The sequence below is a fragment of the Algoriphagus sp. genome (assembly GCF_030694375.1).
Taxonomy (GTDB): Bacteria; Bacteroidota; Bacteroidia; order Cytophagales; family Cyclobacteriaceae; genus Algoriphagus.
In genome coordinates, this window is sequence record NZ_JAUXYL010000007.1 from 402,941 (window position 1) to 443,381 (window position 40,441).

38 protein-coding genes, 4 tRNA genes and 1 other RNA gene (1 of these 43 only partly in view) are annotated in these 40,441 nt (G+C 42.8%); 24 read left to right on the plus strand and 19 right to left on the minus strand.

Going from position 1 to position 40,441, the window contains the following annotated elements:
• Positions 1 to 286, plus strand: the 3' end of a protein-coding gene (locus Q8M62_RS03035) for a DUF3078 domain-containing protein (protein ID WP_304899196.1). The gene continues 707 nt to the left of window position 1, outside the view; the window shows 286 of its 993 coding nt (coding positions 708–993); the start codon falls outside the window, past its left edge; it ends in the stop codon at positions 284 to 286.
• Here Q8M62_RS03035 and Q8M62_RS03040 read toward each other — a convergent pair.
• Positions 283 to 738: a hypothetical protein gene (locus tag Q8M62_RS03040; RefSeq protein WP_304899197.1), complete on the minus strand. Its 456-nt coding sequence runs from the start codon at positions 736 to 738 to the stop codon at positions 283 to 285. The two genes, Q8M62_RS03035 and Q8M62_RS03040, sit on opposite strands and share 4 nt — an antisense overlap.
• A 137-nt stretch (positions 739 to 875) precedes the next feature.
• A complete protein-coding gene (locus tag Q8M62_RS03045) occupies positions 876 to 2,018 on the minus strand; it encodes a DNA polymerase III subunit gamma/tau (protein WP_304899198.1) in 1,143 nt (380 codons plus the stop codon).
• Positions 2,019 to 2,310: 292 nt separating this feature from the next.
• Here Q8M62_RS03045 and ssrA point away from each other — a divergent pair.
• Positions 2,311 to 2,712, plus strand: a transfer-messenger RNA (tmRNA) gene (gene ssrA / locus Q8M62_RS03050).
• 51 nt (positions 2,713 to 2,763) lie between these two features.
• Here the strand turns inward: ssrA and Q8M62_RS03055 are convergent.
• Positions 2,764 to 3,876: a Fic family protein gene (locus Q8M62_RS03055; protein WP_304899199.1), complete on the minus strand. Its 1,113-nt coding sequence runs from the start codon at positions 3,874 to 3,876 to the stop codon at positions 2,764 to 2,766.
• A gap of 374 nt (positions 3,877 to 4,250) precedes the next feature.
• Between Q8M62_RS03055 and Q8M62_RS03060 the strand changes: the two genes are divergently transcribed.
• Positions 4,251 to 4,604 (plus strand): hypothetical protein, encoded by a 354-nt coding sequence (locus tag Q8M62_RS03060; RefSeq protein ID WP_092728940.1) that lies wholly within the window; start codon positions 4,251 to 4,253, stop codon positions 4,602 to 4,604.
• A gap of 15 nt (positions 4,605 to 4,619) precedes the next feature.
• Here Q8M62_RS03060 and Q8M62_RS03065 read toward each other — a convergent pair whose 3' ends face one another.
• Positions 4,620 to 5,315: an ABC transporter ATP-binding protein gene (locus tag Q8M62_RS03065; RefSeq protein ID WP_304899200.1), complete on the minus strand. Its 696-nt coding sequence runs from the start codon at positions 5,313 to 5,315 to the stop codon at positions 4,620 to 4,622.
• Entirely contained in the window at positions 5,312 to 6,802 is a 1,491-nt protein-coding gene (locus Q8M62_RS03070) for a DUF5687 family protein (protein ID WP_304899201.1), read from the minus strand. Before Q8M62_RS03070 ends, Q8M62_RS03065 begins: the two co-directional genes overlap by 4 nt.
• 90 nt (positions 6,803 to 6,892) lie before the next feature.
• On the opposite strand from Q8M62_RS03070, the gene Q8M62_RS03075 reads away from it, so the two are divergent.
• Entirely contained in the window at positions 6,893 to 7,624 is a 732-nt protein-coding gene (locus Q8M62_RS03075; protein WP_304899202.1) for a nitroreductase family protein, read from the plus strand.
• Positions 7,625 to 7,685: 61 nt separating this feature from the next.
• On the opposite strand, the gene Q8M62_RS03080 is transcribed toward Q8M62_RS03075, so the two are convergent.
• Positions 7,686 to 8,123, minus strand: coding sequence for a VOC family protein (locus Q8M62_RS03080; RefSeq protein ID WP_304899203.1), 438 nt, complete (start codon positions 8,121 to 8,123; stop codon positions 7,686 to 7,688).
• Between the two features lie 100 nt (positions 8,124 to 8,223).
• Positions 8,224 to 9,876, minus strand: a complete 1,653-nt coding sequence (locus Q8M62_RS03085; RefSeq protein WP_304899204.1) for a S41 family peptidase — start codon at positions 9,874 to 9,876, stop codon at positions 8,224 to 8,226.
• A gap of 154 nt (positions 9,877 to 10,030) precedes the next feature.
• On the opposite strand from Q8M62_RS03085, the gene Q8M62_RS03090 reads away from it, so the two are divergent.
• The 5 genes from Q8M62_RS03090 to Q8M62_RS03110 all read left to right on the plus strand — a co-directional run bounded on the left by Q8M62_RS03090 (position 10,031) and on the right by Q8M62_RS03110 (position 14,953).
• The gene (locus Q8M62_RS03090; RefSeq protein ID WP_304899205.1) at positions 10,031 to 10,789 is read left to right on the plus strand and encodes a hemerythrin HHE cation-binding protein; all 759 of its coding nucleotides are present in this window, start codon (positions 10,031 to 10,033) and stop codon (positions 10,787 to 10,789) included.
• Complete coding sequence (ruvX, locus tag Q8M62_RS03095; RefSeq protein ID WP_304899206.1) at positions 10,789 to 11,202, plus strand: Holliday junction resolvase RuvX; 414 nt, start codon at positions 10,789 to 10,791, stop codon at positions 11,200 to 11,202. The genes Q8M62_RS03090 and ruvX overlap by 1 nt, the downstream gene beginning before the upstream one ends.
• On the plus strand, positions 11,199 to 11,753 hold the full coding sequence (def, locus tag Q8M62_RS03100) for a peptide deformylase (RefSeq protein ID WP_092728946.1): 555 nt from the start codon (positions 11,199 to 11,201) through the stop codon (positions 11,751 to 11,753). Before ruvX ends, def begins: the two co-directional genes overlap by 4 nt.
• Positions 11,753 to 12,550 (plus strand): amidohydrolase, encoded by a 798-nt coding sequence (locus Q8M62_RS03105; protein WP_304899207.1) that lies wholly within the window; start codon positions 11,753 to 11,755, stop codon positions 12,548 to 12,550. The genes def and Q8M62_RS03105 overlap by 1 nt, the downstream gene beginning before the upstream one ends.
• 171 nt (positions 12,551 to 12,721) lie before the next feature.
• Complete coding sequence (locus Q8M62_RS03110) at positions 12,722 to 14,953, plus strand: NADP-dependent isocitrate dehydrogenase (protein WP_304899208.1); 2,232 nt, start codon at positions 12,722 to 12,724, stop codon at positions 14,951 to 14,953.
• Positions 14,954 to 14,991: 38 nt separating this feature from the next.
• Here Q8M62_RS03110 and Q8M62_RS03115 read toward each other — a convergent pair whose 3' ends face one another.
• Positions 14,992 to 15,864: a serine protease gene (locus Q8M62_RS03115; RefSeq protein WP_304899209.1), complete on the minus strand. Its 873-nt coding sequence runs from the start codon at positions 15,862 to 15,864 to the stop codon at positions 14,992 to 14,994.
• A 253-nt stretch (positions 15,865 to 16,117) separates the two neighbouring features.
• Between Q8M62_RS03115 and gap the strand changes: the two genes are divergently transcribed.
• Positions 16,118 to 17,122, plus strand: a complete 1,005-nt coding sequence (gap, locus tag Q8M62_RS03120; RefSeq protein ID WP_304899210.1) for a type I glyceraldehyde-3-phosphate dehydrogenase — start codon at positions 16,118 to 16,120, stop codon at positions 17,120 to 17,122.
• 99 nt (positions 17,123 to 17,221) lie between these two features.
• A complete protein-coding gene (locus Q8M62_RS03125; RefSeq protein WP_304899211.1) occupies positions 17,222 to 17,842 on the plus strand; it encodes an LON peptidase substrate-binding domain-containing protein in 621 nt (206 codons plus the stop codon).
• 40 nt (positions 17,843 to 17,882) lie between these two features.
• On the opposite strand, the gene Q8M62_RS03130 is transcribed toward Q8M62_RS03125, so the two are convergent.
• The 4 genes from Q8M62_RS03130 to Q8M62_RS03145 all read right to left on the minus strand — a co-directional run bounded on the left by Q8M62_RS03130 (position 17,883) and on the right by Q8M62_RS03145 (position 18,331).
• Positions 17,883 to 17,955, minus strand: a tRNA-Lys gene (locus Q8M62_RS03130).
• Between the two features lie 49 nt (positions 17,956 to 18,004).
• Positions 18,005 to 18,078 (minus strand) — tRNA-Arg (locus Q8M62_RS03135).
• Between the two features lie 29 nt (positions 18,079 to 18,107).
• Positions 18,108 to 18,181: transfer RNA gene (locus Q8M62_RS03140), tRNA-Pro, on the minus strand.
• A gap of 77 nt (positions 18,182 to 18,258) precedes the next feature.
• Positions 18,259 to 18,331, minus strand: a tRNA-Lys gene (locus tag Q8M62_RS03145).
• A 312-nt stretch (positions 18,332 to 18,643) separates the two neighbouring features.
• On the opposite strand from Q8M62_RS03145, the gene Q8M62_RS03150 reads away from it, so the two are divergent.
• Positions 18,644 to 19,180 carry an SH3 domain-containing protein gene (locus Q8M62_RS03150; protein ID WP_245693183.1) on the plus strand — a complete coding sequence of 179 codons (537 nt, stop codon included), beginning with the start codon at positions 18,644 to 18,646 and terminating at the stop codon, positions 19,178 to 19,180.
• Between the two features lie 59 nt (positions 19,181 to 19,239).
• On the opposite strand, the gene Q8M62_RS03155 is transcribed toward Q8M62_RS03150, so the two are convergent.
• The 4 genes from Q8M62_RS03155 to Q8M62_RS03170 all read right to left on the minus strand — a co-directional run bounded on the left by Q8M62_RS03155 (position 19,240) and on the right by Q8M62_RS03170 (position 23,044).
• On the minus strand, positions 19,240 to 19,980 hold the full coding sequence (locus Q8M62_RS03155; RefSeq protein WP_304899212.1) for a DUF1080 domain-containing protein: 741 nt from the start codon (positions 19,978 to 19,980) through the stop codon (positions 19,240 to 19,242).
• A 3-nt stretch (positions 19,981 to 19,983) separates the two neighbouring features.
• Positions 19,984 to 20,403: a c-type cytochrome gene (locus Q8M62_RS03160; protein WP_304899213.1), complete on the minus strand. Its 420-nt coding sequence runs from the start codon at positions 20,401 to 20,403 to the stop codon at positions 19,984 to 19,986.
• A gap of 24 nt (positions 20,404 to 20,427) precedes the next feature.
• Positions 20,428 to 21,480: a sugar phosphate isomerase/epimerase gene (locus Q8M62_RS03165; RefSeq protein ID WP_304899214.1), complete on the minus strand. Its 1,053-nt coding sequence runs from the start codon at positions 21,478 to 21,480 to the stop codon at positions 20,428 to 20,430.
• Between the two features lie 394 nt (positions 21,481 to 21,874).
• On the minus strand, positions 21,875 to 23,044 hold the full coding sequence (locus tag Q8M62_RS03170; protein ID WP_304899215.1) for a Gfo/Idh/MocA family protein: 1,170 nt from the start codon (positions 23,042 to 23,044) through the stop codon (positions 21,875 to 21,877).
• A 245-nt stretch (positions 23,045 to 23,289) separates the two neighbouring features.
• On the opposite strand from Q8M62_RS03170, the gene Q8M62_RS03175 reads away from it, so the two are divergent.
• The 5 genes from Q8M62_RS03175 to Q8M62_RS03195 all read left to right on the plus strand — a co-directional run bounded on the left by Q8M62_RS03175 (position 23,290) and on the right by Q8M62_RS03195 (position 28,647).
• Positions 23,290 to 24,516, plus strand: a complete 1,227-nt coding sequence (locus tag Q8M62_RS03175; RefSeq protein ID WP_304899216.1) for a nucleoside permease — start codon at positions 23,290 to 23,292, stop codon at positions 24,514 to 24,516.
• 13 nt (positions 24,517 to 24,529) lie between these two features.
• A complete protein-coding gene (locus tag Q8M62_RS03180) occupies positions 24,530 to 25,405 on the plus strand; it encodes a hydroxypyruvate isomerase family protein (protein ID WP_304899217.1) in 876 nt (291 codons plus the stop codon).
• A 26-nt stretch (positions 25,406 to 25,431) separates the two neighbouring features.
• Positions 25,432 to 27,111, plus strand: a complete 1,680-nt coding sequence (locus tag Q8M62_RS03185) for a GMC oxidoreductase (protein ID WP_304899218.1) — start codon at positions 25,432 to 25,434, stop codon at positions 27,109 to 27,111.
• Between the two features lie 21 nt (positions 27,112 to 27,132).
• Entirely contained in the window at positions 27,133 to 27,687 is a 555-nt protein-coding gene (locus Q8M62_RS03190; protein ID WP_304899219.1) for a gluconate 2-dehydrogenase subunit 3 family protein, read from the plus strand.
• A 66-nt stretch (positions 27,688 to 27,753) separates the two neighbouring features.
• Complete coding sequence (locus Q8M62_RS03195) at positions 27,754 to 28,647, plus strand: sugar phosphate isomerase/epimerase (RefSeq protein ID WP_304899220.1); 894 nt, start codon at positions 27,754 to 27,756, stop codon at positions 28,645 to 28,647.
• On the opposite strand, the gene Q8M62_RS03200 is transcribed toward Q8M62_RS03195, so the two are convergent.
• Both Q8M62_RS03200 and Q8M62_RS03205 read right to left on the minus strand, forming a co-directional pair.
• Entirely contained in the window at positions 28,644 to 29,294 is a 651-nt protein-coding gene (locus tag Q8M62_RS03200; protein ID WP_304899221.1) for an MCP four helix bundle domain-containing protein, read from the minus strand. The two genes, Q8M62_RS03195 and Q8M62_RS03200, sit on opposite strands and share 4 nt — an antisense overlap.
• 106 nt (positions 29,295 to 29,400) lie before the next feature.
• Positions 29,401 to 30,177 carry a glycoside hydrolase family 16 protein gene (locus Q8M62_RS03205; protein ID WP_304899222.1) on the minus strand — a complete coding sequence of 259 codons (777 nt, stop codon included), beginning with the start codon at positions 30,175 to 30,177 and terminating at the stop codon, positions 29,401 to 29,403.
• A gap of 103 nt (positions 30,178 to 30,280) precedes the next feature.
• Between Q8M62_RS03205 and Q8M62_RS03210 the strand changes: the two genes are divergently transcribed.
• Together Q8M62_RS03210 and Q8M62_RS03215 are read left to right on the plus strand one after the other, a co-directional pair.
• Entirely contained in the window at positions 30,281 to 30,472 is a 192-nt protein-coding gene (locus Q8M62_RS03210) for a CsbD family protein (RefSeq protein WP_304899223.1), read from the plus strand.
• Between the two features lie 112 nt (positions 30,473 to 30,584).
• Positions 30,585 to 31,748, plus strand: coding sequence for a homogentisate 1,2-dioxygenase (locus Q8M62_RS03215; RefSeq protein WP_304899224.1), 1,164 nt, complete (start codon positions 30,585 to 30,587; stop codon positions 31,746 to 31,748).
• 309 nt (positions 31,749 to 32,057) lie between these two features.
• Here the strand turns inward: Q8M62_RS03215 and pafA are convergent, their stop codons facing one another.
• Positions 32,058 to 33,692, minus strand: a complete 1,635-nt coding sequence (gene pafA, locus Q8M62_RS03220; protein WP_304899225.1) for an alkaline phosphatase PafA — start codon at positions 33,690 to 33,692, stop codon at positions 32,058 to 32,060.
• 256 nt (positions 33,693 to 33,948) lie between these two features.
• On the opposite strand from pafA, the gene Q8M62_RS03225 reads away from it, so the two are divergent.
• The 5 genes from Q8M62_RS03225 (at position 33,949) to Q8M62_RS03245 (ending at position 40,227) form a co-directional block, all read left to right on the plus strand.
• A complete protein-coding gene (locus tag Q8M62_RS03225; protein WP_304899226.1) occupies positions 33,949 to 35,652 on the plus strand; it encodes a hypothetical protein in 1,704 nt (567 codons plus the stop codon).
• A gap of 59 nt (positions 35,653 to 35,711) precedes the next feature.
• Positions 35,712 to 37,544: an ABC transporter ATP-binding protein gene (locus tag Q8M62_RS03230; RefSeq protein ID WP_304899227.1), complete on the plus strand. Its 1,833-nt coding sequence runs from the start codon at positions 35,712 to 35,714 to the stop codon at positions 37,542 to 37,544.
• A 179-nt stretch (positions 37,545 to 37,723) separates the two neighbouring features.
• The gene (locus Q8M62_RS03235; protein ID WP_304899228.1) at positions 37,724 to 38,092 is read left to right on the plus strand and encodes a hypothetical protein; all 369 of its coding nucleotides are present in this window, start codon (positions 37,724 to 37,726) and stop codon (positions 38,090 to 38,092) included.
• Between the two features lie 63 nt (positions 38,093 to 38,155).
• A complete protein-coding gene (locus tag Q8M62_RS03240; protein WP_092732928.1) occupies positions 38,156 to 39,694 on the plus strand; it encodes a YifB family Mg chelatase-like AAA ATPase in 1,539 nt (512 codons plus the stop codon).
• A gap of 29 nt (positions 39,695 to 39,723) precedes the next feature.
• Positions 39,724 to 40,227: an ORF6N domain-containing protein gene (locus Q8M62_RS03245; RefSeq protein WP_304899229.1), complete on the plus strand. Its 504-nt coding sequence runs from the start codon at positions 39,724 to 39,726 to the stop codon at positions 40,225 to 40,227.
• Positions 40,228 to 40,441: the final 214 nt, after the last annotated feature.

A 40,441-nucleotide genomic window follows, 5' to 3' on the forward strand; every position in this document is an offset into this window, starting at 1 on the left:
GGAAGCGGGGATGTCTTTTGCCGCAGGAGTGGCGGATTTTGTATTGATGGAAAATGTGACTTGGAAAGCTGATCTTAATCTCTTTTCCAACTATGAGCGATTTGGCAATCTGGTAGTAAATTTCAATTCGATCATTAGACTTAAGGTAAATAAATACATATCCACCCGTATTGAAACTGCACTGATTTACGATGAAGAGGTTTTTGTCAGGCAGGCTGATGGCACGTCAAAACAGGCTATTCAACTTCAAAATCTGATCAATTTTGGGATTTCTTTGGATTTTTAAAAATCTGCCTCCAATCCAAACTTTCGCTGAAGCTCTGCCAGTGCAGGATGTTTTTCCCTTAAATAATTGAATTTGTCAGTGTTGGTATAAAGTTTTGGGGCTCCGCTTTCTACCTCTTCTTTTACTTCCACAGTGATCAAAACGCGATCAGCACCTGTGAGTTGACGGATTAATCCGACCAACTCCGATTTCATTTTACCTGCAATTTCCTCCTGCATGTGCCCAACTACCTCGAGTACTACTTCTCCACCGGCAAGAACTCTGATTTCCTGATCCAGGATTGCCAACTCAAAATTCTTGTCACTTTTTTTGAAATGCTCACGAATTGACACAAAATGTGAATCGAACAGCTGTTGTGTCAAGGGGACTGAAGTCCCAATCGGCTTAACTTCTATTTTTTCCTGACTTTTACGTACGGCAGCTTCCTCTGTCAGTCTAGCTTTGTCATCCACCAATTTTTTGGTTTGGGATAGACTGGTTGGAATCGAAATAGTGGTCTTTAAAGGAGTCTTTTTAGCAGTTGAAAAATCAGCAGGAATTATGGCCTGAATTGATGCAGGTTCTGGATTTTCAGCCTCTTCTAGTTTACTCAGGCTTTTTTTTTTGCCTCAGCAATGGATAGTGTCGCCAGTCGAAAGGCTTGCGGAAGTTTTGCCATTTTCATTAGGGCCAATTCTACATGCAATCGCTGATTTTTACTGGCCTTATAATGGATATCACACTGGTTTGCCATGTTTAGTGCAGAAAGCAAAAAAGAAACGGAGGATTTTTGAGTTTGGAGGATGTACCTTTCCTTGGCGCTTTCAGATACTTGGAGTAGTTCTACTGTAGCCTCATCTTTGACAACCAGCAAATCCCTGAAGTGCTCGCTCAATCCCACTATGAAGTTGTGACCGTCAAAACCCTTCTTCAGGATTTCATCAAAAATCAAAAGTGTTGCGGACAGGTCCTCTGCCAACAATGCATCCACAACTTTAAAGTAATAGTCATAATCGAGAATGTTCAGGTTCTCGATAGTTTCTTTGTAGGTGACTTTTTTGCCGGCAGAATAGGTGACAATTAAGTCGAAAATAGAAAGCGCGTCCCGCAATGCACCATCCGCCTTGGTGGCTATCAGGCGCAGGGCTTCGTCTTCATAATCGACCTTTTCTTTCTCGGCAATCTCTCTCAAATGCTCGGCTATGTGCTTAATCTGAATTCGGTTGAAATCAAAAATTTGACAGCGAGATAGAATCGTGGGAATTATTTTATGCTTTTCCGTAGTCGCCAAAATGAAAATAGCATACTTCGGAGGCTCCTCCAAGGTCTTCAAAAAGGCATTGAAGGCAGCTGTCGAGAGCATGTGAACTTCGTCAATGATATAGACTTTGTATTGGCCCTTTTGAGGCGCATAACGAACCTGATCGACGAGGTTACGGATATCATCTACCGAGTTGTTGGAGGCGGCATCAAGCTCGTAAATATTGAAAGAAGCATTATTCTGGAAGGAAACGCAAGAATCACATTTGCCGCAAGCCTCGTTATTGGTGACATTTTCACAATTGATCGTCTTGGCAAGAATCCGAGCACAGGTGGTCTTGCCCACACCACGAGGTCCGCAAAAGAGAAATGCCTGTGCGAGGTGATTGTTTTTGATCGCATTCTGAAGCGTAGTGGTGATGTGCTGTTGCCCCACTACACTTTTGAAATCAGCCGGTCTGTATTTTCTTGCCGAGACGACGAAGTTTTCCATTGCTGCAAGATATAAAAAAGTGGATATTCCGACCGAGTGTAAAATGCCCTTTTCAAAAGTTTTTCGCTAAGGTTTTGATTTTTAGCAGGATTGTAAAATTGAAAAATCGGCAGGCTAAGATATTGAAAAATGGAGGTGGCCAAGTTGTATGATAAATATGTTGTCAGATTGAAATGGTTGCCTAGAGTCAGAAGCATTAACTCCATACCAAGCCCCGTATTTCGTAACTCGTACTTCGTAATTTCCCGGATTTGGAACCAAAATTGGATTACTTTTGTCATCTCAACAAAATGGGGCTGACCGGTTTTGACAGTAAGTGTAAAGATCGGGCTCGCATGCAGGCTGGAGTATGTACGGCCTTAAAAGATTCATACGAACGATAAATGGCGAAACTTCTTACGCCATGGCTGCTTAATCTAACCTCTTAGGATAGATCGCTTAAAGGGTTGAGTCACGAGAGTGATTCCCCAGCCACATCCCTCCGCCCCCCGTCCTTTCGGGGTGGATCAAGGGGTGTCGACTTGATCGGACTGCTGCCTGTGATGCTATTAAGCAGGCCTAAGACCAATAGCTAAGTCAGCGTGAGGTGTGTCATCCAGCATATTCTGATCGAAAAAACAACAGATGACTAAGCATGTAGACGGTACGGTGTTTCCTTATCTGGACGCGAGTTCGAATCTCGCCAGCTCCACAAAAAAGCCTCTCGGATGATTCTGAGAGGTTTTTTTTATTGATTTCAAGGATTTTACCTCCCTAAAATCCTCACCAGCTCTTCATTGACATAATACACCTCTTTGCCATCTTTTTTAGGCGAGAGAATTCCCGCATCTGACAGTTCAGCGAAGTATTTGGTCAGCGTGGTTCTAGAATTTACCTCCAACAATTCTCCCAAAAACTTGGCTTTCAGGTACGGTTGCGAAAAAATCAATTCATTGACTTCTTTGGAATACCACTTGATTTTGCTTTTCCCATAGTCAAGCGTGGCTTCCATTTGATTAAAAATCCCTTCTACCAATTCTTGTGTGAGGATCGACGTGTTTTCCACGGCATCCAACATGTAGAGAATCCAACTTTTCCAATCTCCCCGCTGGGTAACTCCAGCTAAGTGATAGTAATAGTCTTCCTTGTGAACTATGATATATTTTGAAAGGTAAAGAACAGGGACATTCAGCAACTTCTCCTGCACCAGATACAGTAGATTCAGAATACGACCTGTCCTCCCATTTCCGTCCGAAAATCGGTGAATGGCCTCAAATTGGTAGTGGGAAATGCACATTTTTAGTAGTGGATCTGTCGAGAACTGTTCGCTATCATTCAAATAGGTCAGCCAATTCATCATCAAATCTTGTAGTAGCTTTTCTCCTCTTGGAGGAGTATAAATAGTCTCTCCGGATCGAAATTCACTATTTCCCCTTTTTATAATCGTCTGAGAAGCCGGCGATCTGAATCCTGAATTGGTATTTTTGACCGCCTGAAAAATCCCCAAAACCACCTTCTGATCGATTCCCTGATTTTTTTTCATTTTGGCAAAGCCTTCCCACAAGGCTTCCCGATACCAAAGAACTTCTTTGGTGGCTGCGTCTGCTTTTTCCTCTTGAATCACATCAGACACGGCTTTGTACAATTCATCTTCGGTGGTAAAAATATTCTCAATTTCAGTTGAGGTTTTTGCCTCTTGCAAGGCAACGGTATTCACCAACATTGTCGGATTTGGCAATCGCAACACACTGGAATTTACCGAAGCCAAAGCTCGGGATGCGGTTACCAGTTTTTTCAAAATGACAACATCATCCTCTATCGCCTGGGAAGGTGGCAAAAGTGGCAAATCATTGAAAGGAACAGATCGATCGTAGGCCATAAAGCAATCATTTTATGTCCAAATTTAAGCATAAACTTGAACATATCAGAAAAATATGTTCATTTTTTAACATATAATGAACATGTTTGTAATTTATGTTCGCGAAATGGACACTTTTTGCCTATGTGTCCAGATTATTAAAAAAAAATGGACGCATCTTGAAAGGGTATCCAGATTAAACTGAAATTAAAACGTTAATCGGAGTTGTTCCTATCCAAGACTTTCCCCAATGCTTTTGGATTGAAACAAAGACATTTTATCCCTCATTATGAGTTATTCTGAGAGGTTTTTTGTTTTTCCAGAACAATATTTCAATAATTTTCAAATCCATTTATTCTCATTGCGTGTTACTTTCTAAATTCAGGCATATCCTTATGAAAAAACTACCTCTACTATTTTTTATCCTTTTAGGCTGCAATATTATTCCTCCTGAGCCCTCAGATTTTACTGTGGAAGAGGTAACAGTGGTAGGAGGACCTAATCAAAATCTCAAAGACAGTGTAGGACTTTTACTCGTGGTCAGAGGCCTTCCACCTACTAACAAATGGAATATGATTTGGGAAATCAATGGACAGGTGGTGTTTTCAGAAGAAGTAAGCGGCAAAGCCGGCACGGTCTCATCCCTCAAAAAATATAAAGGAAGTCAACCCGGAGAATATATTTTTAAGGGGTGTATCGTATCCAAGACCATGCGGATCTGTGACGATGAAACTTTTTTTCTTCGGTAAATAATCGAAAAACGATTATCCCGTAAAATACGCCTCCAGCTCGGCCATCATTTCGGATTTATCTCTGAGGTCCCGGATCACTTTTCCTTTCTCTAGAAGTACAATCCGCTCGCAGATGTCCGTGACATGATTGAGATCGTGGCTGGAAATCAAAAAGGTAATTCTGGAATTTTCTGTTTCCCGCAAAATCAGCTTCTTCAATCGAATCTGCGAACTCGGGTCGAGGTTTTCGAAGGGCTCATCCAACAGAACGACATCTGGATTTCCCATCAGAGCGGCAGCGATCCCAACTTTCTTCAGATTCCCTTTGGACAGATCGCGGATGTATTTCTTTTTGCCCAGCACCTCATCATTGAACAATTCGGTAAATCGGTCGAGGTGATTTTTAAGGTCTGCGACTGACATCCCATAGATCACTCGCAGAGTCTCAAAATACTCATCCGGCGTCAAATAGGCCAACAGCATGTGTTCGTCAAGATATGCACCGGTTTTAGTTTTCCAATCTTCGGTTTTGCTCACATCCTCGCCATTGATTTTGACATGGCCAGACGTGGCTCTGACCAGATCAAGAATTATACGAAATAGGGTGGTCTTTCCTGCCCCATTATTCCCCACCAGCCCAAAGCATTCCCCTTTAGGAATCTCCAAGGTAGCGACATCGAGGACGACAGCTTCTTTATATTGTTTTTTAAGTTGGCTAATTTGAATCATAATTCTTGACGGAATGAAGATGAAATTTCGTAACGGTTGGAGAGTACCCGATTGATATTGATTTGGGACAATGGCTTAAAGGCCATTAAGCCCAGTAAGCCAATTATACCCAAGGCAAGCAATCCTGCATAGTCATTAATGAAATAAGCGAAAGGCAAATAAACTGCATAAGGAGCCAAAAACATGGGAAGAATCATCAGAAATTGGGCCGCTCCTACTCCCTCATAATTAAACATTGCACCCTTGTTGAGATCCATGGGTTTAGGTTTCCAAAGGGAAAAGTAAATGATCAGATGCATCAAAATCCCTACGTTGAAGAAAAAACAGCATATGTGGAGCAACAAAAGCTGCCAGCCAAAAAATGTGTAGGGAATTGAGGCTAGGAGACAAAGAAAAGAAACTCCCATAAAAAGGAGGTATTTCCCTCTAACCAAGCCTTCGATGCCATGCTTTTTTGATATGAAAAAATCAAAATTCGCAGAATTCCAACTCAAAAAAAGCTGTGCGTATTGAAGCATGAAAATTCCCGTGATGAAAATCCCTACGAAAACAAACATCCAATGAATGCCTGTACCCTCTGTGGAGTATGCTGGATTTTTGTAAAAAATCAATCCGTAAAGTAAAAAGAACCCGGCAAGCATCAGATAAGTCCGACTCTTCTTATGTCGGATAATCAGTTTCCACTCTAAGTTTGCCAACTCACCGGCGAGACCAAATCTGGAGAAAAACCCAATAGACTGGTTGACAAAACGAACATCCTCTTCCTCAGACAAATCTTCCAAATAGGCATTGGAGACATAGAATTTAAAGCAGAGAAAATAGGCTCCTATCATCACCGCCAACATTCCAACCAATGGTATTGGGCTTACCAAGGAAAAGTCGAATACTGGCTTCATGATTTCTCCCAGATTAAACCAACCCATGTAGCTCGAGCCTGCGCCCAATACCAGGACAAGGAAAATGACAAATAACCCAATCAGGCTATCCTCAAATCGCTGCTTGAACCAAAGCATAAACCAATGAATGGTCCAACTTGTCAAGGTGATTGCCGCAAGCCAAGTCATGGCTCCCATTGCACCATATTGTGCACTGACCACTTCCACGGTAAATGGTAAATAAAGCAAAATCGCAATTATACTTAGCGGAGAAACAAAGGATCTCAACAAGAGCATTTGGATTATCTTTTTCTTCCCAATCGGAAGGTGCAGAAGACTTTCAAGTTCGATCACCGGGAGCTTTTGGATAAAATAGCGATAGAGAAACTCTGCAAGGAAAAAGTAAATCATAAAACTGTTGATCAGTGCAATATGATCATCTCCGGGTGCAGCTATATCCAGAATAGATTTGAGTAAAATCCCCAAACCAAGGACATATCCCAAGAGGACTAACATCAAAAATCCGAGTAGGATATTTGTCAATAAGCTTTTTGCAAAGGAAGTCGAGCGCAAACTCTTTAAATATTGTAATCGGATAAGTGTAAAAAACATATGTTTGAGTTTAAATAGATATTCTTACTTGCTGCAAAGTATGCTTAAACCTTGAAATATTTTTGAAGATTTACGCCCAAAAAAGGATAAATGAAGATTATGATACAGGAGTTAGGATTTTTCGAAGCAGTAAATCAAAGGCGATCAGTTCGGATTTTTGACCAAAATGAGCCTTTTGATCGTGATATCGTCAGGAAATGTCTTGAGGCCGCCATACTTTCTCCCAACAGTTCTAATCTTCAACTGTATAACTTTATCCGGGTGCCGGAAAATTCTCCCTTGAAGGATTCCCTTTCCAGCCTGTGCATGAATCAAAAAGCGGCTACTACAGCACGAGAGCTTATCGTAGTGGTGACCCGCCGAGACCTTTGGAAATCGCGGGCAAAGGCTAATTACAAATACATCAAAGGAATCTACGAGGGGAAACCTGACAAAAAATCGAAGCAAGCGCTGAGCTATTATGGGGTACTTATTCCCAAGCTTTATGGAAAATATCCTGGTTGGTCTTTACTGAAAAAAATCATCGCTTGGTGGATTGGAATGAAAAAACCGATGGTCAGGGAAGTCGGGGAGACTGATGTCAGAATATCTGTTCATAAAAGTGCTGCACTTGCAGCTATGACTTTCATGCTGGGAATGAAGGCGGCTGGATATGACACCTGTCCGATGGAGGGAATTGACTCCAAACGCATCAAAAAACTTCTGGATCTACCTGATCCATCCGAAATTTGCATGGTGATCGGCTGTGGAAAAGGTTTACCTGAGGGCACCTATGGGGCGCGGTTCAGAATACCTTATCAAGAATTAGTCTTTGAAAAATAAATTGAAGAACTCCAAAATTTTTGAACTTGGAGCCCTACTCAGGATTGGAGTTTAAAATTTATTATTTCCCGTAGTCATCATTGATTTCCAGCCAATACCCATCCGGATCTTGGATGTAAATCTGCTTGATTCCATCGACCCGATTAGTCACTTCTCCTTTGACGCCCGCCCAACTTTCGAAAGGGTAACTTTTAGCATTCATATTTTCTATGAATCCCTTCATATCCGGAATACTAAAGCAGAGATGATTCACTTTAGATACTGTCTTGGGGATATTTGGTGCTTCGATCAAATGTAGCGCAGCCCCTCCACCGATGTCATACCAGGCATGTAAGCCGTCTTTGAAAGGCTCTTCAATTTCTTGGAGTGCCAAGACATCTTGATAGAAGGACATGCTCTTTTTCAGGTCGGAAACATGGACGGCAATATGGTTGACTTTGATCTGTGCAAAGGAGCTCATGGCAAGAAAGAATAATGAAATTGTAAGCAAGCTTTTCATAGACTTTTGGGTTTATGCATTTAATGATAGGCCTTTTTCTCCAAAATGAAAAAGCCAACCCGAAATGGATTGGTTTCTGGAATTTAATTTTAAGTGAAAATTATTCTACTCCTTCGACTTTCAGATTGGTTGCCATCGAAATTCGATCCGCTTCACCAAAAAGATTCATCGCCTGAACATAGACTTCGTTGATATCATTGATCACTTTATAGAAGGCATTATCATCGTAGATTTGCCGACCAAGGTGAGCTTTCACTAAGATCCTCAGGTATTCTTTTGACTTGTTAAATCCCTTGGAATCAAATTCAACTTTATTCTTTTTACCATATTCTACCAATTCCATCAACATCGCATCACTTACCTTATAATCGGTATAATACTTGTCCAAGCTCATTTGAGCGAAATCAGCCTTATTTTTTGTGACAAAATCAAGGATAAACTCACGGGAGGAATCGGTATTAAACAGTCTGTTGACATAAGGACTGTTCATGGTCGTGTCCAAGGCCACAAAATAATCCGGCATAATGCCGCCGCCGCCATAAACTGTCCGTCCTTTTTTGGTTTCGAATTTTAGGCTGTCATTAAATTTGATACTGTCGGCGGAGAAAAACTCCCCGTGCTCATACCGCTTAAGAAGATCTGTTTCATACGCTCCATAATTTGAGTCATAAGGTTTTTGAATGGATCTTCCTGAGGGTGTAAAATACCTCGCGATGGTCAATCTCAATTCTGCTCCGTCTGACAAATCAATCGGCATTTGAACCAAGCCTTTTCCAAAAGATCTTCTTCCTACAATCAGGCCACGATCATTATCCTGTATGGCTCCGGCTAAAATTTCCGATGCTGAAGCCGAACCTTCATTAATTAAAACAATGACAGATCCCTCTTCAAACATGCCCGGCTTAAAGGCATATGCCTTTTGGCTATATTGACTCACTTTACCTACCTGAGAAACGATCAAGTCCCGATCTCCAAGTAATTCGTCTGCCATATTAATGGCAGCACCCATGTATCCACCGGGATTTCCCTGGAGATCTATGATCAGCTTTTTCATCCCCTTACCCTGCAATAGCGCCAGCGAGGTTTTGAATTCCTCATAGGTCGTTGCTGCAAATCGGGTTACTTTGATGTAACCGATCTCGTTATTGATCATGTAGGACGCATTGATACTGTATTGCGGGATTTTATCCCGTGTGATTTCGTACGGTATCAGACTGGGTTGATTTTTACGTTTGATCTCCACCAATACTTTTGAGCCTCTTGGACCTCTCAGATAGTCAAACACATCCCGGTTAGTGATTCCAATTCCAGCGACATTTTTACCATCCACACTGATGATTTGATCACCCGACTGGATACCAAGCGCCTCAGACGGTCCCCCTGTTAACGGAGCGACGACATAAATCGTGTCTCGGATAATTCCAAATTCTACTCCGATCCCGTCAAATTCACCCTCTAATTGAGATTGAGCCAATGAAGCATCCCTTGCCGGAATATAGCTGGAGTGGGGGTCGAGATTTTCAAGCATTTTGGTGATACCAAATTCCACCAATTCATTCGTGTTGACACTATCCACATAGTCACGATTGATATAGGTCATGATTTCTTGGAGCTTGTACAATGCCGCCCGAAGATCATTTTGGTTGCCTTTAGGTTCAGCAAAAGTTGCTCCGATCCAGATCCCCGCAGAGATGGCTAAGGCAAGTATGATTGGAAGACGGATTTGTGATTTTGTGTTTTTGGTCTCGCTCACTATTTCTCGATTTTTATTCAATAACTCAAACTACAGCAAAATGATCTTGCGAAATGCAGATTTTAGATAAAATTAACGATTGTTTATACGACAGGTCTAGATAAAGGTCAGATTAATTCCCTTTTTTTCGTTCAAAAAAAATTATTTTTGTGCAATGTACTTGAATCGGGATTTCGAAAAGACTTCAGTGGGGGAATTAGTTTCTGAAAACTACGTTCTTGCAGCTGTTTTACACTATTTCGGAATCAGTTTTTATCAGTACCCTACAGATTCGCTTGAGAAAGTTTGTAAAAAACATAAAGTCGAGCCTAGAGTTCTGATCGCCGAATTGGAATCTTGGGCAAAACGAAAAGACCCTACCCCGGAAGAACTCTACCTGAACCCAATCGAACTTCTGGTCGCCTACTTAAAAAAGAAGCACTACTACTTTGTCCGCCAAGAACTCCCTTTTCTTTCCAATCTCATTTCTGGCATTAAGCCGGAACAGGAATTTGGAGCCTTGCTAGCCGACTTGAAAATTATGTTTCCACTTTTTGTCGACGACTTTATTCATCACATCCATGAAGAAGAAAGTCGTCTCTTCAAGCGAATTGAGCTTCTTCAGGATATAGAAGATGGCCATTTTAAAATACAGGACGCGTTGACGATTTTGGAAAAAGACCCCATTCACATGCTAGCTGACCAGCATGAAATCCATGATGACGAAATGGAAGGAATCCGCCGTCTGACCAAAGACTATGTATTGGAAGAAAATGCACCCTTGACGATGAAAGTCCTATTCCATGAACTTCAAAACTTCGAGCGGGAACTTTCTATTCATGCTAAAATCGAAGATGAATTACTATTTCCAAAAGCCGTTGAATTAGAAAAAGAAGCACTTCGGAGAATCCGAAAGAAAATCCAGACCAACTGATGCCAAGAGTCCTTGCTATAGATCTTGGAACTAAGCGCACTGGATTGGCTGTTACCGATCCATTGAAAATTCTAGCCAATCCCTTGGAAACAATCGAGACTGGTCAACTGATGAACTATCTCAAAGCTTACTGTGTAAAGGAAGAAGTTGAGGCATTTGTCCTCGGTCTTCCCATCCGTCTCAACGGTCAGGACAATGAGATGACTCCACGAGTAATGAAACTGAAAGAAGAACTGGAAAAAGTTTTTCCGGAAAAAAAAATAGTCCTAGTGGATGAGCGTTTCACTTCCAAAATGGCCATGCAAAGTATGATTGCCATGGGCAGCAAAAAGAAAGACCGAATCGAAAAAGCCGGCAATCTGGACAAAGTATCAGCAGCAATTATCTTACAATCCTATCTCGAAAGACAATGATTTACCCTATAGTTGCTTACGGCAATCCCATCCTGAAAAAAGAAGCGGAAGAAATTGCTGAAGGCACAGATATTAAAGCCCTGATCAATGACATGTACGCGACCATGGATTTTGCAAATGGCGTCGGACTGGCTGCTCCGCAGATCAATCAAGGTGTTCGCCTTTTTGTCATTGACAGCACCTTGATGCTGGACGAAAAAGATGAAGAAAAAGGAATACGAAGAGCCTTTATTAACCCGATTATTCTGGATGAATATGGGGATGACTACAGCTTCGAGGAAGGATGTCTGAGTATTCCCGAAGTCCGCGCAGAAATCATTCGACCAGATAAATTGACCATCGAGTATTACGATGAAAATTGGAATCTCAAGGAAGAAGAGTTCTCAGGAATGACTGCAAGAGTTATCCAACATGAATACGACCATTTGGAAGGGATACTTTTTATCGACTATCTGAAAGGACTGAAAAAACGACTGATTCAATCCAAGCTCATTGACGTCAGTAAAGGAAAAATTTCCACAGATTACCGAATGATCTATCCGTTGAGATAATGGAAAAAATCCCAGAAATCCGCATTGCCTTAGTCCAGACCGACTTGCACTGGGAAGACAAAACCGCCAATCTGGCCATGCTGGAGGAGAAAATCTGGGGATTAAAAGGCAACGCTGATCTAATCATCCTTCCGGAAATGTTCCCTACCGGATTTAGCATGGACGCTTCAAAACTGGCAGAACCGATGAATCTGACTGTTTGCAAATGGATGAAACAACTCGCGGCGCAAACTCAGGCTACGCTTACAGGCAGTGCGATTATTTCCGAAGGAGGAAAGTTTTTTAACCGGCTGCTTTGGGTAAATCCGGAGGGAATCGTGGAGCATTATGACAAGCGGCACCTGTTCCGAATGGCCAAGGAGGAGGAAACATTTTCTGCCGGAAAAAAACTACCGGTGTTCTCGCTCAAAGGCTGGAAATTTTGCCCTCAGGTTTGTTATGATTTGAGATTTCCAGTTTGGTCAAGAAATGGTTGGGATCAGGGAAACGCTGGGTATGACATTCTTTTTTTCGTCGCCTCTTGGCCCGCTTCCCGAGTTTCGGCATGGGATGCTCTTTTGCCGGCTCGGGCTATTGAAAACTTATCCTTTTCCATTGGAGTGAATCGAGTAGGCATCGATGGGAAGTGGATTACATACAATGGACATTCGGCTGCTTATAATTTTAAGGGGGAGAAAATTCTAGATTTAGCAGAAAAAGAAGAAATTCAAATTGTTTCGTTTTCAGCCAACGAGTTGGAGGTGTACCGCTCCAAATTTCCGGCATGGAGAGATGCGGATTCCTTTCAAATCCTCTAGATCAGAAAATAATTAACACCGAACCTTTCCTTAAGCGGAATTTGAAACAAACCTAATTTTCGTATTTTAGGCCCATAAATTTCGATCCTGTTATCACTTTTCACCTGATGGCTGTCCAGCCAAACCTCCAAAAAGCGAAACAGGCCAATCCTTTTTAGCATTCCATAAACTATGAGTAACCAAACTCCAAAAATCCTCTACACGCTGACCGATGAGGCTCCAGCCTTAGCGACGTATTCGCTACTGCCTATTGTTCAAGCATTCACCAAATCCGCCGGAGTTCAGGTGGAGACCCGTGACATTTCTCTTTCAGGAAGAATTATCGCGACTTTTCCAGAATACCTAAAACCAGAGCAGCAAATCAAAGACGATCTTGCTGAACTGGGGAAAATCGCAACCACTCCCGAGGCTAACATTGTAAAACTGCCAAATATTTCGGCTTCTGTCCCTCAGTTGAAAGCTGCAATCAAGGAGCTTAAATCCCAAGGATTTGCACTTCCTGACTATCCCGAAGAGCCAAAAACGGAAGAAGAAAAAAATATTAAAACCAAATATGACAAGATCAAAGGCTCTGCTGTAAATCCTGTCCTTCGCGAGGGAAATTCCGACCGACGGGCACCTTTGGCTGTAAAAAACTACGCCAGACAGCATCCCCATTCTATGGGTAAGTGGTCTGCAGATTCCAAAACACACGTGGATAGCATGACAGAGGGGGATTTTTATGGCAGCGAGAAATCACTGACCATAGCTTCTGCCACTTCGGTCAACATAGAGTTGGTTGGTGAAGATGGAAAAAAAGAGACTTTAAAAGCCGGATTAAAGCTAATGGAGGGTGAAGTAGTCGATGCTGCTACGCTAAGTGTCTCTGCTTTAAAAGCTTTCTTTAAAAAAGCCAAAGCTGATGCCAAATCTAAAGGTGTTCTCTTTTCACTGCACTTAAAAGCTACCATGATGAAGGTTTCAGATCCGATCATTTTTGGTCATGCGGTGAAGGTGTTTTTTGAGCCGGTGTTTGAAAAACATGGTGAAACGTTCGATTCCCTTGGTGTGGACGTGAACAACGGTTTTGGTGATCTTTTAGCCAATCTGGAAAAGCTACCAGCCGAGAAAAAAGCGGATATTCTCGCAGATATCGAGGCTTGCTATGCAGAAAGCCCCGATGTGGCGATGGTGAATTCTGACAGAGGAATCACTAACCTTCACGTCCCAAGCGATGTAATCATCGATGCATCCATGCCTGCTATGATCCGTACTTCCGGTCAAATGTGGAATAAGGCCGGCAAACTGCAAGACACTAAAGCGGTGATTCCTGACAGATCGTATGCCGGAGTTTATCAGGCGACGATTGACTTTTGCAAAGACAACGGAGCCTTCAATCCCGCCACGATGGGGAGTGTGCCCAATGTTGGCTTGATGGCCCAAAAGGCGGAAGAATATGGTTCGCATGACAAAACCTTTGAGGTTCCTTTCTCCGGAACTGTAAAAGTAATTGATGACAAAGGAACTGTTTTGCTTTCACACCAAGTGGAAGCAGGTGATATCTGGAGAATGTGCCAGACCAAAGACGCTCCAATTCAGGATTGGGTAAAATTAGCTGTATCAAGAGCAAGACTTTCGAATACTCCGGCTGTTTTCTGGCTAGACCCACAGCGTGCACACGATGCCGAATTGATCAATAAAGTGAATCAATATTTGCCAAATCATGACACGACAGGCTTGGAGATTCACATCATGCCTCCAGTGGAAGCGACCATTTTCTCCTGCCAGCGCATCAAAGAAGGAAAAGATACCATTTCCGTAACCGGAAATGTATTGAGAGATTATTTGACGGATTTGTTCCCGATTTTGGAAGTTGGAACTTCTGCTAAAATGCTTTCCATCGTGCCACTCATGAATGGAGGAGGCTTATTCGAAACGGGTGCGGGCGGTTCTGCACCGAAGCATGTGGAACAATTTACCGAGGAAGGTCATTTGAGATGGGATTCGTTGGGTGAATTTTTGGCACTTGCAGTGTCCCTAGAACATTTAGGTCAGACATTCAATAATCCCGAAGCACTATTACTAGGAGAAACCCTTGATAAGGCAACCGGAAAATGGCTGGAAAATGACAAGTCACCGGCACGGGTGGTAGGCAAATTAGACAATCGAGGCGGACACTTTTACCTTGCATTATACTGGGCAGAGGCATTGGCCGCACAGAATAAAGATGCAGGACTACGCTCGAAATTTGCCCCAATAGCGAAAGCTTTGGAAGAAAATGAGGCCAAGATTGTAGAGGAGTACAATAGTTCTCAAGGTAAACCGGTGGATATCGGGGGGTACTTCAGACCAGATGTATCCAAAACCTCCATTGCCATGCGGCCCAGTAAGACCTTCAACGAAATCCTAACTTCCTTAATTTAATCAACTATAGGCCGGGTCTATCTGATCCGGCTTTTTTATTACCCTTCCTCAAAGCTTACTTCATTTTTCCTGAGAAACTCTTTGATCACCGAAACGTGAATGCATTCTCCTAAATGGATAAATGCATAATCATTTACTTTTTTGACTTTACCATGGGCAATCACTTCTTTCTCTTCGATATCAAACCCCAAATGCAAATGCTTTGTACGGCTTTGCATTCCTACTATTCTACCTTCCGGATCAAATAAAGGACCACCACTTTGGCCCCGAAGACCCGGTGTGCTCATCTCTATTCCATATACTTTTCCGGCTTTATCTCCCAAAAATCGAGTCAGCATCCCTTCAATGGGAAAGCGGGGAGATCTGGGTTGACCAATTTTTGTCCACTCCAAGGTGTCTTTTTCTGTATTCAGTTGAAAGTTGGAAAACTCAGGAAATGGAAACCCCAATCGACAGAGCATCGCACCTGGCTGAGCACTTTGATCTTCTTTTAAAAAGAGTGGATTCCCGGAAATAGAAACCTTTTGAAATCCTTCAAATTTCAAAACTGCAAGGTCATATTCGGGATGAAGGAAAAAACGAATGTTGGAAATATGATCCACACAATCGACAAAGGTCACTTTCATCTCAGCAGTTTTTGACTCATCCAAGCCCATTCTTTTAGCCAAAGCCTTCTTTTGCCCAGTATTTAAGTTTTTGGATTCATTCTGATATTGCTCATATTTTTTATTGATGGCGTCAGCTTGGGTAAGCCATTGAGCGACATGCTTGCAGGTCAAGGCCCATCCTTCCTGATTTACAAAAAAAAGTGTAGCAGCTCCCCGCTCGACTTTGGTGCTTCCGAAATTTCTTGAAATGGAATGAATTGCACGAGTAAATCCGGCAACTCGCTGTATGGCATTTACAAACATGGGCTAGTGTTATTTTATTTTTAAACTCTTCTTTATTTCCCAAAGAATCAACTTTCAAATTGATTCTAAAAATATTTTAGCACGAAATCGATTGAAATTATCCAAATAGCATTTGGATCTGTAACCACCTGCAAGAAGTTTGGGCTAACCGTTTATTTGTAATAACTTAGCCAAAAGTCAGGATATTTTAGCCAAACGTGGCTTCCGGACCAAGTTTGTGAAATCAAACCTATATTCAAAATCAACAATACTTATGAGCAAAATTAAAGTAGGAATCAACGGATTCGGAAGAATCGGACGACTCGCCTTTCGCGTAGCGCAAGAAAGGGAAGACATGCAAGTAGTTGCTATCAATGACTTGATCGATGTAGACTACATGGCATATATGCTAAAATATGACTCAACTCACGGTCAGTTTAAAGGAACAGTAGAAGTAAAAGATGGATCCTTAATCGTGAATGGAAATAAAATCCGAGTAACTGCAGAAAAAAGTCCTGCTGCCCTAAAGTGGGGTGAAGTTGGAGCCGATTACGTGATCGAGTGCACGGGAATTTTTCTTACAAAAGAGACTGCTCAGGGTCATATTGATGCAGGTGCTAAAAAAGTAATCATGTCTGCCCCATCTAAAGACGATACACCGATGTTTGTAATGGGTGTAAATGAAAGCTCATACACTTCTGATATGGTGTTCGTATCCAACGCGTCTTGCACGACCAACTGTTTGGCTCCGATCGCCAAGGTGTTAAATGACAACTGGGGCATCGAAGAAGGACTGATGACTACCGTTCACGCGACTACAGCCACTCAAAAGACAGTGGATGGTCCATCTGCCAAAGATTGGAGAGGCGGACGTGGAGCCAGTCAAAATATCATTCCATCCTCTACCGGTGCCGCTAAAGCGGTGGGCAAGGTAATCCCTGAATTGAACGGGAAATTGACCGGTATGGCATTCCGCGTGCCGACCCCTAACGTCTCTGTCGTTGATTTGACGGTGAGACTGAAAAAGCCGGCAAAATATGCTGAAATCTGCGCTAAAATGAAGGAAGTGTCTGAGACTACCATGAAAGGTGTTTTGGGATATACCGAAGATGAGGTCGTTTCTACTGATTTCCTTGGAGATTCCAGAACCTCTATTTTTGATGCGGGAGCAGGAATTCAACTGTCCGACACATTTGTCAAAGTTGTGTCTTGGTATGACAACGAATGGGGTTATTCCAACAAAGTAATAGAGCTTCTCGCTTACATCGCGAATAAATAAATTAAAAAGCCTCGAAGAGATTCGGGGCTTTTTTGCTGCAGAAGGATTGAAATCGGCAACCAAATAGTTGTTGGTAAGTTACCATCTAAAAGATCCAACATGTACCTCCCTTTTTTTCCACTCAAACTCATTGCCTTCCCGGGCGAAGAATTAAACCTTCACATCTTCGAGCCAAGGTATCAGGAACTCCTAGCTGATGTAGAAGAGAATAAAACAAGTTTTGGTATTTGTGTTTTTACCAATCAACTGAGTGGTTATGGGACTGAAGTCATGTTGGAAAAAATAAACAAGCGCTATGATGATGGTCGATTGGATATTCAGACGAGAGGATTGAGAGCATTCAAAATTTTAACCTTTGACAATCCAATGCGCGGTAAACTCTATTCGGGAGGAAAAGTGGACTTTCTCAAGGACGACCCAAAGATTACAGATGTACAGCATCATGAGTTTATTTTTTACCTGAAGGAGATGCTTCACCTGCTGAATTTTGAAGTGGAATTTGACCATCTTTTGGTCAATTCCTTCACTTTTGCCCATAAGGTTGGATTGCGATTGGAAGAAGAACTAGAACTTCTTCAAATGGAATCAGAAAGTGAAAGGACGAATTTTTTAATAAATCACTTCAAGCGAATGATCCCAGTAATAAAAGCAGTGGAAAGCGCTAAAGAAAAAATTAAGTTAAATGGACACCACAGGTATTTAGACCCCTTGAATTTTTAATGTAAAATAAGAAAAGCAGACCATTTCTAGTCTGCTTTAGTGATCCCGCTGGGATTCGAACCCAGGACCCATACATTAAAAGTGTATTGCTCTACCAGCTGAGCTACAGAATCATATTTTAATTAAACAAAAAAGCGGAACGAATTCCGCTCATTTCTTTTGTGATCCGCTTAGGATTCGAACCTAAGACCTACTGCTTAGAAGGCAGTTGCTCTATCCAGCTGAGCTAGCGGACCAGGATAACTACTTCTAGTTATTAATTAAGTCGGGGTGGCAGGATTCGAACCTACGACCTCCACATCCCAAATGTGGCGCGATACCGGGCTACGCTACACCCCGAAGACTTTTTTTTCTTACTTACTTCCAACCAGTTTGTTAACTCACTGAGAATTTTAACTCCTTGCGAATTAAAATTGTGATCCCGCTGGGATTCGAACCCAGGACCCATACATTAAAAGTGTATTGCTCTACCAGCTGAGCTACAGAATCATTTATTTTACAAATTGAAAACTTCTTTTAGCTTTCTTAAATCTTCCAAATTGACTAATCAGACTTGCTTTTTGCTAGATCAATGCCGTAATTGGACTGCAAATTTATGACTCTGAATTCTAAATGCCAAGCCTCAATTCAATCTTTCTGACAAAACTTTCCATATTTTTTTTCGTGCTCCTGCAAAGTATTCATTGTCAGGCCAATGTACCGCAACTTTTGGTCGCAGATTCTTTGTTCGCACAGAGAAGTTATAAAGAAGCGCTGGAAATTTATCAAACAAACTACCAATTGGGTATCTATTCACCTTCGATGTTACTCAAAATGGCATTTATCACGGAGGGAATCGGAGATAAAGAAAACGCTACGCTTTACCTCAGCAAGTTCTATGACCTCAGCCCCAATCCACAAACCATAACAAAAATAAAGAGCTTAACGGGACAAACCGAATTGATAGGATACGAAGTGAGTGACGGAATGAGATTCGTACTTTTTCTTGTGGAGTTCAAGGAAATAATCGTCGGTGCATTAACCTTGATTTTGATTATTTCTTTGATATTCCTCTGGTCAAAAGGGAACAAACTGACAGAAGCCAGATTTTATTGGCCATCCGTTCTGTTGATAACTTTGATTTTTGCTACCAACAATTTTCTGAAGGCTCAAAATGCAGCTTTAGTAACAAAAAGTCCGACATTAATTGTTTCTAAACCAAGTGCCGGAGGCGAATTGGTTGATTTGGTAGAACCAGGACATCGCGTAAAAATCAAATCATCCAAGGACATCTGGTATGAGGTAGAATGGAAAGAAAAGATTGCATACATCCGCAAAGACAACGTGACTAGACTTTAAACTTCCGATTCAAACAAGAAGAAAACTAAAAAGCCTCGAGAATCTCGAGGCTTTTGGCGTTATAAGTTTTTGATTTGAAGATTTCGGTAGTGGACTACATCTCCATGATCTTGGAGCGCTATTTTCCCCTTTTTGTACTTCCCGAATCCAGGCATATCCTTGAACTTGCTTTTCGCAATCAAAGCCTCCCATTCAGGTGTCCAAAGTGACGTAGACACGATAGTTACTCCATTGAGGACCAGATCTAGTTTGGCTTGATTGACTATGATCTCAGCCTGATTCCATTCGCCGACAGGCTTTACTGTTTCCTGACTGCTTACGATCAAATCGTAAAGATCACCTGCGCGGTGGCTAATGATTTTGGCATCAGGATGTCCATTGTTATCCAAAACCTGCATTTCAGGTCCTGTTTGCCACGGATATTGATATTCCGGAGATTCGTGGACTAAGAAGATTACTCCACTGTTTCCGTTTGGTGCAATTTTCCATTCATACTTAAAGTGGAAATTTTCAAACTCTTCATTTGTAATAATGTCACCACCATCACCGGTCTGCCAGCCATCTTTATTGGCAGCGTCAAGAAAAAGTGCTCCATTTTCAATCTTCCAGGCCTTTCCTACTTCACCTCCTCCATATTTTGACCACCCGTTAAATGTCTGGCCATCGAATAGTGATATCCATTCCTCGGTAGGTGCTCCCATCGCTACAGAATCCGCACTCGAGGATTCTTCAGATTTAGGTGCGGAACAGGCGGCAAGAAGTCCTGCCGCTGCCCACATTGCCAAATAGCTCTTCCTCATGGGTTATTTCTTAAGGAGAAGAACGTATCGAACCATATCTTTCGCGTCTTCTTCACTTAGTCCCGGATGCGCTGGCATTGGAACTTCTCCCCAAACGCCGACTCCGCCTTGAATTACTTTTGTTGCAAGCATAGTCACGTATGCTTCGGTATTTTCGTACTTCTCTGCTACCTCTGCGTAAGAAGGTCCTACAATTTTCCGTGCTACCATATGACAAGAAGTACAGTCTGAGGCTTTTACCTTTTCCAATCCTTTGATATAAATCGGATCATTTTGGTATTTTTCTTCCAGACTCATTTCTTTTGCTGGTGCAGCTGCAACAGGCTCCGCAGTTGTTTCGGCTGCCTTCTCTCCTCCTCCACATGCAAAGGTCAACCCGGCCAATGCAATCAGTCCCACGTTCAATAAATTGTTGATTTTCATTTTTAAGTAGTTGTTTTAATTTAATCAGATTCCCAATACTTTTTTGTTGAATGCTTCATCAGCTCCAGTTCCCGCAAAATCATCAAACGCCTTTTCGGTTACTCTTATGATATGACTTTCGATGAAAGGTGCTCCTTCTGCCGCACCTTGTTCAGGATGCTTGATTGCACACTCCCACTCTAAGACTGCCCATCCGCTGTAATCATACTGCGAAAGTTTGCTAAATATACCAGCAAAATCAACCTGTCCATCACCAAGGGAACGGAATCTTCCGGCACGTTCCACCCAACCCTGAAACCCACCATATACGCCCTGCTTTCCGGTGGGGTTAAACTCAGCGTCTTTTACATGGAACATTTTGATCCGGTCGTGATAGAAATCAATAAACTGGAGGTAATCCAAACATTGAAGCACAAAATGGCTTGGGTCATAAAGGATATTTGCCCGCTTGTGCCCGCCTACTTTTTCAAGAAACATCTCGAATGTAATGCCATCATGTAAATCTTCACCTGGGTGAAGTTCATAGCAAACGTCTACCCCATAAGAGTCGAATTCATTCAAAATCGGCAGCCATCTTTTTGCCAATTCTGTAAAACCTGTCTCAACCAATCCCGCAGGTCGTTGTGGCCAAGGATACACCGTATGCCACATTAATGCACCTGAGAATGTCGCATGTGCTGTTAAACCGAGGTTTGCAGAAGCTTTAGCAGCATATTTTAACTGCTGAGTGGCCCATGCTGATTTTCCTTTCAGGTCACCTTTTAAATTCGCAGGAGCAAAACCGTCGAATAGCTCGTTGTAGGCAGGATGTACGGCCACAAGCTGACCTTGCAAATGGGTTGAAAGTTCAGAAATTTCCATTCCTGCATCTTCCACGACTCCTTTAATTTCGTCCGCGTAAGTTTTGCTTTCGGCTGCTTTTTGGAGGTCAATTAACCTACCGTCCCAGCTTGGAATCTGTACTGCCTTGTAGCCCAAATCAGCCATGTAATTGCTGATATTTTTCAAATTGTTAAAAGGGGCCTTGTCATCGGCAAATTGAGCCAAAAAGATTGCCGGACCTTTGATAGTTTTCATGTGTTTATAATTTGATTTTGAATTGTCATATGGAATCTCGCTTAGTTGATAATCTCATGGCGATGAGAATCATCCTTCATGCTCGATTTCATGTGTTTATATTTTGTTTTTTAATTGCCACATGGAATCTCGCATGGTCGATAATCATCCCAGTGTGTGACTTTATAGTCATGCTCGATTTCATCTGTTTATAATTTGATTTTTATTTGGCACATGGAATGCCCTAAATAATCATTCCCCTGTGTGAGATTCTTTCTCATGGGCATTTCATATGATTATAATTTGTTTTTAATGGCCATATGGAATCTCGCTTAGTTGATAATCTCATAACGATGAGAATCATCCTTCATGCTCGATTTCATAGGATTTATTGGGTTTGAGTTTTAAGCAAGAATTATTTCTCTACTATAAATGGCGTCCATTTCAAGTCGGACTTAGTGCTTTGTAATACATGATCGATAAAGGCCATTCCCCGAATGCCATCCTCGATTCCCGGATAATCTTCCCACTCCCACTTAGGTTTTTCTCCTGCTCGGTCCGCATAAATACATCTGGCAAAATTGCGGTAAAGATTTGCAAATGCCTCAATGTACCCTTCCGGATGTCCTGCCGGAGTTCGGGTGTTTTCTTGGGCAAGAGAGCCTAAATATCCTGTGCCTGCTCTATAAATTCTTGCAGGCTCATTAGGAAAACGAACGGTCAGGGAATTATTGAGCTCTTGCTCCCATTCCAAACCGCCTTTTTCTCCATAAACCCGAACTTTGAGGTTGTTTTCGCAGCCTGTATCGGTCTGAGAAGCCATTAGAACACCTGAAGCGCCATTTTCAAATCGAAGCAAAACCACTCCGTCATCATCGATCGGTCTTCCTTCAATCTTGATGTAAAGGTCCGCGCACACTTGCGATACTTTTTCACCGGTGATATACTCTGCCATGTGAAAAGCATGGGTTCCAATATCACCCATGCACCCAGCCAAGCCATTTCTGGCAGGATCTGTTCGCCATTCTGCTTGTTTATTATTTTCCGTTTCCAAAAGCTTATATAACCAACCCTGAGGGTATTCGACATAGACTTTTCGGACTTTTCCGATTTCTCCATTAGCGATCATCTGCTTTGCTTGCTTGATCATCGGATAACCGGAATAAGTATGCGTGAGTAAAAACCGCGGGGTTGCGTTTTTAACAATATGATAGAGCGCTTTGGCTTCTTGATAATTCAAGGTCAAAGGTTTGTCCAGAGCGACATGAAAACCATATTTCAAGGCTTTTACGGTCGGATCAAAATGCACATTGTTTGGGGTGACAATCGCAACCACGTCCATCCGCTCTCCTTCAGGAAGCTTGGATTCTTTTTCGTACATCTCATCATAGGATACATATACTCTGGAAGGATCGAGCATGAGCTCCTCACCACGTTGTTTGGATTTGGCCGGATTGGAGCTGAAAGCACCACAAACGAGATCAAACATCCCATCCATCAAAGCGCCATTGAGGTGGATCGCTCCGATAAAGGACCCCGGTCCTCCGCCTACAAGTCCGAGTTTCAGTTTTTTAGCTGTTGACATTGGTCAAAAGATTAGTTTATTAGGTTATTTTGAGTTGGAAATAATTTCTAAATGGGAATTTCGAGGTTCCTCAGCGCTGGAAAGCCAGAATATGACAAATTGCATCATTGGGTTATGAACGGCTTGGGCAAAACTTTTTGGCTCCTTTTTTCAGAATCTCAAAGGAGATGCTTAAAATACAGCAAAAAGCCCAAATTCTAAATTTCAAATCTTAATTTCCATAATTAAACCCAATTTAATCGCCTATGAATTTTCCCACTAAGTTTCGACTTTCTCTGATGATGTTTTTGGAGTTTTTTGTTTGGGGATCATGGTATGTTACGATGGGGACTTTTCTTGGAAACAATCTTCAGGCAAAAGATCAGGATATTTCGTTGGCATTTTCCACCCAATCATTTGGTGCCATCATCGCTCCTTTTATCGTAGGCTTAATCGCAGATCGCTATTTCCATGCACAACGGATTCTGGGGGTAATCCATTTGGTCGGGGCTGTCTTGATGTATTTACTTTATTCAGCAACAGATTTTTCGGGATTTTTCCCCGTATTGTTGGCCTACATGATCCTTTTCATGCCTACCCTTGCCTTGGTCAATGCGATTTCATTCAATCAGATGAAAGATCCGGCCAAGGAATTTTCCATTATCAGAATATGGGGAACGATTGGTTGGATTGCAGCCGGGTTACTGGTTTCCTACTTGGCATGGGACAGTCAGGCCGGGCTGGCAAGTGGCCTGTTGAAAAACACTTGGGTCATGGCTGCGGCCGTTTCTTTAATTCTTGGAATATACAGCTTCACTTTACCCTCCACCCCACCAAGAGCAAAATCCACAGGAGGGTTTAAGCTTTCAGAGATTTTGGGTTTGGATGCACTTTCGCTATTAAAGGACAGAAATTTTGCGATTTTCTTTATTTCCTCCATTTTGATCTGCATTCCTCTGGCATTTTATTACCAGAATGCCAGTCCTTTTTTGACTGAAATCGGCGTTGAAAATTCAACTGGAAAAATGGCTTTAGGGCAGGTATCAGAAGTGTTGTTTTTACTGGCCTTACCCCTATTCTTTTCTCGATTTGGATTTAAAAAAACCCTGATCGTGGCCATGTTGGCATGGGCAATCAGGTATGTATTCTTCGCATTTGGTGATGCAGACTCGGGGGTTTGGATGCTGTTGGTAGGAATTGTGCTCCATGGAGTTTGCTATGATTTCTTTTTTGTAAGCGGACAGATCTACACGGATTCCCATGCCGGAGAAAAATTCAAATCATCTGCTCAGGGACTTATCACGCTGGCCACCTACGGCATTGGGATGCTAATTGGCTTCTGGGCGGCCGGTCAAATCTCCAATTACTACCTTGCTGAGACCGGTTTTCACTTCTGGAAGTCAATTTGGTTGATTCCTGCTGGTATTTCCGTTCTGGTTTTACTATTTTTCATTTCTTTTTTCAAAGAAGAAAAAGTCAAGCCTCACCTTTAAACCCAAAACACCAATGAATTTCGATTCAAGTAGAAGGTCTTCCTTCAAAAAAATGATCCTTGGAGGAGCCGCAATGGGAACATTGGCCTCTTTCGACTGGAAAGAAGGCAATGCTCCCCTCCAACTCAAAGGAAATATCAACCACGGCGTCTGTGCCTGGACTATGCCCTCACTCAACTTGGATGAGCTTTGCGTAGCTATTAAAAAAATAGGATTTAATGCCATCGACTTGGTTGGCCCTAAAGGTTGGGATACGCTGAAAACTCACGGTGTGGAATGTTCGATGTGCAATGGTGCAGAATTGGGAATTCCCAAAGGCTGGAATGATCCGCAGTACCACGATCAACTCATAAAAAACTACACTGAGCTGATCCCCGAAGTAGCCAAGTACGGATATAAAAACCTGATTTGCTTCTCTGGAAACCGGAACGGGATGGACGATGAAGTCGGGATGAAAAACTGCTCAGAAGGATTGAAAAAAATTATGGCCGTAGCAGAGAGACACGGCGTAATCATACAGATGGAATTACTCAATAGCAAAGTAAATCACAAAGATTACATGTGTGATCTATCTGCTTGGGGAGTAGAGCTATGTAAAATTGTAGGGAGCGAAAACTTCAAATTGCTATATGATATCTATCACATGCAGATAGACGAGGGTGATATCATCCGAACCATCCAAACAAATCATCAATATTTCGGTCATTATCATACAGCCGGCAATCCCGGTAGAAATGAGCTGGATGAAAATCAGGAGATCAACTATCCTGCTGTCATGAGGGCCATTGTAGCCACTGGCTATAAAGGGTATGTTTCACATGAATTCATCCCGAAATCTGAAGACAAAATCGCCGCGCTGGCTCAGGCAGTGCAGGTCTGTGACGTGTAATTTATTAAACCAAAAATACCATACCTATGGCAAATGAAGCGTATGACGCAATCGTAGTTGGGTCAGGAATTAGCGGCGGAATGGCCGCTAAAGAGCTGACGGAGAAGGGGCTGAAAGTACTGCTCCTGGAGAGGGGCCCAATGGTTGAGCACGTAAAGGATTACAAGAGTGCTACTCTTCCTCCTTGGGAAGTACCCCACAGAGGTAGAAGAACGCAAGAACAACTTGAAAATCATCCAAACTTAAGAAGAGACTATGTTCTCAACGAACTTAACCTAGACTGGTGGGCGCACGAAAGTGATTCACCTTATGTGGAGGACAAGCCATTCACTTGGTTCAGAGGATATCAAGTCGGGGGCAGATCTTTACTTTGGGGAAGACAGTCCTATCGCTGGGCCAACCTTGATTTTGAAGCGAATGCCAAAGAAGGTATTGCTGTAGACTGGCCAATTCGATACAATGACCTAGCGCCTTGGTATAGCTATGTAGAAAAATTCATTGGGGTTTCAGGCTCCAAAGACGGATTGGCAATTTTGCCTGATGGAGAATTCCAAAAGCCAGTTCCAATGAACTGTGTCGAAATAGATGCCGCTGCAAAAATCAAAGAACACTACAAGGGGGCAAGAAACTGGACGATTGGTCGTCCGGCGAACAATACCGAACCACTTCCCGGCAGACCGGGCTGTCAATACAGAAACAAGTGTTCTTTGGGCTGCCCTTTTGGAGGCTACTTCAGTACTCAAGCGTCGACCCTTCCTGCTGCACAAGCTACGGGGAATTTGACCTTGAGACCCTGGTCTATCGTCCGTCGATTGATCTATGACAAAGACACCAAAAAAGCTACCGGTGTAGAAGTACTCGATGCTGAGACCAACCAAACGGTAGAATACGATGCGAAAATCGTATTCTTATGTGCTTCTGCATTTAATTCAACAGCCATTTTGATGCGTACTGCCACCGACATCTGGCCTGGTGGATTGGGATCTTCGTCTGGAGAACTCGGACATAATGTGATGGATCACCATTTCCGTTTGGGTGCCAACGGTACCATGGAAGGCTACGAAGACAAGTACTATTTTGGCCGAAGACCGACTGGTCTTTACATCCCTCGATTCAGAAACCTGAATGGCGAAAAGCGTGATTACCTCAGAGGCTTTGGCTATCAGGGGGGTGCAAGCAGAAGTGGCTGGAGTAGAGACGTGGCGGAGTTGGGATTCGGTGCGCCAATGAAAGGTGCCCTGACCGAACCGGGACCATGGGGAGTCGGATTCACTGCTTTCGGAGAAATTCTGCCTTATCATGACAACACGATCAAACTTTCTGACACCGTGAAAGACAAGTGGGGAATGGAAGCCCTTGTCATGAGTGCCGAGATTAAAGAAAATGAAATCAACATGCGTAAGGACATGATGGCTGATGCGGCAGAAATGCTTGAAGTAGCCGGATTCAAAAATGTCAAAACGTATGATGCTGGCTATACTTTCGGTCAAGGAATTCATGAAATGGGTACAGCTAGAATGGGTCGCGATCCAAAGACTTCTGTATTGAATGGAAACAATCAAGTGTGGGAAGCGAAAAATGTATTTGTCACTGATGGCGCTTGCATGACTTCTGCAGCTGCTCAAAACCCATCGTTGACTTACTTGGCGCTGACTGCAAGAGCGGCAGCATTCGCAGTGGATGAATTGAAAAAGATGAACCTCTAATTCGAGAAAGAAATGACTGTAATGAATAGAAGAGACGCGCTAAAAAGCGTCGCCCTGATGATGGGAGGCACTATGATTGGAGCCACAGCCATCTTGACCGGTTGTTCACCCGAACGACAGCTTAAAGACCTCAATTTTAGCCCGGAAGATCTCGCTTTTCTGGATGAAATCGGAGAAACCATAATTCCCACCACTGATACTCCAGGTGCAAAAGCAACCAAAATCGGTGAATTTATGGTCATGATGGTGAAAGACACCTATGATGCTGATCAGCAAAAAGCATTCGTCGACGGATTGAATCAGTTGAGCAAAGACTTCAAGACTGAAAAAGGCACTGATTTCATGAAAGCCAGCGCAGAAGATCGACTTGCCTTCCTGAATGGAATGCAGGAAAAATTCATTGCAAGTGGCGACGCAAGAGAACCTATTGTTATCAATATGCTGCGTGATTTGACTCTTTTGGGATATTTTACCTCTGAAATTGGTGCTACTCAAGCGCTCAATTATGTGGAAGTTCCAGGAAGATACGATGGTTGCATGGAGTATAAGAAAGGCGACAAAGCCTGGGTGATCTAATCAACGTCAGCTATAAATTTTACTTGCCTGCCTGACTTAAGGCAGGCATTTTTATTCAACCCAATTATGAAGAACCAAAGAAGAAAATTTATCCAAATGGGAGCCATGCTTGGAATGGGTGCGGCCTTTATGCCCCTACAGTTCTGCGCTGCTCCAAAAAAGAAAGAAGGGGACTTGGACGAAACCGTCAAATCAACACTGAGCGCCTTTGGTATTCAGCTTTATTCTGTCAAGGAAGATATGGCAGTAGATGCTCAAGCGACGATGAGATCCTTGGCAGGCTTCGGTTATAAGCAATTTGAGGGATTTGACGGAGGTAAGGGAATACTGTGGGGAATGCAGCCGGCAGAGTTCAAATCGCTGCTGTCAGAAACTGGCACTACGATGGTTGCCTCCCATGCCAATGTCTTCGAAAACCTTGAAGCCCAAGCTGCGCAGGCAGCCGAAGTTGGAATGAAATACCTGATATGTCCTTGGATCGGACCTCAGAAATCCTTGGATGATTATAAGAAAAAGGCAAATGAATTTAACCAGATCGGTGAAAAGCTAAAGTCCTTTGGATTGCGATTTGCCTACCACAATCATGATTACACCTTTGTAAATCAAGAAGGCTCCATCCCTCAGGACATCTTGATGGACAATACTGATCCAGAACTGGTAGATTTCGAAATGGATATTTACTGGGTGCATGTAGCGAATGCAAAACCTGCTGAGTATCTCGCTAAATATCCGGGGCGATTCAGACTTTGTCACCTCAAAGATGCGGAAAGTGGAACAGGCGATCCACATCAGCGTGGTGTTCTGCTGGGAGCAGGCGAAATTCCCTACGCAGATTTGATCAAACAATCCAAAGCAATAGGAATGGAGTATTTTATTGTCGAGCAGGAAAGATTCCCTTCCGGCACACCGATGGAAGCTGCAGAGACGAATGCAAAGTATTTGTCAGCTTTGGAATATTAAATCATTCCACGGTTACTTTCTGACTTTCTAAACAAAAGAAGGAACATCACCACAACCAAAATAATCAGCAAAGCCACTTCAAATTGAGCCCAAATCTGGGATCGATTTATAAGAACTTTGGCTTTGCTGATTAATTTTTCACCTTCCTCCATCTGGATTTTACTCAGATTATCCAAATCCTTTCGGGCCAGCGAAATTTTCTCATCATAGATTTTGACCTGAGCACGGTTGATCCCTGTAGAATCAGAATAAAGCAAATCATAGCTTTTGATATTGAGGTCTGTTTGGATGATTTTTTTGAAATCAGTAAGATATCCGGCCTCTTGTTCGGTGAGGTTAGTCGCCTCAAAATCGGAGATTATCGCCAGAATTGAGTTTTCGTTACTCGCTATTTCATTGATCACTTTTGAATAATCATAGTCAATATTGCAGTGGTCGACCAGTTTTTGGATTTGAAACAGGTTTTCGGATATCTGAAAAATATAGCCCTCGACGACCAACCTGTCATTATAAACTTCAGTAAAAGTATTGCTGATACTTCGGAAGGATTGTCTTTCCAATAGATTCTTGCTGTACAACAATAGTAATAAGATGCCGATAATGATCAGGGCCCGGACTTTTCTTCTTTTAAGGATGGAATCTTGCATAATATGGGTTTATTACTGTAACAGCCAGCTCTAAGTAAGAGACATTCTCAGACTTTACAAACAACGGAGCCGAGTTTGATAAATTTCCTCATTTCAAATTCTCTAATCAAGGCTTTTTGTCATAAACCCGCACATAATCGACCTCCATACGCTGAGGCCAAATACTGGCATCCACGCCCTTTGCTCCTCCCCAATTCCCCCCTACAGCAATATTCAGAATTAGATGAAAGGGCTGACTAAATGGCCATTCTTTATAATCATTTCCAGTATTTCCGAAAGTAAAGTATTTCTGACCGTCAATAAAGAAATCGATTTTTTCTTCGGTCCAGTCGATTGCATAAACATGGAAGTCATTCTGAAAATCCGAAACCATAAGCTGCGCTCCTTTTTGCGTTCCGATTGAATGATTGAATGCTTCAGTGTGAACCGTCCCATGAACTTTTCCCGGATCATACCCGACATGTTCCATGATGTCGATTTCTCCATTCTTTGGCCAGCCTCCATGCCTGTTTTCTTCCGGAAGCATCCAGATTGCAGGCCAAGTCCCTAATCCTTCCGGAAGTTTTGCTTTGACTTCAATGTAACCATATTCCCACGCTGCTTTCCCCTTGGTAACCAATCGAGCCGAGGTATAGCCTTTGGGATGGCTTGAGTCTGCATGCGCCTCAATGATTAAAATCCCATTTTCGGTACGGGCATTTTTTAAGTCGTTTTTAGAATAATACTGAAGCTCCTTGTTTCCCCAGCCATGATCGCCGACGTCATAACTCCAGCTTTTAGGATCCGGAAGCCCGTCCCTGTCAAATTCATCTGACCAGATTAATTTCTGAGAAAAAGTTTCTTGTCCGCAAAATACAGCTAACCAGAAACTTATGAATAACACAGGAGATAGTCTTGATTTAATTTTATTTAGTTTTGAAACTATATTCAATTTAAATCGTGTCATATAGTAAATTGTTTTATTCATAAATCTAAAATTTTAAACTATGTCATTACAACTTAAGGGTACTTGGAATCAGATAAAAGGAGAATTAAAGGAAAAATTTAGTGAGCTAACTGATGATGACCTGTTGTACCAAGAAGGTCAGGAAGACAAAATTCTTGGAAAACTTCAGGAAAAAACAGGCGAAAATATCGAAAGCCTTCGAAAAATGATGTTCAAAGAAGAGCAGCTTTAATCCCAAATCTAACTTTTTGAAAAAATGGTCGGCCCTCTCACCGGCCATTTTTGCTTTCGGAGATTTCAACGAACCAAAGAGAATCGTAACTTGCTTTAATAAACCCAAAAATATGGCTTATTACTTTAGACTAGGACAAATACCCCCTAAACGACATACCCAATTCCGTCAGCCTGACGGAAGCCTCTATAAAGAGGAATTGGTCAGTTCCAAAGGCTTCTCCGGAATTTATTCTAACCTCTACCATATCTATAACCCCAATGAGGTCAAATCAATCGGTACTCCAAAACCCTACAGCTGGGAACCGGCAAAAGCGCATGGCCTAAATCAAACGCATTTGAAAACATCCGGAGTCGATATCACAGGCGAAGATTACCTCAGCGCCCGAAGGATGTTGATGATGAACAATGATGTGATGATGGGTATTTGTTCACCCCGAAAGCGAAAGATGGACTTCTATTTCAAAAATGCCGATGGAGATGAAATCATTTATATCCACGATGGAGAAGGTGTCCTTTACTCTCAGTTCGGTAAGTTGGAAGTGAGAAAAGGAGATTATATAATCATTCCAAGAACTACAATTTATCGATTTGAATTCAATGAGGATGGACCTCTTAGGCTACTTGTCATCGAATCTCACGGGCCGGTAGAAACTGTAAAAAGATATAGAAATGAAGTTGGGCAGCTGCTGGAACACTCTCCCTATTGTGAGCGCGACATCCGGCCGCCGCATGAGTTGCACATCGAACGTGAAAAAGGCGATTACTTGGTTCAAATCAAAAAACAAGGCTTTCTTCACCAATATTCATACGCACACAGTCCTTTAGACATCGTGGGATGGGATGGTTACCTGTACCCCTATGCACTTTCCATACATGATTTTGAGCCAATCACTGGACGAATACACCAACCGCCTCCTGTACATCAGACCTTCCAGGCTTGGGGTTTTGTAATATGCTCTTTCGTCCCCAGACTATTCGATTACCATCCCTTGGCAATTCCAGCACCTTATAACCACTCTAACATCGATTCCGACGAAGTCTTATATTATGCCGAGGGAGAATTTATGAGCAGAAAAGGCATTGATCGGGGTTCATTTACCATTCACATGGGAGGATTGCCTCATGGACCCCATCCGGGAACGGTAGAAAAATCCATCGGAGCAAAGGAGACGCATGAATATGCGGTTATGTTGGACACACATCGTCCATTGTTCATAACCACCGATGCATTGGAGTTTGTCGATAATAACTACCCGATGAGCTGGACTGAATAACTTCCTGACAGTAAAGCTTAAAATTCCCTTATCCTACTTGGAAAAAACCAAAAAACCCGATCTGATTGATTCATTTCGGGTTTTTTAACCCGGACTATGCATTAGGTTTCGTTATGAGGACAGTAAGTGCAATAAAATCAGGCTGTTTGGAGACTGAGTCCGCCGCGGCGGATATGGTGATCCCGATAGCTCGGGAGAAAACAGCAACGTAGTGACTGATTTTGAAGCAATTACTGGCCGCAATAACTTGTGCGCCGTGGCGTAGAATTGCTAATGCATATTTCAGGTTTAATGGATATATCACAAGTCTCAATCCAGGATTTCTTTGATCGGCTGACCGGTAGTTCCATTTGGCATCCTGGTTTTGAGAAGTATGGATAAGGTTGGCGCGATGTCAGTGATAGAAGTATAGGCAGCGCTTGTACCCTGCTTAATCCCCCATCCATAAAATGCTACCGGGACATGAGTGTCGTAGCTATAGCCAGAACCGTGAGTCGTCCCTCGCTGACCACCGGCAAGCCATGCAGGCTCCAATACCAATAATACATCACCTGAAGCTTTATGATTATAACCCATCTGAAGCAGACTTTTTTGATGCTTAGTAAACTCTTGAGTACGAAGGTCAAAGGAAGTGTAGGCCTCTTTTACCCCCTTAAACCGTAGTGAAAACTCAGCTACATCCCGCTGCATTTGGACAAAATCAATGTTCTTTTCCCTCGCTAAGTCTCTGTTCAGGAATACCTGTTCGTTTGAAAAATTAAGTACCCAATTCCCTTCTCCATATTTCGCCAAAGCAAATCCTCTCAACTGATTCATGACCATACCTGAGTTGAAATTTCCTCCGGGGACATTTTCACTCACCATATAGGCGGGAACTTCCGCAACACCATGATCGGCTGTGATAAAGGCCACATATTGTCCTTTTCCAATTGTTTTGTCCAAATAATCAAAGAATTTGGCCAGCTCACGATCCAATCTCAAATAAGTATCTTCTACCTCAATCGATGGGGGACCAAATCTGTGACCGATGTAATCCGGGCTGGAAAAACTCACGGCCAGAAAATCTGTCTCCCCACGCTGTCCCAGCTTTTCTCCCTCGATGGCAGCGTAGGCAAAGTCAAACGTAAGCGTGTTCCCGTAAGGCGTTGATGAAACCAAGCCATAGCCACCATTATCAGCCTTAAGTGAATCCAAGTTATAGGGGAAGGTAGGAGTCAACTTACCGATAAATGGCCCTTCGAAGTCGTTATTGTCAGCAATACTGTTTTTGTAAGTGTTGATGGGAAAAAGTGTATTCCAGGTTTGCTTCAAATAGGTGTCTGGTAGTTTTTTTGAATTAAATGCCGACACCCATTTAGGCAGGGTCAACGAATCATAATAATACGTGGAAGTCATAAATTCCCCGTTCACATCATCATACCAGTACGCATCACCGGTATGTCCCGCCGGAAGACTTGCTCCACGATCCTTGATGGCAATTCCCACCACTTTGGACCGCTTGCTTGTAGCAAAACGCAACTCATCCGTAATCGTCGTGGTCAGCATATTCCGAGGGCTGATTTGACCATTACCCGCTGTCCCAGCCACATTGGTCACCGTGCTGTCCTCAGCGCAATATATTGCCCTGCCCAGCTGCTTCACGTACCAGTTATTTGCTATTATCCCATGTGTTGCCGGCGTTGTGCCTGTGTAAACTGAGGCATGACCTGGTCCTGTATAGGTGGGGATATAATTGTAATGCCCATTGGTCATCATATAACCCTGATCCGTAAACCGCTTAAACCCACCTTCTCCAAATCTTTCTCCAAATCGATAAAAATATTCTTGCCTCATTTGGTCGACGATTATTCCCACCACCAGTTTAGGACGTTCAGTTTGACTTTGCGCCAAAGCGACTAGTTGAACTACAAAAAGGAATATTCCCAGAGCCAATAATTTCCGCATGATACTTCTGTTTTTTTATCAAAGATAAAAATATCCCCCATTCAGCAGATTAACACATTGTTAAATGGACGAAAGGAGAAAAATTGATTTTTCCTGATTTTCTTAATTCCACATCCTTCCTCAACTTTTCAGTACTATCAATCAAACGCCTGGTGTATCCTGGCGTATTTTTCTAAAATCAAAAAAAGAAAATCACTCTTTGAGTTTTTTTCAAGACCTTGATCTCAATTTTCCAATTCTTTTCTAGCTTTAACTGATGCAAAAAATCACCGATCCGCGACTTTTCAGCCTTCTGTTAGTTGTATTTGGCCTACTTCTTTTTCCCCACTTTAGCTATGCCCAAGGAGCCTATATTCCTTACGATCGGGAATATTATCACAAAGTGGACCGATACGAAATCCTTCAGGGAAGAAACAATCCTTTTTTCAACAGTGGATTCAAACCCTATCGAAGGGATATTCTCGCGCAATACCTTGACAGCCTTGCAGAAAATCCCGAAGTAATCAGATCCAAAGCAGACCAGTTTAACCTTGACTTTCTAAGTCAGGACAATTGGGAATTTTCAAAAAGGAACATACCCCTATCCAAAAAACCATTCCTCAAATCGCTTTATCGAAGACCGGGAGACTTTGCTCATTATGAAGGTGAAGATTTTGGAATTCACCTCAGTCCGGTTATTTACCTTAGCGGAGGTACCGAAACCGATAATGTCAGAAATCCTGCACGATTGGCAAGAGGCCTTGTTTTGCGGGGATCAGTGGACAAAAAAGTTGGTTTTTACACCTATTTGACCACCTCGGAGGTTTTTTTTCCCAGTTGGGTAAAAAGCTACACGAAAAATAACGGGGCAGTACCCGGTGAAGGATTTTGGAAAGAATATGAAGGTGATGGCTACAGCTACTTTTCTGCTTTGGGTCATGTTTCTTTTCAGGTGACCAAGCATATTGAAATCCAAGCCGGTCACGATCGGAATTTTGCAGGAGAGGGATACCGCTCTTTCCAGATTTCGGACTTTTCCAATCCCTACATGTTCGTTAAATTCAACACCAAAGTCTGGAAGTTTCAGCTGACCAATCTCTGGACTCAGATGACTGCGGACGTATTTTATAATCGAGGCAGACCGACTGACGGTCGCTATCCTCAGAAGTATTTTGCCTACAACAGATTGGGATTTAATGTGGGGAAAAACCTGAATTTGGGCTTTTTCTCTTCGGTGATGACTGACAAGATCAATTTCAACTATTTCAATCCCATTATTTTCCTTCGTTGGGTCGAGCAGCAGCAGGGCACTCCAGACAAGGTCATGCTTGGCTTGGATGCAAAATGGATTTTCACTCCGGGCATGGAGCTTTACGGGCAGTTTGCATTGGATGAATTTGTCTTTTCTGAATTCTTTGAGATCGACGGCGAAGGCTCTAAACGAAATAAATATGGCGCACAATTGGGCTACAAATACATCAATGTGCTCGGACTGAACAACCTCGACTTTCAATTGGAGTGGAATCAGGCTCGTCCCTATACTTTTCAGGAAAAAGTTGATTATCAATCTTACTCTAACTGGAATACGCCACTCACCCATCCACGAGGGGCCAATTTCAGAGAGTTTGTCGGGATTGTGAGGTATCAACCGCTTCCGAGGTTAGACCTGAATCTCACAGGTTTTTACCAATATTTTGGGACGGACGAAGACGCGGCAACCAATTGGGGAGGCGATGTACTCAAAAACAGACTGAAAGGAAGTCCAACCGGATTATTCGGAAACTTTATCGGTCAGGGAATTGAAAACAGGGTCGTTCAGTCAAATCTGACCGCCTCCTACATGCTCAAACACAATTTCTTTGTGGACGCATCCCACACCTTCAGAAGAAGAACCGCACAGGATCTGAGTGCTCCGCAAAGTAGCCATTACCTACAGCTGGCGTTTCGCTGGAATTTTGTGCGTCCTGACTTCAATTATTGACCGAAACCTCAGAATTCAATTTTGAGTAACTTGCAGATCGATTCCCCAATTACCTTTAGATGCAAACCTACCTTCGAATCCTGTCTTATGCCCGCCCATTTGGCAAATTCGTCCCGACATACGTCTTTTACACGCTCTTTTCGATCATTTTTGGACTGATCAACTTTACCCTGCTCAAGCCTCTCTTCGATGTGATTTTTGAGCAGGTGGATCCCCTGTCACTGGAAAAATTCAGAACTCTCCCTGATTTTTCATTTTCGATAGATTATTTTACAGGCCTTTTCAACCATTATTTTCTAAATGTTCAAGATGAATACGGGAAGATGGGCACACTCTTCTTCGTCTGCATCATCATCGTTATTTCGGTCTTTTTATCCAACCTATTCACCTACCTATCCGGGGTCGTTTTGGCAAAAGTACGCGCCAACGTTATCAAAGGCATGCGAATGGACATTTTTCAAAAAGCGGGAGCCTTGCACCTTGGGTATTTTTCAAATGAGCGAAAGGGCGACTTGATGTCAAAAATGACCAATGATGTACAGGAAGTGGAAAACACGATCGTGCAGTCCCTGCGGGTGGTGTTTCGTGAACCAGCTACAATTATTCTTTATTTCTCGGTGCTGTTTTTTATGTCAGTAAAACTGACACTTTTCACCATTTTGATCATTCCGATATCCGGCGCCATCATCGGCGGAATCACACGAAGGCTGAAAAAACGTGCCGTGCAAAGTCAGCAGTCTTTGGGCAGAATCGTCAATATACTCGATGAAACCTTAGGTGGAATGCGCGTGATCAAGGCATTCAATGCAGAACGCTTTGTTACAGAAAAATTCGATCAGGAAACAGAGTATTATTCCCAGGTAAATGTGAGCATGGCCCGAAAAAATGAACTTGCCTCTCCCATTTCTCAATTTCTGGGAGTGAGCGTGGTGGCAGGTATTTTGGTTTATGGAGGCAGCTTGGTACTTAGCGGGGAGTCAGATCTAAGCGCGTCAAATTTCATCACTTACATCATTATTTTCACACAGGTACTTAATCCTGCGAAAGAAATCTCCCGTTCCGTATCCAATATTCAGCGTGGAATTGCATCTGCAGAGCGGATTTTTGAAGTGGTCGATACGCAAAGCCAAATCCAGGCCCCTAAAAACCCAAAGCAAATTTCCGGATTCAATCGCCATATTGAATTCAACCAAGTGTCCTTTGCCTACGAGGACAAACTCGTTTTGAAGGACATCAACTTCAAACTCGAAAAAGGAAAAACCATTGCACTGGTTGGTCCATCGGGGGGTGGAAAATCAACCCTGGCTGATCTAGTACCGAGATTTTATGACCCCTCTTCAGGAAGTATTCTGCTGGATGGAGTCGACATTAGGGAATTTTCCCCATCCGAACTGAGAGGCTTGATGGGCATAGTGACTCAGGAATCGATCCTCTTCAATGATTCCGTTTTCAACAATATCGCCTTCGGGATTGAAAATGCAACCGAGAAACAGGTGATAGAAGCTGCCAAAATCGCCAATGCCCATGATTTTATTTCCCAATTGGAGTATGGTTATCAGACTTCAATCGGTGAACGCGGCTCCAAGCTTTCCGGAGGTCAGCGACAGCGATTGAGTATCGCACGGGCTGTATTGAAAAATCCCCCGATCCTCATTTTGGATGAAGCCACCTCTGCTTTGGACTCAGAATCTGAGCTCTTGGTACAAGAAGCCCTGACCAAACTCATGACCAATCGTACTACTTTGGTGATTGCCCATCGACTGAGTACCATCCAGCATGCGGATGAAATAGTAGTAATCGAAAATGGGGAAATTGCACAGCGTGGATCTCATACGGATTTGATGGCTGTGGACGGACTTTATCAAAAGCTATCCAGTATTCAATCCGTTTGATTAAATTTAGAATCCTATCAAAAAATGAACCTGTGAAATCATGCCTGTCTCCCACAGGCATGAATTAAGCTTGACTCACTGGGATGATTGCATTCGGGTGCCAGAATCTCCCGAATCGAGCCTATAAGTATCATTCAGGATAGGGATAGACTATATGACCTTAAAAAAATTATAAACTCATGAAAAAAATAGCGCAATACCTGCAAATCGTAGTTTTAGCATACTTCATCCTATACTTGATCTTCTTCATTTCATTCGGTGTGTTTGGATCCATGTTTGGAATGGATCCTTTGACCTCCGATTCTATGGTCAAAGTATTTCTGGTAGGACTCATTTTATTTTTGGCGGCTTGGGGTGCGGGCCTGATGCACAACAGTAATCAAAACGCCACTTTCAAAAAAATGCAGGATGAGATGAATGGTCTGAAAGCCAAGCTTTATGATTTTGAACATCCTCAAACTCTGCAACAACCTAAACCTTTGCCTCAAAAACCGCATGAGGAAACGAGCGGAATTCTTCGCCCGAGACAAAATTTTACAGATCAATAAAGATTTAATTTTCACAATCCAGTATATTAAGGAGACTAACCGTCTCCTTTTTTTATTTCTGCTATGGTCGCAAAAACTTTTGGTAGTGCTGTCTCAGGCGTAGATGCCAATCTGATCACCATTGAGGTCAATGTAGGTCAGGGCACCAGCTTCTTTATGGTGGGGCTTCCAGACTCCGCAGTCAAGGAATCCCAACAGCGTGTCGAATCTGCCCTTAAATACTTCAACTACCGCATGCCACGCCAAAAAGTGGTCATCAATCTTGCACCGGCTGACATCCGCAAGGAAGGTTCTGCCTATGACTTGTCCATTGCGATGGGGATTCTACAGGCTTCCGAACAAGTCAACTTCCCCGAACTCGACCGCTATGTGATCATGGGCGAACTTTCATTGGATGGAAATCTCCGTCCGATCAAAGGCGTTCTTCCTATCGCGATAGAAGCGAGAAAAAGAGGATTTAAGGGATTCATCCTTCCCCTGGAAAATGCCAAAGAAGCTTCTATTGTCAATAACATTGACATCATCGGAGTCGAAACACTCGATCAGGCTGTGGATTTTCTTCAAGGAAATCTTCAAATCGAACCGCTCGTCACTGATACACGGGAGATTTTTTACCATTCGCTAGACGACAATGAATTTGACTTTGCAGATGTGCAGGGCCAGGAAAACATCAAACGGGCGATGGAAATAGCCGCTGCAGGTGGTCACAATGTGATCATGATCGGACCTCCGGGCGCAGGAAAAACTATGCTCGCCAAACGCCTGCCTTCGATCCTTCCTCCGCTTTCCCTGCAAGAGGCTTTAGAAACGACAAAGATTCACTCTGTTGCGGGAAAACTGGGTAGAAATGGATCCTTGCTTGCGCAGCGGCCTTTTCGCTCTCCTCATCATACCATCAGCGATGTCGCATTGGTTGGAGGTGGTGGGAATCCACAACCCGGAGAGATTTCCCTAGCCCATAACGGGGTACTTTTCCTGGACGAACTACCGGAATTCAAACGTACTGTACTGGAAGTGATGCGGCAGCCACTCGAAGACCGAAAGGTCACCATCTCACGCGCCAAGGTTTCGGTGGACTATCCAGCCAACTTTATGCTAATCGCCAGCATGAACCCCTGCCCTTGCGGCTACTACAATCACCCCGAGAAGGAATGCGTCTGCGGTCCGGGCATTGTGCAACGCTACCTGAACAAAGTCAGTGGTCCCCTCCTCGACCGAATCGATCTACATGTGGAAGTAACACCGGTGAAATTTGACGAGATGACTTCCACGCGCAAAAGTGAATCCAGCAAATCCATCCGTGAGCGGGTGATCCAAGGAAGAGAACGACAGCGTGAACGCTTCCTGGACAACCCTGAAGTCTACTGCAATGCGATGATGCCTTCTCATATGGTGAAGGAAATCTGCCAAATCAATGAGGCTGGTAGAGCTTTACTCAAAACTGCCATGGAGCGACTTGGACTGTCTGCCCGTGCATACGACCGAATTCTTAAAGTCGCCCGCACCATCGCCGATATCTCAGGTACCGAAACGATCAAAGTCGAGCATCTGGCCGAAGCCATTCAATACAGAAGTTTGGATCGAGAAGGTTGGGCGGGGTGAAAAAATAAATAAGTGAGAATTTTTTGAACATGAAAAATATGTTGCCACAAGAAATTGAAACTAGGATTTTTACTGTCCGCGGTATGCAAGTCATGCTTGATAGTGACTTGGCAGAAATGTATGAGGTAGAAACCAAAGTTTTGAACCAAGCTGTAAAGAGGAACTTAGAGCGATTCCCTAATGATTTCAGATTCCAACTCGAAGAATTTGAATATCAAGTTTTGAGAATAAAAAAAGAAAACCTCTCTCACTCTTTAAGGTCACAAATTGTGACCTTAAAGAGTGGACGGGGTAAACATCGAAAGTATTTACCCTTTGTTTTTACAGAACAGGGAATAGCTATGCTTTCTGCTTTACTCAATAGTAATACAGCAGTGCAGGTTAGCATTCAAATAATGCAAGCCTTCATCAATATGCGCAAGTTCCTTATGCAAAATGCATCCGTTTTTCAACGCCTTGACCTGTTGGAGATGAAACAGTTTCATTCAGAAGAAAAAATTGAGCAGATTTTCAAAGCACTTGAGGCTGGTTAACCAAAACTTGAAAAAGGAATTTTTTTTGACGGGCAAATATTTGATTCTTATGCATTCATTTCAAGTTTAATTAAAAATCACTACTGTCCGAGAAACGGTTTTAAAATTTAGGGTAAGCTTCTTAGGAGAAGCCTACCCTTTTTGCTGTATTTTAGGTTTACCACAACTTCAAATTACAGCGGATGAAAAATACACATTTCTTCGGACAGCCGAT

Excerpts from the sequence above, each read along its gene's own strand:
- Q8M62_RS03160 (WP_304899213.1), bottom strand. The coding sequence starts at position 20,403 with ATGAAAATCAACAATTTATTGAACGTGGGACTGATTGCATTGGCCGGG.
- Q8M62_RS03065 (WP_304899200.1), bottom strand. The coding sequence starts at position 5,315 with ATGATTCAAATTAGCCAACTTAAAAAACAATATAAAGAAGCTGTCGTC.
- gap (WP_304899210.1), top strand. The coding sequence starts at position 16,118 with ATGAGCAAAATTAAAGTAGGAATCAACGGATTCGGAAGAATCGGACGA.
- Q8M62_RS03180 (WP_304899217.1), top strand. The coding sequence starts at position 24,530 with ATGAATTTCGATTCAAGTAGAAGGTCTTCCTTCAAAAAAATGATCCTT.
- Q8M62_RS03075 (WP_304899202.1), top strand. The coding sequence starts at position 6,893 with ATGAAGATTATGATACAGGAGTTAGGATTTTTCGAAGCAGTAAATCAA.
- Q8M62_RS03195 (WP_304899220.1), top strand. The coding sequence starts at position 27,754 with ATGAAGAACCAAAGAAGAAAATTTATCCAAATGGGAGCCATGCTTGGA.
- Q8M62_RS03215 (WP_304899224.1), top strand. The coding sequence starts at position 30,585 with ATGGCTTATTACTTTAGACTAGGACAAATACCCCCTAAACGACATACC.
- Q8M62_RS03150 (WP_245693183.1), top strand. The coding sequence starts at position 18,644 with ATGTTACTCAAAATGGCATTTATCACGGAGGGAATCGGAGATAAAGAA.
- Q8M62_RS03165 (WP_304899214.1), bottom strand. The coding sequence starts at position 21,480 with ATGAAAACTATCAAAGGTCCGGCAATCTTTTTGGCTCAATTTGCCGAT.
- Q8M62_RS03225 (WP_304899226.1), top strand. The coding sequence starts at position 33,949 with ATGCAAAAAATCACCGATCCGCGACTTTTCAGCCTTCTGTTAGTTGTA.
- def (WP_092728946.1), top strand. The coding sequence starts at position 11,199 with ATGATTTACCCTATAGTTGCTTACGGCAATCCCATCCTGAAAAAAGAA.
- Q8M62_RS03245 (WP_304899229.1), top strand. The coding sequence starts at position 39,724 with ATGAAAAATATGTTGCCACAAGAAATTGAAACTAGGATTTTTACTGTC.
- Q8M62_RS03060 (WP_092728940.1), top strand. The coding sequence starts at position 4,251 with ATGAAAAAACTACCTCTACTATTTTTTATCCTTTTAGGCTGCAATATT.
- Q8M62_RS03170 (WP_304899215.1), bottom strand. The coding sequence starts at position 23,044 with ATGTCAACAGCTAAAAAACTGAAACTCGGACTTGTAGGCGGAGGACCG.
- Q8M62_RS03070 (WP_304899201.1), bottom strand. The coding sequence starts at position 6,802 with ATGTTTTTTACACTTATCCGATTACAATATTTAAAGAGTTTGCGCTCG.
- Q8M62_RS03110 (WP_304899208.1), top strand. The coding sequence starts at position 12,722 with ATGAGTAACCAAACTCCAAAAATCCTCTACACGCTGACCGATGAGGCT.
- Q8M62_RS03045 (WP_304899198.1), bottom strand. The coding sequence starts at position 2,018 with ATGGAAAACTTCGTCGTCTCGGCAAGAAAATACAGACCGGCTGATTTC.
- Q8M62_RS03090 (WP_304899205.1), top strand. The coding sequence starts at position 10,031 with ATGTACTTGAATCGGGATTTCGAAAAGACTTCAGTGGGGGAATTAGTT.
- Q8M62_RS03200 (WP_304899221.1), bottom strand. The coding sequence starts at position 29,294 with ATGCAAGATTCCATCCTTAAAAGAAGAAAAGTCCGGGCCCTGATCATT.
- Q8M62_RS03185 (WP_304899218.1), top strand. The coding sequence starts at position 25,432 with ATGGCAAATGAAGCGTATGACGCAATCGTAGTTGGGTCAGGAATTAGC.
- ruvX (WP_304899206.1), top strand. The coding sequence starts at position 10,789 with ATGCCAAGAGTCCTTGCTATAGATCTTGGAACTAAGCGCACTGGATTG.
- Q8M62_RS03125 (WP_304899211.1), top strand. The coding sequence starts at position 17,222 with ATGTACCTCCCTTTTTTTCCACTCAAACTCATTGCCTTCCCGGGCGAA.
- Q8M62_RS03115 (WP_304899209.1), bottom strand. The coding sequence starts at position 15,864 with ATGTTTGTAAATGCCATACAGCGAGTTGCCGGATTTACTCGTGCAATT.
- Q8M62_RS03235 (WP_304899228.1), top strand. The coding sequence starts at position 37,724 with ATGAAAAAAATAGCGCAATACCTGCAAATCGTAGTTTTAGCATACTTC.
- Q8M62_RS03240 (WP_092732928.1), top strand. The coding sequence starts at position 38,156 with ATGGTCGCAAAAACTTTTGGTAGTGCTGTCTCAGGCGTAGATGCCAAT.
- Q8M62_RS03155 (WP_304899212.1), bottom strand. The coding sequence starts at position 19,980 with ATGAGGAAGAGCTATTTGGCAATGTGGGCAGCGGCAGGACTTCTTGCC.
- Q8M62_RS03230 (WP_304899227.1), top strand. The coding sequence starts at position 35,712 with ATGCAAACCTACCTTCGAATCCTGTCTTATGCCCGCCCATTTGGCAAA.
- Q8M62_RS03190 (WP_304899219.1), top strand. The coding sequence starts at position 27,133 with ATGAATAGAAGAGACGCGCTAAAAAGCGTCGCCCTGATGATGGGAGGC.
- Q8M62_RS03105 (WP_304899207.1), top strand. The coding sequence starts at position 11,753 with ATGGAAAAAATCCCAGAAATCCGCATTGCCTTAGTCCAGACCGACTTG.
- Q8M62_RS03055 (WP_304899199.1), bottom strand. The coding sequence starts at position 3,876 with ATGGCCTACGATCGATCTGTTCCTTTCAATGATTTGCCACTTTTGCCA.
- pafA (WP_304899225.1), bottom strand. The coding sequence starts at position 33,692 with ATGCGGAAATTATTGGCTCTGGGAATATTCCTTTTTGTAGTTCAACTA.
- Q8M62_RS03175 (WP_304899216.1), top strand. The coding sequence starts at position 23,290 with ATGAATTTTCCCACTAAGTTTCGACTTTCTCTGATGATGTTTTTGGAG.
- Q8M62_RS03080 (WP_304899203.1), bottom strand. The coding sequence starts at position 8,123 with ATGAAAAGCTTGCTTACAATTTCATTATTCTTTCTTGCCATGAGCTCC.
- Q8M62_RS03210 (WP_304899223.1), top strand. The coding sequence starts at position 30,281 with ATGTCATTACAACTTAAGGGTACTTGGAATCAGATAAAAGGAGAATTA.